This window comes from Seleniivibrio woodruffii (assembly GCF_004339245.1).
GTDB lineage: Bacteria > Chrysiogenota > Deferribacteres > Deferribacterales > Geovibrionaceae > Seleniivibrio > Seleniivibrio woodruffii.
Genome location: NZ_SMGG01000003.1, coordinates 57,672 through 114,484, shown reverse-complemented (window position 1 = coordinate 114,484; position 56,813 = coordinate 57,672). Strand labels below are relative to the sequence as shown.

Annotated in this window: 63 protein-coding genes (2 of these 63 cut by a window edge); 43 read left to right on the top strand and 20 right to left on the bottom strand. The window is 48.9% G+C overall.

Features of this window, described 5'->3' with window-relative positions:
* From C8D98_RS00565 to C8D98_RS00490, 16 genes are all read left to right on the top strand, one after another.
* Positions 1-67 carry the 3' end of a beta-ketoacyl-ACP synthase III gene (locus C8D98_RS00565; protein WP_132871050.1) on the top strand. The gene continues 914 nt to the left of window position 1, outside the view, so only the last 67 of its 981 coding nucleotides appear in the window; its start codon lies off the left edge, out of view; it ends in the stop codon at positions 65-67.
* A 71-nt stretch (positions 68-138) separates the two neighbouring features.
* Positions 139-1,053, top strand: coding sequence for an ACP S-malonyltransferase (gene fabD / locus C8D98_RS00560; protein WP_132871048.1), 915 nt, complete (start codon positions 139-141; stop codon positions 1,051-1,053).
* A gap of 6 nt (positions 1,054-1,059) precedes the next feature.
* Positions 1,060-1,812 (top strand): 3-oxoacyl-[acyl-carrier-protein] reductase, encoded by a 753-nt coding sequence (gene fabG, locus C8D98_RS00555; RefSeq protein ID WP_132871046.1) that lies wholly within the window; start codon positions 1,060-1,062, stop codon positions 1,810-1,812.
* Between the two features lie 136 nt (positions 1,813-1,948).
* Positions 1,949-2,185 carry an acyl carrier protein gene (locus C8D98_RS00550; protein ID WP_132871044.1) on the top strand — a complete coding sequence of 79 codons (237 nt, stop codon included), beginning with the start codon at positions 1,949-1,951 and terminating at the stop codon, positions 2,183-2,185.
* Positions 2,186-2,263: 78 nt separating this feature from the next.
* Complete coding sequence (fabF, locus tag C8D98_RS00545; protein WP_132871042.1) at positions 2,264-3,511, top strand: beta-ketoacyl-ACP synthase II; 1,248 nt, start codon at positions 2,264-2,266, stop codon at positions 3,509-3,511.
* Positions 3,504-4,208: a ribonuclease III gene (rnc, locus tag C8D98_RS00540; protein WP_132871040.1), complete on the top strand. Its 705-nt coding sequence runs from the start codon at positions 3,504-3,506 to the stop codon at positions 4,206-4,208. The genes fabF and rnc overlap by 8 nt, the downstream gene beginning before the upstream one ends.
* Positions 4,198-5,223 (top strand): radical SAM protein, encoded by a 1,026-nt coding sequence (locus C8D98_RS00535; protein WP_165871134.1) that lies wholly within the window; start codon positions 4,198-4,200, stop codon positions 5,221-5,223. Before rnc ends, C8D98_RS00535 begins: the two co-directional genes overlap by 11 nt.
* Positions 5,144-5,683, top strand: coding sequence for a 16S rRNA (guanine(966)-N(2))-methyltransferase RsmD (gene rsmD, locus C8D98_RS00530; protein WP_132871037.1), 540 nt, complete (start codon positions 5,144-5,146; stop codon positions 5,681-5,683). Before C8D98_RS00535 ends, rsmD begins: the two co-directional genes overlap by 80 nt.
* A complete protein-coding gene (gene coaD / locus C8D98_RS00525; protein ID WP_132871035.1) occupies positions 5,680-6,174 on the top strand; it encodes a pantetheine-phosphate adenylyltransferase in 495 nt (164 codons plus the stop codon). Before rsmD ends, coaD begins: the two co-directional genes overlap by 4 nt.
* 98 nt (positions 6,175-6,272) lie before the next feature.
* On the top strand, positions 6,273-7,829 hold the full coding sequence (locus C8D98_RS00520) for a response regulator (protein WP_132871034.1): 1,557 nt from the start codon (positions 6,273-6,275) through the stop codon (positions 7,827-7,829).
* 9 nt (positions 7,830-7,838) lie between these two features.
* Positions 7,839-8,864: a phosphoribosylformylglycinamidine cyclo-ligase gene (gene purM / locus C8D98_RS00515; RefSeq protein WP_132871032.1), complete on the top strand. Its 1,026-nt coding sequence runs from the start codon at positions 7,839-7,841 to the stop codon at positions 8,862-8,864.
* A complete protein-coding gene (gene purN, locus C8D98_RS00510) occupies positions 8,861-9,463 on the top strand; it encodes a phosphoribosylglycinamide formyltransferase (protein WP_132871030.1) in 603 nt (200 codons plus the stop codon). The genes purM and purN overlap by 4 nt, the downstream gene beginning before the upstream one ends.
* Complete coding sequence (locus C8D98_RS00505) at positions 9,460-10,707, top strand: M16 family metallopeptidase (protein WP_132871028.1); 1,248 nt, start codon at positions 9,460-9,462, stop codon at positions 10,705-10,707. Before purN ends, C8D98_RS00505 begins: the two co-directional genes overlap by 4 nt.
* A gap of 87 nt (positions 10,708-10,794) precedes the next feature.
* Complete coding sequence (gene dnaA / locus C8D98_RS00500; protein WP_132871027.1) at positions 10,795-12,132, top strand: chromosomal replication initiator protein DnaA; 1,338 nt, start codon at positions 10,795-10,797, stop codon at positions 12,130-12,132.
* A 78-nt stretch (positions 12,133-12,210) separates the two neighbouring features.
* Entirely contained in the window at positions 12,211-15,120 is a 2,910-nt protein-coding gene (locus tag C8D98_RS00495) for a hypothetical protein (protein ID WP_132871025.1), read from the top strand.
* A 121-nt stretch (positions 15,121-15,241) separates the two neighbouring features.
* Positions 15,242-16,585: a coproporphyrinogen III oxidase family protein gene (locus tag C8D98_RS00490; protein ID WP_207891219.1), complete on the top strand. Its 1,344-nt coding sequence runs from the start codon at positions 15,242-15,244 to the stop codon at positions 16,583-16,585.
* Here C8D98_RS00490 and C8D98_RS00485 read toward each other — a convergent pair.
* The 8 genes from C8D98_RS00485 to rpsF form a co-directional block, all read right to left on the bottom strand.
* Complete coding sequence (locus C8D98_RS00485) at positions 16,562-17,365, bottom strand: helix-turn-helix transcriptional regulator (protein WP_165871133.1); 804 nt, start codon at positions 17,363-17,365, stop codon at positions 16,562-16,564. The two genes, C8D98_RS00490 and C8D98_RS00485, sit on opposite strands and share 24 nt — an antisense overlap.
* 36 nt (positions 17,366-17,401) lie before the next feature.
* Entirely contained in the window at positions 17,402-17,920 is a 519-nt protein-coding gene (locus C8D98_RS00480; RefSeq protein WP_132871021.1) for a YbhB/YbcL family Raf kinase inhibitor-like protein, read from the bottom strand.
* Between the two features lie 156 nt (positions 17,921-18,076).
* Positions 18,077-19,306, bottom strand: coding sequence for an LL-diaminopimelate aminotransferase (locus tag C8D98_RS00475; protein ID WP_132871020.1), 1,230 nt, complete (start codon positions 19,304-19,306; stop codon positions 18,077-18,079).
* Positions 19,307-19,331: 25 nt separating this feature from the next.
* A complete protein-coding gene (locus C8D98_RS00470; protein WP_283805600.1) occupies positions 19,332-20,255 on the bottom strand; it encodes a cation diffusion facilitator family transporter in 924 nt (307 codons plus the stop codon).
* Between the two features lie 5 nt (positions 20,256-20,260).
* Positions 20,261-21,169: a DUF2232 domain-containing protein gene (locus C8D98_RS00465; protein ID WP_132871016.1), complete on the bottom strand. Its 909-nt coding sequence runs from the start codon at positions 21,167-21,169 to the stop codon at positions 20,261-20,263.
* Between the two features lie 38 nt (positions 21,170-21,207).
* Positions 21,208-21,438 carry a 30S ribosomal protein S18 gene (gene rpsR, locus C8D98_RS00460; protein WP_132871014.1) on the bottom strand — a complete coding sequence of 77 codons (231 nt, stop codon included), beginning with the start codon at positions 21,436-21,438 and terminating at the stop codon, positions 21,208-21,210.
* 12 nt (positions 21,439-21,450) lie between these two features.
* Positions 21,451-21,849: a single-stranded DNA-binding protein gene (ssb, locus tag C8D98_RS00455; protein WP_132871013.1), complete on the bottom strand. Its 399-nt coding sequence runs from the start codon at positions 21,847-21,849 to the stop codon at positions 21,451-21,453.
* A gap of 18 nt (positions 21,850-21,867) precedes the next feature.
* Entirely contained in the window at positions 21,868-22,317 is a 450-nt protein-coding gene (rpsF, locus tag C8D98_RS00450; RefSeq protein ID WP_132871011.1) for a 30S ribosomal protein S6, read from the bottom strand.
* Positions 22,318-22,651: 334 nt separating this feature from the next.
* On the opposite strand from rpsF, the gene C8D98_RS00445 reads away from it, so the two are divergent.
* From C8D98_RS00445 to C8D98_RS00355, 19 genes are all read left to right on the top strand, one after another.
* Complete coding sequence (locus tag C8D98_RS00445; RefSeq protein WP_132871009.1) at positions 22,652-23,638, top strand: YjgN family protein; 987 nt, start codon at positions 22,652-22,654, stop codon at positions 23,636-23,638.
* Entirely contained in the window at positions 23,638-24,645 is a 1,008-nt protein-coding gene (locus tag C8D98_RS00440; RefSeq protein WP_132871008.1) for a M48 family metallopeptidase, read from the top strand. The genes C8D98_RS00445 and C8D98_RS00440 overlap by 1 nt, the downstream gene beginning before the upstream one ends.
* Positions 24,642-25,538, top strand: coding sequence for an RluA family pseudouridine synthase (locus tag C8D98_RS00435; protein WP_132871006.1), 897 nt, complete (start codon positions 24,642-24,644; stop codon positions 25,536-25,538). The genes C8D98_RS00440 and C8D98_RS00435 overlap by 4 nt, the downstream gene beginning before the upstream one ends.
* 151 nt (positions 25,539-25,689) lie before the next feature.
* Positions 25,690-26,043 carry an NADH-quinone oxidoreductase subunit A gene (locus C8D98_RS00430; protein ID WP_132871004.1) on the top strand — a complete coding sequence of 118 codons (354 nt, stop codon included), beginning with the start codon at positions 25,690-25,692 and terminating at the stop codon, positions 26,041-26,043.
* Positions 26,034-26,510, top strand: coding sequence for a NuoB/complex I 20 kDa subunit family protein (locus C8D98_RS00425; protein ID WP_132871003.1), 477 nt, complete (start codon positions 26,034-26,036; stop codon positions 26,508-26,510). Before C8D98_RS00430 ends, C8D98_RS00425 begins: the two co-directional genes overlap by 10 nt.
* A gap of 11 nt (positions 26,511-26,521) precedes the next feature.
* Positions 26,522-27,019 (top strand): NADH-quinone oxidoreductase subunit C, encoded by a 498-nt coding sequence (locus tag C8D98_RS00420; protein ID WP_132871002.1) that lies wholly within the window; start codon positions 26,522-26,524, stop codon positions 27,017-27,019.
* Positions 27,020-27,028: 9 nt separating this feature from the next.
* Positions 27,029-28,213: an NADH dehydrogenase (quinone) subunit D gene (gene nuoD, locus C8D98_RS00415; RefSeq protein ID WP_165871131.1), complete on the top strand. Its 1,185-nt coding sequence runs from the start codon at positions 27,029-27,031 to the stop codon at positions 28,211-28,213.
* A gap of 11 nt (positions 28,214-28,224) precedes the next feature.
* Positions 28,225-28,731, top strand: a complete 507-nt coding sequence (nuoE, locus tag C8D98_RS00410) for an NADH-quinone oxidoreductase subunit NuoE (RefSeq protein ID WP_132870999.1) — start codon at positions 28,225-28,227, stop codon at positions 28,729-28,731.
* Between the two features lie 3 nt (positions 28,732-28,734).
* A complete protein-coding gene (nuoF, locus tag C8D98_RS00405; protein WP_132870997.1) occupies positions 28,735-30,522 on the top strand; it encodes an NADH-quinone oxidoreductase subunit NuoF in 1,788 nt (595 codons plus the stop codon).
* A 19-nt stretch (positions 30,523-30,541) separates the two neighbouring features.
* Positions 30,542-32,803: a molybdopterin-dependent oxidoreductase gene (locus C8D98_RS00400; RefSeq protein WP_132870996.1), complete on the top strand. Its 2,262-nt coding sequence runs from the start codon at positions 30,542-30,544 to the stop codon at positions 32,801-32,803.
* A 26-nt stretch (positions 32,804-32,829) separates the two neighbouring features.
* The gene (gene nuoH, locus C8D98_RS00395; RefSeq protein ID WP_132870995.1) at positions 32,830-33,789 is read left to right on the top strand and encodes an NADH-quinone oxidoreductase subunit NuoH; all 960 of its coding nucleotides are present in this window, start codon (positions 32,830-32,832) and stop codon (positions 33,787-33,789) included.
* A 9-nt stretch (positions 33,790-33,798) separates the two neighbouring features.
* The gene (locus C8D98_RS00390; protein WP_132870993.1) at positions 33,799-34,293 is read left to right on the top strand and encodes a NuoI/complex I 23 kDa subunit family protein; all 495 of its coding nucleotides are present in this window, start codon (positions 33,799-33,801) and stop codon (positions 34,291-34,293) included.
* Complete coding sequence (locus C8D98_RS00385; RefSeq protein ID WP_132870991.1) at positions 34,290-34,802, top strand: NADH-quinone oxidoreductase subunit J; 513 nt, start codon at positions 34,290-34,292, stop codon at positions 34,800-34,802. Before C8D98_RS00390 ends, C8D98_RS00385 begins: the two co-directional genes overlap by 4 nt.
* A gap of 11 nt (positions 34,803-34,813) precedes the next feature.
* A complete protein-coding gene (gene nuoK / locus C8D98_RS00380; protein WP_132870989.1) occupies positions 34,814-35,116 on the top strand; it encodes an NADH-quinone oxidoreductase subunit NuoK in 303 nt (100 codons plus the stop codon).
* A gap of 9 nt (positions 35,117-35,125) precedes the next feature.
* Positions 35,126-37,048, top strand: coding sequence for an NADH-quinone oxidoreductase subunit L (gene nuoL, locus C8D98_RS00375; RefSeq protein WP_132870987.1), 1,923 nt, complete (start codon positions 35,126-35,128; stop codon positions 37,046-37,048).
* A gap of 16 nt (positions 37,049-37,064) precedes the next feature.
* Positions 37,065-38,561 (top strand): NADH-quinone oxidoreductase subunit M, encoded by a 1,497-nt coding sequence (locus C8D98_RS00370; protein ID WP_243640886.1) that lies wholly within the window; start codon positions 37,065-37,067, stop codon positions 38,559-38,561.
* A 12-nt stretch (positions 38,562-38,573) separates the two neighbouring features.
* The gene (locus C8D98_RS00365) at positions 38,574-40,010 is read left to right on the top strand and encodes an NADH-quinone oxidoreductase subunit N (protein WP_243640885.1); all 1,437 of its coding nucleotides are present in this window, start codon (positions 38,574-38,576) and stop codon (positions 40,008-40,010) included.
* A 10-nt stretch (positions 40,011-40,020) separates the two neighbouring features.
* Positions 40,021-40,482 (top strand): rubrerythrin, encoded by a 462-nt coding sequence (locus C8D98_RS00360; protein ID WP_132870985.1) that lies wholly within the window; start codon positions 40,021-40,023, stop codon positions 40,480-40,482.
* Positions 40,483-40,564: 82 nt separating this feature from the next.
* Positions 40,565-41,161 carry an acetyltransferase gene (locus C8D98_RS00355; protein WP_132870983.1) on the top strand — a complete coding sequence of 199 codons (597 nt, stop codon included), beginning with the start codon at positions 40,565-40,567 and terminating at the stop codon, positions 41,159-41,161.
* Positions 41,162-41,210: 49 nt separating this feature from the next.
* On the opposite strand, the gene C8D98_RS00350 is transcribed toward C8D98_RS00355, so the two are convergent.
* The 8 genes from C8D98_RS00350 to rplU form a co-directional block, all read right to left on the bottom strand.
* Positions 41,211-41,909 (bottom strand): SIMPL domain-containing protein, encoded by a 699-nt coding sequence (locus C8D98_RS00350; protein ID WP_132870981.1) that lies wholly within the window; start codon positions 41,907-41,909, stop codon positions 41,211-41,213.
* Between the two features lies 1 nt (position 41,910).
* The gene (locus C8D98_RS00345; RefSeq protein WP_132870979.1) at positions 41,911-42,384 is read right to left on the bottom strand and encodes a hypothetical protein; all 474 of its coding nucleotides are present in this window, start codon (positions 42,382-42,384) and stop codon (positions 41,911-41,913) included.
* An 8-nt stretch (positions 42,385-42,392) separates the two neighbouring features.
* Entirely contained in the window at positions 42,393-42,917 is a 525-nt protein-coding gene (locus C8D98_RS00340; RefSeq protein WP_132870977.1) for a hypothetical protein, read from the bottom strand.
* Positions 42,918-42,972: 55 nt separating this feature from the next.
* Positions 42,973-43,506: a peptide deformylase gene (gene def / locus C8D98_RS00335; RefSeq protein WP_132870975.1), complete on the bottom strand. Its 534-nt coding sequence runs from the start codon at positions 43,504-43,506 to the stop codon at positions 42,973-42,975.
* Positions 43,507-43,547: 41 nt separating this feature from the next.
* Positions 43,548-43,988 (bottom strand): DciA family protein, encoded by a 441-nt coding sequence (locus C8D98_RS00330; protein ID WP_132870973.1) that lies wholly within the window; start codon positions 43,986-43,988, stop codon positions 43,548-43,550.
* Positions 43,972-44,994, bottom strand: a complete 1,023-nt coding sequence (gene obgE, locus C8D98_RS00325) for a GTPase ObgE (protein WP_132870971.1) — start codon at positions 44,992-44,994, stop codon at positions 43,972-43,974. Before obgE ends, C8D98_RS00330 begins: the two co-directional genes overlap by 17 nt.
* Positions 44,995-45,082: 88 nt before the next feature.
* Complete coding sequence (rpmA, locus tag C8D98_RS00320) at positions 45,083-45,343, bottom strand: 50S ribosomal protein L27 (RefSeq protein ID WP_132870969.1); 261 nt, start codon at positions 45,341-45,343, stop codon at positions 45,083-45,085.
* Between the two features lie 11 nt (positions 45,344-45,354).
* Complete coding sequence (gene rplU, locus C8D98_RS00315; protein ID WP_132870967.1) at positions 45,355-45,669, bottom strand: 50S ribosomal protein L21; 315 nt, start codon at positions 45,667-45,669, stop codon at positions 45,355-45,357.
* A 276-nt stretch (positions 45,670-45,945) separates the two neighbouring features.
* Here rplU and rpmH point away from each other — a divergent pair, with 276 nt between their 5' ends.
* Genes rpmH through fsa form a run of 7 tightly spaced genes read left to right on the top strand, consistent with a single transcriptional unit; the run spans position 45,946 to position 49,844 of the window.
* Positions 45,946-46,071: a 50S ribosomal protein L34 gene (gene rpmH / locus C8D98_RS00310; RefSeq protein ID WP_132872944.1), complete on the top strand. Its 126-nt coding sequence runs from the start codon at positions 45,946-45,948 to the stop codon at positions 46,069-46,071.
* The gene (rnpA, locus tag C8D98_RS14030) at positions 46,071-46,448 is read left to right on the top strand and encodes a ribonuclease P protein component (RefSeq protein WP_132870965.1); all 378 of its coding nucleotides are present in this window, start codon (positions 46,071-46,073) and stop codon (positions 46,446-46,448) included. Before rpmH ends, rnpA begins: the two co-directional genes overlap by 1 nt.
* Positions 46,405-46,620: a membrane protein insertion efficiency factor YidD gene (gene yidD, locus C8D98_RS00300; RefSeq protein ID WP_243640884.1), complete on the top strand. Its 216-nt coding sequence runs from the start codon at positions 46,405-46,407 to the stop codon at positions 46,618-46,620. The genes rnpA and yidD overlap by 44 nt, the downstream gene beginning before the upstream one ends.
* Before the next feature lie 44 nt (positions 46,621-46,664).
* A complete protein-coding gene (gene yidC / locus C8D98_RS00295) occupies positions 46,665-48,173 on the top strand; it encodes a membrane protein insertase YidC (RefSeq protein WP_132870963.1) in 1,509 nt (502 codons plus the stop codon).
* A gap of 18 nt (positions 48,174-48,191) precedes the next feature.
* Entirely contained in the window at positions 48,192-48,950 is a 759-nt protein-coding gene (locus tag C8D98_RS00290; protein WP_132870961.1) for a Jag family protein, read from the top strand.
* Positions 48,951-48,952: 2 nt separating this feature from the next.
* Positions 48,953-49,216 carry a hypothetical protein gene (locus C8D98_RS00285; protein ID WP_132870960.1) on the top strand — a complete coding sequence of 88 codons (264 nt, stop codon included), beginning with the start codon at positions 48,953-48,955 and terminating at the stop codon, positions 49,214-49,216.
* Complete coding sequence (gene fsa, locus C8D98_RS00280; RefSeq protein ID WP_132870958.1) at positions 49,200-49,844, top strand: fructose-6-phosphate aldolase; 645 nt, start codon at positions 49,200-49,202, stop codon at positions 49,842-49,844. The genes C8D98_RS00285 and fsa overlap by 17 nt, the downstream gene beginning before the upstream one ends.
* A gap of 791 nt (positions 49,845-50,635) precedes the next feature.
* On the opposite strand, the gene C8D98_RS00270 is transcribed toward fsa, so the two are convergent.
* The 4 genes from C8D98_RS00270 to C8D98_RS00255 all read right to left on the bottom strand — a co-directional run bounded on the left by C8D98_RS00270 (position 50,636) and on the right by C8D98_RS00255 (position 54,609).
* Positions 50,636-51,778, bottom strand: coding sequence for a hypothetical protein (locus tag C8D98_RS00270; RefSeq protein ID WP_132870954.1), 1,143 nt, complete (start codon positions 51,776-51,778; stop codon positions 50,636-50,638).
* Positions 51,779-51,849: 71 nt separating this feature from the next.
* A complete protein-coding gene (gene thiS, locus C8D98_RS00265) occupies positions 51,850-52,050 on the bottom strand; it encodes a sulfur carrier protein ThiS (RefSeq protein WP_132870953.1) in 201 nt (66 codons plus the stop codon).
* A 2-nt stretch (positions 52,051-52,052) separates the two neighbouring features.
* Positions 52,053-52,859 (bottom strand): sulfur carrier protein ThiS adenylyltransferase ThiF, encoded by an 807-nt coding sequence (thiF, locus tag C8D98_RS00260; RefSeq protein WP_132870951.1) that lies wholly within the window; start codon positions 52,857-52,859, stop codon positions 52,053-52,055.
* Positions 52,840-54,609 carry a ComEC/Rec2 family competence protein gene (locus tag C8D98_RS00255; RefSeq protein WP_165871130.1) on the bottom strand — a complete coding sequence of 590 codons (1,770 nt, stop codon included), beginning with the start codon at positions 54,607-54,609 and terminating at the stop codon, positions 52,840-52,842. The genes thiF and C8D98_RS00255 overlap by 20 nt, the downstream gene beginning before the upstream one ends.
* Before the next feature lie 85 nt (positions 54,610-54,694).
* On the opposite strand from C8D98_RS00255, the gene dnaE reads away from it, so the two are divergent.
* Positions 54,695-56,813: the 5' portion of a DNA polymerase III subunit alpha gene (gene dnaE / locus C8D98_RS00250; RefSeq protein ID WP_132870947.1), read on the top strand. The gene runs 1,418 nt beyond the window's last position; the window shows 2,119 of its 3,537 coding nt (coding positions 1-2,119); its start codon is at positions 54,695-54,697; its stop codon lies beyond the right edge, outside the window.

Below are 56,813 nucleotides of genomic sequence, written 5' to 3'. Positions count from 1 at the left end.
GGACAACATTGTCTCTGCGGCATTCGGCGGCGGACTGACATGGGGAAGTATGGCGTTTACGTTCTGATTTATCTAATGTAAATCCCCCTTTAGCCCTTTCGGAAAACGGAAGGGAAACTAATATTGGAGACATATACTATGGGCAAAACAGCCGTTGTTTTCCCCGGACAGGGGTCACAGTTTGTCGGAATGGGCAAGGATTTTTACGATGCCTGCCCCGAAGTTAAAGCGATATTTGACAAGGCGGATGCCGCTCTCGGCTACAGCCTTACTAAGATAATGTTCGAAGGCTCCGAAGACGAGCTTAAGACAACATACAACACCCAGCCCGCACTGCTCACAATGAGCATCGGTATATGGGAGGTGCTCAGAAACAGAGTTAAGGCGGATTACTTTGCCGGACACTCTCTGGGCGAATATTCCGCAGTTGTTGCCGCAGGCGGCTTCACGTTTGAAGAGGGTGTTCTGGCGGTTCACAACAGAGGAAAGTTCATGCAGGACGCAGTTCCTGTAGGCGTCGGCGCAATGGCCGCCGTCATGGGTATCGATGATGAGATAGTGGTTGAGACCTGCAAAGAGGTTTCGGGCGCAAAGGTCGTCGAACCTGCAAACTTCAACTGCCCCGGTCAGATAGTTGTTGCCGGACACAAGGAAGCGGTTGAGGAGTTCTCCGAAAAAATAAAGGCCAAAGGTGCAAAGCGTGCGCTTCTGCTTCCCGTTTCCGCACCCTTCCACTGCTCTCTGATGAAACCCGCCAGAGACAGAATGGCTGAATACCTCAAAAATAACATAGTTATTAAAGACCTGAATGTTCCGGTTTTCAATAACGTTGATGCAAAAGAGGAAACCTCCGCCGCAGACGTTTATGACGCACTCTGCAGGCAGGTTGACGGTGCAGTTTTGTGGACATCTCTGATAAAAAATATGGTAGACTCAGGGGTGGACAGATTCATAGAGGTGGGCGCAGGTCAGGTTCTGGCCGGACTCATCAAAAAAATAGACAAAAACGTGACTGTGGAGAACATCTCTAAATTCACGGATTTACCGGAGTAGGAAAAAATGACACTGGAAGGAAAAGTTGCCCTCGTAACGGGCGCTTCAAGCGGCATAGGCCGCATCATCGCACTTAAAATGGCCGAAGCAGGCGCAAAAGTGGCGGTGAACTATATCGACATAGCAAGCATCAAAGCCGATGCTGAAGCTGTTGTTAAAGAGATAACAGACAAAGGGGGCGTTGCGGCGGCTGTTGCGGCGGACGTTTCCAAAGAGGAGAGCGTTGAAGCGATGATCAAGGAGATCGAGGAGAAACTCGGCACTGTTGACATCCTTGTAAACAACGCAGGCATAACACAGGACGGCCTTATCATGCGTATGAAGGTCGAGCAGTGGGAAAAGGTTCTTGACGTAAACCTGAAAGGAGCCTTCATCTGCACAAAAGCTGCCCTTAAAGGCATGATGAAAAAGAGATACGGCAAGATCGTGAACATTGCTTCAGTTGTTGGCTTCTCCGGTAACGCCGGACAGGCAAACTACTCCGCAAGCAAGGCGGGTCTGGTTGGTCTCACAAAAACATCCGCACAGGAACTTGCCAGCAGAGGCATCAGGGTCAACGCAGTTGCACCCGGATTCATCCGCACAGCAATGACCGACGTTCTTCCCAAAGAGGTTGTTGACGCAATGCTCGCCAAGATATCGCTGAACGCACTGGGCGAGGCAGACGACGTTGCAAACGCAGTAATGTTCCTCGCATCAGCAGAATCCGACTACATCACAGGACAGACCATCCACGTTAACGGCGGTATGTATATGTGATAAAGTCTCGTAAGAGGCTGATATATCGGGCAGAAATTAAAATGTGTGGATTTCTGCCGTAATTTTTAGTAAAAAACACATGCAATGTGATAATTCGAAGAAAATTCTTTAAAAGAGAAAATCAGGAGGACAGAAAATGTCAGATATCGCAAAAAAAGTGAAAGAGATCATTGTTGAGCAGCTTAACGTTGATGCAGACGCAGTTACTGAAGACGCATCCTTCATAGACGACCTTGACGCAGACTCTCTTGACACAGTTGAGCTTATCATGGCTTTCGAAGAAGAGTTCGATCTTGAGATTCCGGACGAGGAAGCTGAGAAGATCAAAACTGTAGGCGATGCCATTTCTCACATCGAAAAAGCAAAAGCTTAATTTTTTTGACCATAATTTCATGTGAGGGGGGAATACCTGTAAGGAATTCCCCCCGACCTTTTCTAAATGGAGGATTTTGTGAAGAGAAGAGTAGTTGTGACGGGCTACGGCCTTGTAACACCCATCGGCAGCGGAAACGAGAAAAACTGGGAAAACCTTATGAACGGCAAAAGCGGGATCAAATATATCCCCGCTGAAAGGCTGAACACAGAAGAGCTTCCCGTTAAGTTCGCAGGTGTTGTAGACGACTTCGACCCTGCTCTCTATGTTAAAGACCCCAAAGCGGTCAAAAGACATGAGCAGTTCGTGATTTTCGCAATTGCCGCTTCCGCCATCGCAGTCAAGATGGCAAACTTCGATTTGGAAAAGGCCGACCTCAACAGATGCGGAACACATATCGGCTCCGGCATCGGCGGTTTCGAAGCTATTGAGCATACAACAAGGGATTTTGATGCGAAGGGCGTTAAAAAGATATCTCCCTTCTTCATCCCCACTTCAATCATAAACATGGCAAGCGGTGCGGTTTCCATCGAGTTCGGGTTCAAAGGCCCCAACTTCAGCATCGTTACAGCCTGCACAACCGGAACCCACTCTGTGGGTGAGGCCGCAAGGCTCATTCAGCACGGCTACGCAGACGTTATGCTTGCCGGCGGAACCGAAAGTGCTATCACGTCACTTTCAATAGGCGGTTTCGCCAACATGAAAGCTCTTTCCCGCCGCAACGACGACCCCGAAAAGGCATCCAGACCCTTCGATACAGACCGTGACGGTTTCGTTATGGGTGAAGGCTGCGGAATCATGCTTCTGGAATCCTATGAGCATGCCGTTGCCAGAGGTGCAAAAATATACGCAGAATACGCAGGCTACGGAGCATCCGCAGACGCATATCACATGACCGCACCGGACGAGACGGGTGACGGAGCAATGAGATGCATGCAGGCTGCCCTTGAAGATGCGGGCATCAAGCCCGAAGACATCGGATACATAAATGCGCACGGAACCTCCACACCTTTTAACGACAAGATAGAGACTCTTGCCATTAAAAAGGTTTTCGGAGACTACGCAAAACAGCTTAAGATCAGCTCAACAAAATCCATGACGGGTCACCTTCTGGGAGCCGCAGGTTCCGTTGAAGCTATCTACTGCTGCATGGCACTGGAAAAGGGAATTTTGCCCCCCACAATCAACTACACAACTCCCGATCCCGATTGCGACCTTTACTATGTGCCCAACAAGCCCGAAAAACTTGACTTCAAATACGCTCTCAGTAACTCGTTCGGATTTGGCGGCACCAACGGTACTCTGATATTTAAGAAATATGAATAAAAAGCAGAGTTCGGATATCGAAACTCTCGAAGCTAAACTAGGTTACAGCTTTGGCGACAGGTCTGTGGTGTTGGAGGCTCTGACCCACAGATCTTACGCCCATGAGAAGAAGAACAACAAAAATTATGAACGTCTCGAATTTTTGGGCGATGCGGTGCTTCAGCTCATAGTGACGGAGTATCTTCTGGAAAGATACAAAGACTATGACGAGGGGCTTCTCTCAAAACTTCGTGGATTTTTTGTCAGCGAATGTTTCCTCAGCAAAATTGCGACGGAGATGGAGCTGGGCGAGCATATACTTCTGGGCAAAGGAGAAAAGGCCTCAGGCGGGAAGTATAAGGAGTCTCTGCTCTGCGATATCTTCGAATCGGTCGTGGCGGCGATATATCTGGACGGCGGCTATGATGCGGCACGAAAGATCATCATTGCCCATTTCGGTTCAAAGATAGATGAGGACATTTCAAACAGCACCTTCATCGATTCCAAAAGCGAACTTCAGAAGATAACCCAGCGTCAGTTCGGCTCACTGCCGGAATACATAGTGCTTGACGAATCCGGCCCCGAACACGACAAGATTTTCCTTGTCCGTGTGCATGTTGAGGGTCTGGTTACGGAAGAGGGCACGGGCAAAACAAAAAAGAGCGCAGAGAAGGCGGCCGCCGCAAAAGCTCTTAAGAAACTGGGTAATGAAAAATAGAATACTTCCCGTATTCATCCCCTTTGCAGGATGCAGACAAAGGTGCGTCTACTGCAGTCAAAGCTCCATAACTGGGCACACATCAACGGAAATTCTCACCTCGGCAGAAAGGCAGATCAGCGAATATCTGGGCATATCCGGCAAATGGGACGAACTTGCCTATTACGGCGGAAGCTTCACCTGTCTGAGCGGCGAGCTTCAGCAAAGGCTCTACGGTCTCGCCCATGAGCATGGATTCACAAAACTGCGGTTCTCCACCAGCCCGGACTGTGTCACCGATGAGAACATGGCAATGGCGAAGGCGAACGGAGTGGAGACTGTTGAGATAGGCGTTCAGAGTCTTGACGACGAGGTTCTGCGGCTGAACAGAAGGCCTTGCGGAGCGGCTGAGACCCTTGATGCTCTCAGAACTGCCAGAAAACATATCACAAAAATATCGGCACAGATAATGACCGGAATGTACGGCGAAAATTTTTATAGCTTTGACGGCACGGTGAATGAGTTGGTCGCAGTAAGGCCAGACTATGTACGTATCTATCCCTGCGTGGTATTGAAAGATACCGAGCTATACGGTCTCTGGCGGTCAGGCGACCATGTGCCTCTGCCTCTGGCGGAAACACTGGCAAGGTGTGCCTACGGGCTTATATTGTTCGAGGCGGCGGGGATAGAGGTGATCAGAATAGGCCTTCAGGATTCGGAGAGCATGAAGGAGCAGATAGCCGCAGGTGAATATCATCCTGCCATAGGCGACATGGCGAAAACAATAGCCGTTGCCATCTGGCTCGGCTTAGGTCATAATCTGGTACTGGATAAAAAATACATAAACACTGCATACGGTTATAACGGATACAACAGAGAGGCCTGCGAAAACAGGCTTACTATAAAGGAGGGCTCACAGCCCGACATACGGCGGATTTGCCGGGGGATAACGGAAATTGAGGATCATAAGCGGTACATTCAAAGGCAGGCAGCTTTTCACGCCCAAAGACTTGTCTGTTCGACCCACAACGGATAAGGTGCGCAACGCAGTATTCTCCGTCCTTTTCGACAGGGTGGATGAGGCGAATGTTTTAGACCTTTTCTGCGGAACAGGCTCATATGGAATAGAGGCATTAAGTCGCGGAGCTGAGAGAGCGGTTTTCATAGATACCGACGTGACGTATGTCAAAAAGAACCTGAAAGACCTTGAGGAATGCACTGAGGTCATAAAGGGCGATGTCATGAAGATACTGCCCACCGTCACCAGAAAATTTGACATAATTTTCATTGACCCTCCCTATGGCGAGTATCCTCCAAAAGCTCTTCTGAGCATAATTTCAGATAATGAACTGTTGGCCGAAGGCGGTGTGATCGTGTTCGAAGAGAGCTTCCGTTCACCATTTGATATTGCAAATACAGGCTTTTTTATAGAGAATGAGAAAAAATACGGCGACACTAAGATTTACTATCTTGTGCCGGACGGCGGTGACATATGATTGCAGTCTATCCCGGAACCTTCGACCCTATGACCTTCGGGCATATGGACATTGTTGAGCGGGCGGTGAAACTGTTCGGCAGTGTTATTGTGGCGGTGTCGGAGAGCAAGCGGAAAACCACTGCATTCACCCTTGAAGAGCGTGTGGAGATGGCGGCCGAGGCCACAGCCCACATGCAGAATGTCACAGTTGTTCCCTATACCTGTCTTCTGGTAAATTTCCTTAAAAAACATAAGGCGAACGTTGTTGTAAGAGGTCTGAGAGCGGTGAGCGATTTCGAGTTCGAGTTTCAGCTTGCCCTGATGAACAGAACGATGGATCCCGACTGCGAAAGCGTTTTTCTTATGCCAAATGAAAAGCATATCTTCTTAAGTTCAAGCACCGTAAGGGAAGTTGCGCTCCACTCGGGCGATGTTTCCCTGTTTGTTCCCGCCTGTGTGAACAAGCGGATAGTCGAACGTTTCGGTTTGCCCGTAACCGAGTGCAGATAAGCCTTAATCCGTTGATTAATCAGTATTATAATGCTAATATACGGTGTCAGTTCATTCTGAAGCGGCGCATTGCGAATCAAACTGTCTGAGGTGATGGTATGAAAAAGAAGATAATGCTTATTGACGACAGCGTTACGATACACCGGGTTATAGACCTCTGTATCGACAAAGAGAAATATGATGTCGTCAAGGTTTTCACCAAAGACGAGGCGCTGAACGTGATAGCCGTTGAATCGCCGGATCTTATCCTGCTGGATAACAAACTGGGGGATACGGCCACCAAGGATGTGATAACCTCCATCCGTGCCGTGGCAGACAGGGTTTTCATAATCCTGCTCACAGGCGCATTTGACCAGTTCGACAGCAATCTCTGCTTCCTTGTGGGTGCAGACGACTTTATCTACAAACCTTTCGATGCAAAAACCCTTGATGCAAAAATAGAAAGCGGACTGAGCGGCGTGTCTCAGTTTCAGAGCATAGACGAATCCGAGCTTCCCACCGAAGAGGAGCTGTTGGCGGCTATGTCCGCTGAGGTTCCTGCGGAGGATGACAGCATTTTCGAAGCGGCCGTGACTGAACCCGCTCCAATGCAAGAGGCGGAGACGGGCGAAATTCCCGCTGTTGACGAGGACGATGTCGTTGAAACTGTGGTCTTTGAAGCGCCCGCAGAGGATGATATAGACAATCTGCTGGCCGAGGTCAGCAGTGAGGTGGATATTGAGCCTGAGGTTCTGCTTGCGGCCGAGCCTGAACTTATTGATGAACCTGAAATATCCACGGCAGTCCACGAGATTGAACTGCCCTACGTTGCCGACGGATTTGAGGATATGATCGTCAAAAAACCTGCGGCTCCGTCCGGAGGCGTTTTTGACGGACTGATAGAGGTGGACGAAGATCTTCTGATGGCAGAGGAGGAGCGCAGAAAGGAGGAGGCCAGACTGGCCGCCGAGCTTGCGCTGACAGAGGCTGCCGAACCTGTTGATGAGGACGAGCCTGCGGCTGCTGAAGAGGCGGCTGTTCAGGATATTCCGTTCGGAGAGTTTGAAGGGCTTGTAGAGGTCGACGAGGATCAGCCGGAAGTCAAACCCGAAAATACATCTCCGGAGGAACTGCTTGACGACGCTGTGGCTGTTGACGAGACGGAACTGACTGAATCCGAGCAGGAAGAGATATTTAAAGATATCGAGGAAGACGGCGGCGATGAGCTGGACAACATCCTCGACGGAATAAACGAGGAACAGGAACCCCACGACGAGCAGGTTGACGAAACCCTCAACAGTGCTGAAGAGGCTCTGGATGAAACAGTGGAGACCGTTCTCACGGACATTCAGGCAGAGCTTTCGCTGAAAGATGTTATGGACGAACAGCACGGAGTGGAGGAGGAGGCGGAAATACCCGCAAGACCCTCTGCGGCGCAGAGCTTCACAGCCTCTGCGGTTCAGGATGTTAAAGATATAGATCCCGAACCCCTTGTGCGGATCAGCGAGGAGAAGCTTGTGGAGGCCGTTTATGAGGCCATCGACGAGGATACTCTGAAATTCGCAGTTAAAGAGGTTCTTACTGATAAGATAACCAGAATTCTGGAGGAGGAGCTTCCCGTTCTTGTGGAGCGAGCCATCAGAAAAGAGATAGAAAAACTTGTGAAAGGGAAATAGGGGGAGAAAGTGTCTCTGGATTACAAATCAAGCGGAGTGGATATAGACGAAGGCAACCGCTTCGTATCGGTCATTAAAAAAACGGTCGAATCGACTTACAATAAAAACGTTATGGGCAGCATAGGCGGCTTTGCGGGGTTCTTTGACGTGTCCTCAATGAAGGGCATGGAGCATCCCGTGCTTGTTTCCGGCACAGACGGTGTGGGCACCAAGCTTAAAGTGGCGATAGACACCGATATTCTCGACACAGTGGGCATCGACCTTGTTGCAATGTGCGTCAACGATATCATAGTCACCGGAGCAAAGCCTCTGTTCTTTCTGGACTATATGGCAACGGGAAAACTGTCCGCCGAGAAGATGTCCAGAGTTATTCAGGGCATAGCCGAAGGATGCAGGGTTTCCGACTGCCCCCTTGTGGGCGGCGAGACTGCCGAGATGCCCGGAATGTATTCCGGCGAGGATTTTGACCTCGCAGGTTTCGCAGTGGGTATTCTGGACAAGCCCAAGGCCATCACGGGAGAGCGCATTAAGGCGGGCGACGTTCTGGTGGGTATCTCCTCCAGCGGTCTGCACAGCAACGGATTCTCTCTGGCCAGAAAGCTGTTCTTCGACAAGCTTGGAATGAAGCCCGACGATATAGTGTACGGCGACACTCAGCTTAAATATGCACTCCTGACCCCCACCAAACTTTATGTCCCCCACATAATGAAGCTTCTTGCCGAAGGCATCGACATAAAGGGAATGGTTCATATCACAGGCGGCGGATTCTATGACAACATACCCAGAGTCCTGCCCGAAGGAACAGGCGTCAGAATAGACCCCCAAACCTTCAAACTGCCTGAAATATATAAGTTTATCCTCGATAAATCCGGAATCGAGCCCAAAGAGCTCTACAGAGTTTTCAACATGGGCGTGGGTTTCATAATCGCCGTTGAGCAGGCGGAAGCGGATAAAATTATAAAACTTCTGGACGATGCGGCTGTCATAGGCTGTGTAACCTCCACAGGCGAAGTGGAAATAGAGGGTGTGAATTGAAAAAGATAGCCGTGCTGCTTTCCGGACGGGGCAGCAACTTTGTTTCAATCAAAAAGAAGATAGACGAAGGCGCAATAAAGGGCGAAATAGTCGCAGTTATCAGCAACAAAGCTGACTCCAAAGGCCTTGAATTTGCAAGAGAGCAGGGGCTTGAGGCGATTTTCGTCAACCCGAAGGAGTTTGACGGCAGAGAGGCCTACGACAGGGAACTGGTGCGCATCCTTAAAGAAAAGGGTGTTGAACTGGTTTGTCTGGCAGGTTTCATGCGCATCATCTCCCCTTATTTCGTAAGCGAGTTCCGCAACAGGATACTCAACATACATCCGTCCCTCCTCCCCTCTTTCAAAGGACTGGATGCCCAGAAACAGGCGTTCGAATACGGCGTAAAGTTCGCCGGATGCACAGTCCATTTCGTCGACGAGGAGATGGACCACGGAAACATCATCCTTCAGGCTGTTGTGCCCGTGCTTCAGGATGACGATGACCATACACTTGCCGAGCGCATCCTGAAAGAGGAACACAGAATATACCCCGAAGCCGTCGCTCTCTTCTGCGAGGACAGGCTTAAGGTTGAAGGGCGCAAGGTCTTTGTGATATGAAATTTTTGCTGATCAGTCTGCTGGCGGTGCTGTTTGCGCTGCCCGTTTTTGCCGGAGGAAAGCCTGTTATGGATAACGGTGTGAGGGTGATAGAGATAAAACGTCCCTATACGAACACAATGTCGATCGTGTTCTTTGTTAAGGGCGGAACCATAAGAGAGACGGAGAAGAACAACGGAATAGGCGATCTTTTCACGTCTTCATGGGTCAAAAGCAGTGAGCTTCTGAAACAGGTTGAGTTCTACGGCGGCGGTGTTTCCGCTTCTGTCAGCTCCGACTTCATGGAGGTCTCCTTTGCTATCCCCACTGAAAAATTCGACAAGCTGATAGGCTATTACTCTGCGATGATCAGCAAGCCCGAGATAGACCCCGAAGTGTTCAAGCGTGAGAAAGCGCTCCTTAAAGAATCAATAATCGCTGCGGAGGACAACCCCGACAGCAGAGCATATAAAAACTTCCAGAAGGCGACATACGGAGCACATCCCTACGGACTGCCCGGAGAGGGCACTCTGGAAAGTGTGGAATCCCTCACGGAAAAGGCTCTGAAAGCATACGGAAAAGAGATGCTCACCGGATCGAACATCACCCTTGCGGTGGCGGGCAATTACACCGAAGACCAGATGAACCGCATCCGTGCCATATTCTCCGCTCTGCCCAGAGGAAAAGCGTATAAACCGGACTGCACCGGAAGCGTTATCCTGAAAGATGAGCAGGTTAGGGAGAAGGACAAAAACTCCAAACAGGCGAAACTCTATATCGGCTACACAGCACCCGATGCGGCGGCCAGTGATTATCCTGCGCTTAAGGTGGTCACAGACCTGCTGGGCGGCGGAATGAGCAGCAGATACTTCAACGAACTGCGCAAGGACAAAGGCTATGCCTATTCCGTTTATGCGGCATATGCATCAAGACTCTGTTCCTCCAGATTCATGTCATACATAGGGCTTAACTCCGAGAACGTTCCGGACGCACTTAAGTCGCTGGACAGAATAAACAAAACCTTTTATGAAACCCTGACCGACGAAGAGCTTGAGGCTGCAAAGAACTACATGCTCGGCAGACTGCTCACAGACTCACAGACCAACTCGAAACAGGCGTGGTACGCATGTTTCTTTGAGAACGTGGGGCTGGGCAGTGCGTACTTTGACAACTATGTGGAGACTCTCAGAAAGATAACCAAAGAGGATGTCAGGCGTGCCGCAAAGATTTTTGAAGGCCCCAAGACGGTCTTCATACTGAATTAAACGTCAGTATCTGGTTGGAGTATACAAGCTGGCAGTGTTCTGCTATAATATCCTTTCATTCGTATTTTTCGGGGAAACAAAGACAGTATGGACGAGAGCGGAATCTGGGAAGAGGTGTTGAAATATCTGCGTAAGGAGCTTTCCGAGCAGGAGGTCAAGGTTTGGCTTGAACCCCTGAGCGTGGTGGAGCTTCGCGGGGATATGATCACCCTTGCCGCACCTAACAAATTCTACAAAAAATGGGCCGAAGACAAATATCTGGGGCAGATAAAAAAGGTTTTCAAAGAGAATCTGGCTATCGAGGCCGATGTCTCCGTTATAGTCGGTGCTGAGAAAAAGCAGGCGCAGGCCGAGGTCAGCAGTGTGCCTTCGGGTGCGGTTGTCAGTGTTCCCAAAAACGGCGGAACAAACCTTAACAAAGAATATATTTTCGAGAATTTCGTTGCGGGAAGCTCAAACGAGTTTGCCTACAGCGCATGTCAGGCCGTTTCCGAAGGTCAGTTCATGCAGTATAACCCGCTTTTTATATACGGCGGGGTAGGTCTGGGAAAAACCCACATGATGCAGGCAGTGGGAAACCGTATCCTTGAAAAATTCCCCAAAATGAAGGTGCTCTACTGCACCAGCGAAACCTTTACCAACGAAATGATAAACGCCATCCGCATGAAAAAGATGGACGAGTTTCAGAATAAATACCGCAACATCGACCTTATCCTTTTCGACGACGTTCAGTTCCTTTCGGGCAAACAGCGAAGCACGGAGGAGTTCTTCAACACCTTCAACGCCCTGTATGACAACCAGAAACAGATAATAATAACCAGCGACAAGACCCCCGCAGAGCTTCCGGAGATGGAGGACAGGCTCAAGAGCCGTTTCTCATGGGGACTCATTGCCGATATCCAGCCCCCCAGTGTCGAGGAGAAGACCGCCATCCTCATCAAGCGTGCGGAGTTCATGGGTCTGCCCATGCCCCACGAAGTTGCCTTTTTCATGGCAGAGAACCTTGTAACGGAGAACATCAGAGAGCTTATCGGTTCGCTGGTTCGCCTGAGCGCATTCTCCAGTTTCCACAAGCGCAAGGTTACGATCGACCTTGCCAGACAGGCGCTGGAAAAATTCCTCGTGAAAAAAGACAGGGTTGTCACGTCAGAAAATATCATCGATGCCGTTTCTGCGTATTTTAACGTTAAAATGGCGGATATGAAGTCCAAAAAACGTACCAAAAGCATATCCATGCCCCGTCAGGTGGCTATGTATCTTCTGCGGGAGAAGCTGAATCTCTCACTGCAGGAGGTCGGACAGATGTTCGGCGGAAGAGACCACTCAACTGTTCTCCACGCCGTAAAATCCATTTCCGACAAATACAAGGAGAGCAGAGAGGTACAGCTTATCATCACCACCATAGAGCGTGAGCTTTATTCCTGATGTTCTTTCCGTTCACTGCATAACAGGGTAGGTTGCATAATCGGCTGTAAGCCTGCTATACTGCTTTATGGAGTCTTTATGAAATTATCAACACTTATTAAACTTATATTGGTATCGTTGCTGACAGTTGCCTGCGGCGGAGGAACCACCACCAGCAAGTCGAAAAACTCGGTGGAACTCAGCATGCAGTTTGAAAATTCAACATCCGGCAAGACCGGATTCCATGTGGGCAATTTTTATATAGGAAAAGTGACCATTTCCTATTCGACAGCTGGCGAACAGACCCATGAGGTTGACGCAACAGCCGCAGCAGCAGATAAGGAACCCATCGTTATTGAAGGGCTTTCAGCCGGAAAAACCTACACATTCGCAATATCTGCCGAGGACGAAAACGAGTCCGTTATCTGTGCGGGAACTGCGGATGTCGAGATAATGCCGAACACCACCACGGATGCGGAACTGGTTTGCGGGTTTGCAGACAAGAACTCCATGGAGCTTGCCGCTCTGAACATGCTTAAAACAGCTTTCAGCGGTGATGCGGACTATAACACTCTGAGCAGCTATGTCGCTCAGGATTTCGGCGTTATGGACGGCATGGACAGGGACACATTCATAAACGAACTCATGACGAAGAACTCCGATTTTAAATATGATGAAGGCATCGAAGTGGCCTCAGTCAGCGTCAGCGGGCTTGACGAGCGCATGAAGCGTGACGGAAGCTCCATGGCGGGGATGTACGACATAAGGGTGACCTTTTCCGACGGTTCATATGAAATAGTCACCGCAGGGTTTGTTAAAGAGGAAGGCTCCTGGAAGATAAAGGGCAACGGTATAGAACATGATCTGGAACTTAGACACAGCTCTGTAAGAGGATACAGATACGTTGACCAGACCGAGCCTTTCGTGATTTCAGGCATAAGCGCCGAATATTATCCCAGCGAGGATCAATACCCTTTAGAAGGCTTTAATCTCTCCGGTACAGGCATAGACACGGCCGTATTTGAGAAAATGAATCCTGATTCGCACTGGTTCGGACTTTCCGAAGAGAACCACAGATATACTTTCGATAACGGCGAGGGACTGGATGTATTAGATTACTACTTCAGCCCGATGGAATATAACATAGTGCCCTACAACGGCACAGATATGGGTGCATACACACCTTTGACAGCCGAGTACAGCGACAGCAGTACGGAAACCTATGCCGTCAGAGGCCCCAAGCCCGCTCTCGAACTTCCTCCGTCCATGTTCCCTCAGCTTCGGATGGAAATGGTCGAGGACGGACAGGAATACAGGTTCGATTTCCATGTTACCCTGCCCGATGACTATACCCCCTCGGGGCTAAGGATATCCATTGATGCAGGAAACGAAGACTTCGGCATCCATGAAGAATCCCGAATTGCGCTGACCAATCTCTCCTTCTCCATAAACGACATATCGGAGCTGATGCAGTTTTACGGCTACTATTTTGTGATTGGAATAACAGCCACCGACAGCTTCATGAGGGACTATACTGTCTATTACTCATTCAACTACCTTATGGCTCAGAAGGAATACGGCCTTTCCAACTCTGCTGCAAAAGAGAGCGTGTTCAAAACCCCCGGCACAGGCGGTTTTTACGGATTTCTGGAGAATGAGACAGGCTACGACACCAACAGATATCATTTATCAGGTCTCATCTGGGGCGGAGCAGCCTATGATGATTCGGTCTATACCTACGGATACCTCAGCCGTGTTGAAAGAGACGGCGGCGGTAACGGCGGCATGGATTTTATCGTTTCAAAACTTACGGGCGGTGAAAATCCGGTCAGCAAAGCCATCAGTTTCGTCAATTATCCGGACATTCAGTCGCAGGCTGTTTACAGTAAACTGACCGACAGCAGCGGCAATTTTTATATAGTGAGCAATCTCCAGACCGAGACCGGAAGCGTATCCGTTATGAAGATAAACAGTGACCTTTCGGATATATCATGGATAAAGGAATACAGATCGCCCTCCGGCTTATGGACAAAAACGGCGGGGGCTGTTGTAGCCTCTGAGGGCGGAACTGAGTATATGTACGTTGCAACGTCGGATTCAGACGGTGTGATCGACCTGATAAAGCTGAATATAGCCACCGGAGCCGCAGAATCGTCACTGCGCTTCAGCTTTAAAGATAACTCCGGAGGTGATGCCGAATTCAGACTTACTGCGGTTCTTCTCATCAAACCCCTTAACAGAATCGGACTAATGGGACGTATTTTTGATGGTCCGTCCAGACGGCTGGGGGTTGTTATCTGTGATACTGCCATGAACTATGACTCATCATATTTTATAGACGGGGTAAACTATGACGAGAGCCCTGTCATTGTGGATGATCCCATCAGCGACAGCAGCGGAAACATATACTACCTGCACCAGTACACAAACTCCGAAACCGGAACGATGATGGTCAGAATAGCTAAACTGCACGGCAGTGTGACCGGAGCCGGTTACGGCATTACCGGATTCACCCATATGGACTATATGGGCTCGTCTGCCTTGGGGCAGTACGGAATCGGAGGATTCAGCAGATTTGCGGAAGGCCCTTACGGAACACTTTTCCTGCTTTTCGGCTACAGCGGTCAGGACTGGGAGGGATCATTCAGCACAAGCAACTCAATGCTTAAGGTTGACATGAGCTCCCTTTATGTTCAGGACTCAATAATTCTTCCCCCTGTGGGAGCAGAAACCGATGTCATTCCTGCGACGAACTATTCCGCACTGGTTCTTGGCTCCGCAATGGTGAACGTCACTTCCGGGCTTAACATAGGCGGTATGACGGCGAAACCTGACAGCAACAGCATTGATGCGCAGAACGGGACTTCCGGAAACGTCATTGAATATGTAAATATCACCGTATCAAAAGATACGGCCATGCCCGTTGTTTCAGATAAAAAATCCTCATCGGGATATTCGCTGAGAAACCTGCCTGTCAGGTTCTTCAATTATATTCTCGACCAGCGCTAAGATAGCGGCTCCGTCAAACGGCGGAGCCTTTTTTTCTTTTCCTCTCATTTTCCCTTTATTTATCGTTCCGTGACCACTAAAATAAAACATATGATTGATAATGTAGTCAGAGGGTATTGATTTGAGCGGATTTCCAAGAGAAGTGTCTTTTGTGCACCAGCCTCATAAACTCGACCCGTCTTCCGGTTCCATAGAGTGGGATTTCTCAGCAAAACTTGTCAGACAGGTTATGAAAAGAGCCGTTAAGCATTATCTGCGTTTTGCGGATGACCACAACATAAGCACACTGCCCCGCCCTGCGGAAAACAGGCAGTATATGCTCTATCTCCATATACCCTTCTGCGTGACCCTCTGCCCCTACTGCTCGTTCCACCGCTTCCGCTTTCATGAGGAGACGGCGGCCAACTATTTCAGACTGCTCAGGCAGGAGATGCGGATGACGGCAGAGCTGGGCTATAAATTCAGCTCGGTATGCTTCGGCGGCGGCACAACGACCATAATACCTGCCGAACTGGCGAAGACTATAGACCTTGCGAAGGAGCTTTTCGGAGTGCGTGAGGTTTCGGTTGAGACCGATCCAAACCATATCGATCCGGAAAATCTGGAGCACACTGTCGGCAGGGTAGACAGGCTTTCGGTGGGCATACAGACCTTTAACGATAAATATCTGGAGCGGATAGGCCGCAGACACAAATTCGGCACAGGCGAGGAGCAGTACGGCAAGGTTGAAGAGATCCTGAAACTGTTCCCTGTGGTTAATGTGGATATGATGTATAACTTCCCCGAACAGACTCCTGAGGAGCTGGGAGAGGATATTTTTACCGTTCTGAAGCTGAATCCCCAGCAGGTGACCTTCTATCCGCTGATGTACGCACCCTTTGCCGGGCACAAATTCGGCAGCAGAATAGGCAAGGCCGGATACGACAGCGAGGCCGGACATTATAAGCTCATAAGCGATATGATGACCGAACCCTATATCCAGAGAACTTCATGGGCTTTTGCGCACAGCAGGGGAACGAACATTGACGAATATGTTGTGGACAATGAGGAGTATGTGGGACTTGGCTCGGGGGCTTTCAGCTTCCTGAACGGGACTCTGTATGCCAACTCATTCTCGCTTAAAGAATATGCTGACAGGATAGCCGCCGGAATGACAGGCGCAACTAAAAGCGTAGCATTCGGCGGATATTCAATAAGCCAGTACAGAATGATGGTGGAGATGTTCGGATTGCAGGGCAATCCCAGTCATAAGCCTTTTCTGGAATACAACGCTCTGCGTCTGCTGGGAGCTGTTGAAGGCTTCGGCAGTGATGCCGTAATAACCCCTAAGGGGCGGTTTTTGCTTTCGGTTATGCTGAAATGCTTTTACAACGGAATGGACTACATCCGTGAGAGCATGCGCAGGGGACTAACTGCCGATGACGAGAGGATAACCGATGTTTCATCTCTGCCCCCTGAAAGCTGATGGGGTGAATCCGAATCTCTGACGGAATCTGGCTGTGAATCGGGAAACGCAGTCATAGCCCGTTTCGGATGCTATTCGGGTGACAGTCATATCCGTTGACTGCAGAAGTGCCAGCGCTCTGGACATTCTCACATCCGTAAGCAGTTCGCCTATATTTATATTCTCTTCAGTCAGTCTTCTGCGCAGCGTGGATTCGCTCATTCCGAACTCACGGGTCATATCAGCGATGCGCCACTTTCTTGACGGTTCCGTGTCCAGCATTTTCCGGAGTTTCCACGAGAGCGGTACATCCCCATCGGGGGAGCAAAAGCAGTTCATGCTGTCCAGCAGAAGCAGAAGCTCCGTCATCCTGTGAGAAGCTATCTCCTGTGGCAGAGTCTCATCTGCGATACCCTCAACGGCACGCCTGAAAGTGTCTTTCAGAACCAAGTCCGCTTTTGGGATATGCACAACATCCCTTTTTGAGTCAGTTTTTCTGGCAGTTCTCCCCAAAGTATATTTTGCCAGCAGCTCTCGGTCCCATGCTATCCATGATGCCTGATAGAACCCTGCGTCAGCCTTTATGTTGGTCACATCGATATACACAGTGTTCCATATGGCCAGAGCCTGAGACGACCTTATCTCATAGCCTGAATCTCCGGAGGTCATCTTTTTAGTGCCAAGCTCCACCATTATAAGGCACGGATCGGCCACCGCCAGATTGTAAAGTGTCTCTTCGCAGGTCTGAACGATTGTTCCGACAGCACCGACACCCTTTCTGAATTTAATCTCTCTTGCCATATTCCACCATAAACGGGGCATTTTCCGCCCCAAAAGTCATCTGCCGTATCTTATTATAGCCGATGCCTTTGCTATTGCATTCATATTTATCATGAAACCTGCCATTGCTCCGCCGGCGAAAGGGCTGAGACCCAGTTTTCCGGTCTTAAGCGCAGTGACGGTCACAATGTATCTGTGGTTTGTGCCTTCGGGAGGGCAGGGGCCGCCGTAGCCGGGTTTGCCGAAGTCAGTGGCAGATTCCAGCGCTCCTTTCGGCACGGAACCCGATTCTATCCTGAGCACGTCTGCGGGAATGTCGGTAATCACCCAGTGCCACCAGCCGGAGCCGGTGGGGGCGTCGGGGTCGTAGATTGTGAGGGCGAAACTTTTTGTGCCTTCGGGGGGATTCTGCCAGATAATTTCCGGTGAGACGTTGCCGCCTGAACATCCGAACCCGTTGAGTACCTGAGCGTTGGTGAACATGCCGCTCTTAGCTGACGGAACGGATACGGTGAAGTCTCCGGCATAAGCCGAAGCTGAGATCAGAAGTGTGAGGAACATAAACAGCTTTTTCATGTCTGCCTCCTTTAGGGGCTATCATAACCTCCAGAGGCTGACAGATAAAGTGCACCTGCAATCAGATTCTGTGCCGAAACCGTCATCGTGCAAATAAAAAAGGCTCCGCTTTAAGCGGAGCCTCATGTTCATAAATCTGTTATTCTGCGGCAGACATCAGAAAATATATTTTTCTGTGCTGAGTCTTTCATCAATGATCTTCGCAATTCTTTCTTCGGCCTCAACAGTGGGGGCATCGAAAGTTACTGAGAAGCGGAGGAAGTTGCCCGCATCATCCCACGGAACAGAGGAGATGAGCTTCTCTCTGATGAGGAAGTCACAGAACTGTTCTGCGTTTTCGAACTTGCGGCCGGAAACTGTGGCCTTGGGGATTCCGAAGTAGAGGTAGAAAGTGCCTTTGGGCTCGTTAACGGTGAAACCGTGAGTGCGGAGCACTTTTGCCAGCATGTTCAGTCTGCGTGCATATTTCGCTTTGGTGTGTTCGATAAGTTTGGGGTTGTCGAGGCAGTAGCAGCCAGCTTTCTGAATCGGGATGAACTGGCCTGAGTCGTTGTTGTCCTTAACTGTTGCGAAGGCTTTTACAAGGTGCTCGTTTCCGCACACAAAGCCCAGGCGCCAGCCTGTCATGTTGTATGACTTGGACAGAGAGTGGATCTCTATGCCCACTTCCATTGCGCCTTCAACGCTGAGGAATGAGAGGGGCTCGTCGCCGTATGAAAGTTCGATGTAGGCCGCATCGGAGATAACGGCTATGTCGTTCTCTTTGGCAAATTTAACTACCTTCTCGTAGAACTCCTTAGTGGCCACTGCGCCTGTGGGGTTGTTGGGGTAGTTGATGTAGAGGAACTTCGCTCTTTTCAGGATGTCAGCGGGTATGCTGTCCAGAACGGGGAGGAAGTTGTTCTCATGAAGCAGGGGAAGGTTATAAACCTCTCCGCCGAGATATTTCGTTGTAGTGCCTGAAACAGGGTAGCCGGGAACTGTCATCAGAGCCACGTCGCCGGGGTTGATGAGAGCTATGGGAAGCAGAGCCAGAGCAGGTTTTGAACCGATGCAGTGGTTGACCTGTGTTGCAGGGTCAAGGGTTACGCCGAAACGTTTCTGCATATAGCTTGCCGCCGACTGCTTGAACTCGTCTATGCCGTTGTCGGAATAGAATCTGTTCTCCTTCTTAGTGGCTTCGAGCTGAAGAACTTTCACAACCTCATCGTGAGCCATAGCATCGGGTTCGCCGACACCCATGTCGATAAGCTCAACGCCGGGGTTTTCCTGAATAGCGGCTCTTTTGGCGCGTTTGATCTTTTCAAACTTGTAGATTGTGGTGTCTTTTCCGAACATCTTTCCGCCGAGTCTGTTCGAAATTAAATTCTCCATGAATAAGCTCATTCTTGTTACTCCCTGAGTTAATAATTTATTTGTTTTTAATATCAGCGTGTTCAGGTTCCGAACCGTCCTGTTCGCCGCAAACACGGCAGGTTTCGCAGTGTTCCGGATCGCACGGTTCAATGTATATATTCACGTCGGCATCTTTGATGCCCGCTTTTATCCTTTTTTCGATATCCTTGCGGATGTCATTTCCGTCCTGAAGGCTCAGGCTGTGGAACAGCACAAGGTGCATGTCTATGAACTTGCGGCTGCCTGCGCTTCTGGTGCGCAGCTTGTGGACATCGACAATTTCGACCTTGTGCCTGTCCAGCACACTGTTGATTATCTGCATGTCCTCTTCCGGAAGTGTCTCATCCAAGAGCTCTCTTGTGACCTGAAAGTTCAGTTTCAGAGCAGAAACGATAATATACACTGCAATTACGGCACTGACAATAGAGTCTATTACGTACAAACCTGTAAATTTTATTATCACCAGAGCCACAAGAATGCCCGCTCCGCTGAGCAGGTCTGTCTTGTAGTGGAGGCTGTCGGCATAAAGCACTGATGATTTAAGTTTTGTTGCTGCATACTTCAGGAAGTACACCAGAGAGGCTGTAATGCAGATACTCACCGCCATGACCGCTATGTTGACCCCCATTGCCTTGATTTCGACATTGGAGTGGAAGTTCATGTATGCCTTATAGAGAATGTAAACCCCTGAGAAAAGTATGATGAATGATTGGATCTGAGCTGCCAGAGGCTCGAACTTGTTATGTCCGTACGGGTGGTTTTCGTCCGGAGGGAGCATTGACAGGCGGATAGCATAGAAGTTGACTGTTGAAGAGATTATGTCCAGCAGAGAATCGAAAGCGGAGGACAGAACAGCCAGCGAACCCGACCATATTCCCACGCCTGCTTTGAAAACCGCCAGAAAAACCGCAGTGCTAATTGATACCTTGGTTGCATTCAGCTTTGTCAGTCTGATGGCGTCTGCTCCTTGTTATTCTCCTGTCTGCCGTAGAGATTGAACCAGACACTGAAAAGCCCAAGCAGGGCTATGAAAATTATAAACGGAGGCTCGGCAAATATAAAGACAAATATGAGAGCTTTGAGGAAGGAGGGGAACTTGAATCTTGTAAACCAGTGGTTCACAACATCAAACCCCTGAAAAGCATAAAGGGTCAGCATCATTATGATAAGGTTCAGCCCGCCGTGCTTTATGTATTTCTGATTAACAAACACAAGGGCAAAACCGAGGATAAGCAGCCACACGAGATTGTCGGGGAGACGGAACTTGGGCAGCTCTATCTTTTTCAGCTTTGAGTAGAGGCTCATGGCTATGTGGGTGCACAGGGCGGCGAACGCATAGTTTATCGCCGGAAACGCCAGCACCATTGACTCGGCGGCCATTCTGCTCTGGTTTGCCACCGCAAGGAAATAGGGATCATCAGCCATGGGGTTCTTGGATTCTTTTACTGCATTTATGAAATTAAGCATGCCTTTTTCGGCAAAGTCGGTAAGTTCTTTTCTGTATTCGGGCAGGCCGTAGATCATTATGGCCATCCCTGTGAAGATGAGAAGCGGAGCCGCCGAGACCGGCAGCCAGATTTCAAGGTGCCCTTTCTTCATGTACATAAAAATGAACAGGGCACAGAAGGCCACCGTGGCTATGTAGATGAGGGGGAGCATATAGCTTATCCCTGCCATCAGCCCCACTGCTGAAACCAGCATCAGGTCGGAGTATTTGCTCCTTTTCTCATGGTTGAGATATAAAAGCAGAAGAAGAGGGCTGAAAACTGCGCCGACAATGCCGAACTGCGGCATGTAGGCCATCAGACCGTAGAGTAAAACTGAAGTGATTGGAAATAGAATAACCTGTGTCATAAAAAATAAGGGGAGGTGTTTGCCTCCCCTTCCTTTAATTATCTATTGAGGCTGAAAGGCAGCAGAGCGATCACTCTGGCAGTCTTAACAGCTATGGAAAGAGCTCTCTGGTGTTTTGCACATGTGCCTGTAAGTCTGCGGGGCATAATTTTGCCGCGCTCAGTTACATACTGGCGGAGCAGCTTTACATCTTTGTAATCGATATCTATAGCTTCTGTGCAGAATTTGCAAACTTTTCTGCGCTGGAACTTGCGTCTAACAACAGCCATTTGTTTTCCTCCTTAAAATGGGATATCATCTTCATCGAGAGAACCTGATACGGGTTCATCGAAAGCGTTTCCTGAGCCGTAATCCGATTTGTCCTTTCTGGATACAAACTGGATGTTTTCGGCGACCACCTCATGCTTGGAACGCTTCTGGCCGTCAGTTTCCCACGTGCTGTACTGAAGCCTGCCCTCGACGAGCAGCGGCATGCCTTTAGTGACATATTCGCCGCACATTTCGGCTGTTTTGCCGAAAACCGTGATGTCGATGAAACAGGTTTCTTCCTTGTCTTTTGTTTTCCTTGTTGTGACTGCCAGGCCGAATTTGGCCACGGGCAGGTCACGTCCCGGGATGAACCGAACTTCGGGGTTGCGTGTAACATTGCCGAGAAGCATGACTTTATTAAGGAAACCCATAGTGTATCTCCTGCGAAATTATTCCGCTGAGTCTTCGGTTGTTTCTTCGCCTGCTGCGAACTCTTCGCCGGCTTCGGGAGCGAACTCTTCGCCCTCTTCACCCTCACGGGGCTTTCTTGCGCCGGGTTTCTTGACGTAGCGTTTTGCGCCTGTGTCTTTTCTGGGGTTCAGTTTGAATTTCTTGTCGTCGATGGCAACAACAACGAATCTGAGCACGTTTTCGTTGTAACGGAAACGCTTGGTAAGCTCTTCGGGATATTCGAAAGATGCCTCGAACTGGATAAGGAAGTAGTAGCCTTCAGCGTAGTTTTCGATGGCGTATGCCATAGTAACTCTGCCCCAGGGCTCAACTTTGATGATTTTGCCGCCGTTCTGCTCGATGTTGTTCTTAAAGAACTCAAGCTCTTTCTCGATCTCTTCCTGCTGGAGATCAGGGCGGACGATGAATACGGTTTCGTAAGTGTTCATGTATCCTCCTTTATGGATTATGTAGTCACGCACTTATAGTATGCGCAACAAAGGTGGTTGAGTCTTTTAACAGGACGGGATTGAAATGTCAATGATGTTTGTTGCCTGAGCCGAAGATTGTGAGCCAGACGTCTCTGCGAGGAACATAGTGACGAAGCAGTCTGCCACGTCAGCATACGGGATGTTCAGGTTAATCTGAGCGTGGAAGATCGCCGCACCCCTTTGGGGTTCGCGAAGACGTTTTTATATTATTGATAAACACGTCAGGGGCTGCCAATCATAATAAACTTGAAAAGGTGTCCCCTTCTGCTATTCTGTTTTCAAAGGTGATAAAATGGAAAATACATACAACCAGTACCGATTCAGATTTTCAGGAAAAGGGGCGGAATATTTCAGGATATGGAGCATAAACATCCTGCTGACGATAGTTACCTTCGGAATCTATTCCGCATGGGCAAAGGTTCGCCGCAAAAGGTATTTTTACGGGTGCACCACTCTGGACGGCTCCAGTTTCGAATATCTGGCCGACCCTAAGCGGATCCTTCTGAGCAGGGTGATAGTATACGGCCTTTATGCGGCGGGTGCGGCTCTTGCGAACGTTTCCCCTGTGCTTGGCGGGGTTCTTATCGTGGCTGTTTTCTTCGTTATGCCTTACATTATAAATAAGTCGCTGAAATTTAATGCGGTGAACTCCTGCTATCGGAACGTGCGGTTCGATTTCAACTCTACCTACTGGAAAACCTTTAATGTATTTATCCTGCTCGGTGTCCTTTCGGCACTGACGCTGGGACTTCTTTTTCCTTATTACATGTACCGCATCAAAAAGCATATCGTTGAGAACAGCAGATACGGTCTCCAGCATTTCAGCTTCAACGGAGGCGCAGGTATGTTCTACACCTTTTATATAATGGCGGCGGTTCTTGGCGGAGTGCTGGTTCTCGTGGGCGTGGGGCTCAGCATGATGGTTCCCTTCGTTGCCATATTCATATGGATTGCGGCGTTCTCAATAGTAATGGCTTATATCTACGTTTCCCAGACCAACTACGTTCTGGACTGCATGCGTCTGCGTGACATCAGTTTCCGAAGCACCATGCGCACAACTGACTATATGATCATCAACGTGACAAACTACCTTGCAATAGTCTTTACCCTCGGTCTGCTTGCTCCATGGGCAATGGTGCGCACGGCAAGATACAGGCTTGAGAATATCTCCATTCAGACGACCGGAAATCTTGATTCCTTTGTGGGTATTCAGGTGAATCAGGTCGGTGCTCTGGGCGAGGAGTTCAGCGATATATTCGATGTGGAAATGGGGCTCTGATGTTTAAGGTATATTATTACGGTTCAAACAGCTCCGGCCGCACCGAGGCTTATGCCGAGGCAGCAGGCAGCAGACTGGTTATAAAGAATGATGAATTTCAACGGGAATATCCTCTGACTGAAATAAAATTCCGCAGAGGTATCGGCAGTGCGCCCAGTCACATGTTCTTTCCTGACGGCTCCTCCTGCGAAACCTTTGAAACTGAAGAGGTTGCCGCTATACTGAAAGTCCTGGAGTACGACACAAGGGAGACTTTCGTGCTGATGCTTGAAAGGAAATGGCGGTATGTGCTTGCGGCTCTGGCTTTCACCGTGATGCTGGGTGCTGCTCTCTTCTTTTATGGTGTTCCGCTGCTTGCCAAGGCGGCGGCATACGCTCTTCCGGCGGAGACCAACAGGATGATAAGCAAGGGCACGATAGATATGCTGGATAAACAGCTCTTCAAACCCACGGCTCTGACCTCCGAAAGGCGGCGTGAGCTTGACATACTGCTGATGAAGATATCCGAAGGTCTGCCGAGAGACCTTGAATATAAACTGGTGTTCCGTACGGGAGGAAAACTCGGCTCAAATGCCATCGCACTGCCGGACGGAAACATAATCGTAACGGACGAACTGGTGCATCTGGCAAAGAATGACAATGAACTTGCTTCGGTCTTTGCCCATGAACTGGGGCATATAATCCATCGCCACGGGTTGAGGACTCTGCTTCAGAACTCCGTCATTTCGGCGGCGGCAGTTTTTGTGACTGGCGACATTTCATCCCTGACGGTGGGCATCCCCTCGTTTCTGATGCAGGCGAAATATTCCCGTGATTTCGAAAGGGATGCGGACAGTTTTGCAATAGAGCGGATGAAACAGCTGAATATGCCGGTTAAAAGTTTTGCGGATATGCTGAACAGGCTGAGCGGCGAAAGGCAGGGCGGAAAGATCCCCGCCTATATCTCGACCCATCCGGACACTGCGGAACGTGCCAAAAGCATAATGAAAGAGGCAAAGAAGCAGTGAAAACCATAAACCTGAAAGCGGAAATCTCCGGCGAAAGACTGGATGCGTTCATAGCGTCAAATTCGGATATCTCACGCTCCCATGCGGAGAAGCTGATAGCTGATGGGCAGGTCACAGTGAACGGTTCCCCCCGTGAGAAGAAGTATAAGGTGAAGGCGGGTGATGATATATCGGTAGTCATTCCGCCTGAGAAAATGCCGGATATGACCCCCGTGGAGATGAATCTTAAGGTTGTCTACGAGTGCGAGCACTATGCGGTCATAGACAAGCCCGCCGGAGTGACAGTGCATCCCGCACACGGAACCGGAGCCGACACCATTGTGAACGGACTGCTCCATCAGTTTGATATCAAAGACGATAACGACGTCAGGCCGGGCATTGTGCACAGGCTGGACAAGGATACGTCGGGTCTTCTGCTGGTGGCGAAGAACAGAGAGGCGAGGGAGAAACTGTCAAGGATGTTCGCTGATAGAACAGTGGATAAAAAATACCTTGCCGTCTGCGCAGGTGTTCCTAAAAAAATGAATTTTATAGCGGAATTTCCCATCGGAAGGAGCAGAAAAGACCGAAAAAAGATGGCTGTAGAGGATGGGGGCAAGTACGCTAAAAGTGAAATCACTGTTCTAAAATTGTTGAAAGGGGCGTTTCTGGCAGAGGTGAAAATATACACCGGACGCACTCATCAGATACGGGTTCACATGTCCCATCTGGGGTATCCTCTGGCAGGGGACTGCGTATATGGAAACAGAATTTCCACTGCGATGCCCATCAGCAGGCAGGCTCTGCATTCGTGGCATCTGTCCTTTATAGATCCTTTCGATAACACTCAGAAGTCTTTTCTATCGCACATTCCGGAGGATATGGCCGCTTTGATAACCATACTGGAACGGTAGTATTATTCTGAACTCCCGCTCCTATGGCGGGATACCGCAAAAGTGCCTCAAAACCCTGTCTGCATTTAGTCCTAAAACGATGTTTCTTGTTGACACCTTTACAGCTTCATGATAGAACCTGCATACTGTATACAAAATACAGAGGTGAGGTATGAGTGGATATTTGCCTATAGTGCTTTTCCTTCTTGTGGCCGGTGCGCTCGGCGTGATTGTTATGTTCGTTGGAGCGATTGTCCGCCCTAAGAAATACGAAAAGGTCAAATTCAGCGTATATGAGTGCGGAATGCCCTCGCTGGATGAGAACAGGAAGCGTCTGAACGTAAGGTTCTACATAATCGCTATGCTGTTCGTTATTTTTGATGTGGAGACAGTGTTTCTCTATCCCTGGGCCGTAGCCTTTGACATGATCGGGCTGTTCGGTCTCATCGAAATGATTCTGTTCATCGTAATCCTTGTCTTCGGCTATTTTTACGCATGGCAGAAAGGAGCGTTAGAATGGGCTTAATTGACAGAAAATTACCCGACAACGTGCTTACTACGACAGTTGACAGCGTTATCAACTATTGTAGAAAAGGCTCCATCTGGCCGATGACTTTTGGTCTTGCCTGCTGCGCTATCGAGATGATGGCCTGCGGTGCGGCCAAGTTCGACTTTGACAGGATGGGTATCATTTTCCGTGCTACTCCCCGTCAGTCCGACCTGATGCTTGTAGCTGGAACCGTTACCAGAAAAATGGCGCCTGTCGTCAGAAAGGTGTATCTCCAGATGCCGGAACCCAAATGGGTCATCGCCATCGGAAGCTGCGCAACCAGCGGCGGCATCTACAACACCTATTCAACAGTTCAGGGTGTTGACGAGGTTGTGCCGGTGGATTTCTATGTTCCCGGTTGTCCCCCCAGACCCGAGGCTTTCTTCGATGCCATTGTTGCTCTCCAGCAAAAAATCATGACTGAAAAAGTCGTAAGAAAGTAAGGAGGCAGAAAATGACATTTGAACAGCTTTCAGCCAAACTGGATGCACTGTTCCCCGAAAAGCTGAACTGCTATACGGAGTTCAAGTGCAACTTCATAAAAGTGAAGGACGCAGCCGCTTACAAAGCGGTTTTAACTGCTTTAAGGGACGAAGCCTCCTTCAAGTACATCGTTGATGTAGTCGCAGTTCACTGGCCCAAAAAACGCGAAAAATTCGAAGTTACAATCAACCTGTTCTCAATTCAGAACAAGCTGCGTGTCTTCGTTAAAGTGGCCGGCGAAGAAAACAGGTTCCCCTCCATTGTGGATATCTGGCCCGGTGCCAACCTGATGGAAAGGGAGCAGTATGACCTTGTGGGCGTTGTTTTCGAGGGTCACCCCAACCTGAAAAGGGTGCTTCTGCCCGAATTCTTCGAGGGACACCCCCTTAGAAAAGACTTCCCGCTTAAAGAGAGAGCCTGGTTCAACAACGCTGACGAGCAGGGTCTCGGCATTAAGTTTTCAAGGTAGGAACTGAACATGATTAATAATAACATTTCAGAAGTAATTACCGTCAACATGGGTCCGCAGCACCCCTCAACACACGGGGTTCTCAGGCTCATCGTAGACATCGACGGCGAAACCATCGTCAATGTGGAACCCGATGTGGGCTTCCTCCACAGAGGCACGGAAAAGCTGGCCGAAAACAGGACTTACCACCAGATTATTCCGCTTACGGACAGACTGGACTACCTTTCACCTCTTTCAAATAACCTTGCCTACTGCCTGGCAGTAGAGAAGTTTTTCGATGTTAAGATCCCCGAAAGAGCGGAATATCTTCGTGTTATCCTTGCCGAGATGTCGCGTGTCGCTTCCCACCTTGTGTGGATCGCAACCCACGCACTCGACATAGGCGCTATGACCGTGTTCCTCTATGCTTTCCGTGAGCGTGAGGAGATTCTGGATATGTTCGAAGTGGCTACCGGCCAGCGTATGACCAGTTCATGGATACGCATCGGCGGTCTGCGTGCGGACATGCCCGAGGACTTCTTCGTCAGACTGAAGTCTTTCATCGAAAGATTTGACGCAAATGTTGATACATATGAAAACCTGCTGACAAACAACAGGATATGGAAGATGCGTACCATCGGTATCGGCTTCCTTGACGCAGAGGAGACTCAGGCATACGGAACATCAGGTCCCCTGATGAGAGCCGCAGGCGTTGATTTCGACCTCCGCCGTGACGAACCCTACGGAATCTATGACAGGTTCAAGTGGGAAATTCCTGTTCAGCCGGAAGGCGATACATACGCCAGATATAAAGTCAGAATGAAAGAGATGCGCGAGTCAAACAAGATCCTCCAGCAGGCTCTGGATCAGATGCCCGCCACAGGCGAGGTTATGACAGACGACCCCAGAGTGTCTCTGCCCAAGCACGAGGACGTTTACGAGCGCATGGAAGCTCTTATCAGAAGATTCTACATCGTGTCCAAAGGTTTCAAAGCACCCAAAGGCGAAACATATCAGGGTATCGAAGCTCCCAAAGGCGAGCTTGGATTCTATCTGGTGTCCGAAGGTGAGGAGAGACCCTACAGGATGAAGATCAGAGCCCCCTCCTATGTGAACCTCGGCGCACTGAACAAGATGGCCAAGGGACACATGCTGGCCGACCTTGTTGCGATAATCGGAACCAACGACGTGGTTCTGGGCGAGATCGACAGGTAAGGGGTGACATAATGGCGACAGAAGTTAAAGAAACAGAATCGGCAGGCAAAGAGATAGATTTTACCGCATGCGACGAGATCTGCGAAAAGTATAGAGACTGGAAAGGCGCAACCATTCCGGTTCTTCAGCAGGTTCAGGAAGCATACGGATATCTCTTCAGCGAGCTGGTTGAGAGGATTGCCGACAATTTAAACATGTCAGCACATCAGATTTACGGCGTGATTACCTTCTATGCACAGTTTTATACTAAACCCAGAGGCAAATATGTCATCAGGGTATGCAGAGGAACAGCCTGCCACGTGCAGGGTTCGGGACGTATCTCTGAAGTTGTATGCGAAGAGTTCGGCATCAAAAACGGCGAGACCAGTGCAGACCTCAAGTTCACCCTTGAGGAAGTTTCCTGCATCGGTGCATGCGGAATGGCTCCCGTTATCATGATCAACAACAAAACATACGGCAACCTGAAACCTGAAGAGGCCAGAAAGATCTTCAGGGATTATGCAGAACTTCAGGGGTAAGATATGAGCTATACAACAGATCACGTTGAAGTACACGTCTGTATGGGTACTGCGGGTGTTGCTTCGGGCGGACACGAGGTTATGGAGGCTCTGGAAGCAGAGTTTACCAAAAGAGGCCTCAAAAACGCCGAATCGAAGGAACGCAACTGTGCCGCCAAGCAGACCGGATGCAGAGGACTCTGCGCCCGTGACGTGCTTATAGACGTTTATATCCCCGGCAAGGATCCGGTCACTTATGAACACGTTAACGCCGAGATGGTTCCCACTATAGTTGAGGAGCACATCGTTGGCGGAAACATAGTTGAAAAGTGGGCGGCGAAGGCCGACTATTTCCAGTTCTACGACAAACAGAAGCGTTACGTTCTCGCCGACTGCGGACGTGTGGATCCCGAAAGCCTCGAGGACTACATCAAGCTCGGCGGATACGAAGCTATTAAAAAAGCGCTCACCATGACCCCCGAGCAGGTTATTGACGAAGTCAAAAAGTCAGGCCTCAGAGGCAGGGGGGGCGGCGGTTTCCCCACAGGTCTTAAGTGGACCTTCTGCCGCAACAGCCCCGGCGACCACAAATACCTCATCTGCAACGCAGACGAGGGTGACCCCGGTGCGTTCATGGACCGCTCCATCATCGAAGGTAACCCCCACGCGGTTATCGAGGGAATGCTCATTGCAGGATACGCCATCGGCTGTGACGAAGGCTACATCTACTGCCGTGCTGAATACCCCCTCGCGATAGTCAGGGTCATCAAGGCTATAAAGGACGCAGAAGCAGCAGGTATTCTGGGCGAAAAAGTGTTCGGTACCGACTTCCACTTCAAACTGAAGCTGAAAGAGGGTGCCGGCGCATTTGTGTGCGGCGAGGAAACAGCTCTTATCGCTTCAATTGAAGGCGAAAGAGGAATGCCCCGTCCCAGACCCCCGTTCCCCGCTGTTAAAGGTCTCTGGCAGAAGCCTTCCAACGTTAACAACGTTGAGACCTTCGCAAACCTGCCCGCAATACTTCTTAACGGATCAGAGTGGTATGCGAACATCGGAACGGAAAAGTCAAAAGGAACAAAGATCTTCGCCCTTTCAGGCAAGGTTAAATCCACAGGACTTGTTGAGGTTCCGATGGGTATTACCGTTCGTGAGCTTATTTATGACGTAGGCGGCGGTATTCCGAAAAAGAGAAAGTTCAAGGCTGTTCAGCTTGGCGGTCCCTCAGGCGGCTGTCTCACACCCGATCACCTTGAAACACCCATAGACTACGACTCGCTCATCGCAGCGGGAGCCATGATGGGTTCCGGCGGCGTGGTTGTTATGGACGAAACGAACTGCATGGTTAACGTGGCTCATTTCTTCCTTACATTCACACAGAGAGAGTCATGCGGCAAATGTATCCCCTGCCGTATCGGAACAAAGACCATGCTTGATATCCTCACAAGGATCATCACAGGTCAGGGAAGGGAAGAGGATATCGATCTTCTTCTGGAAGTAGGTAACGACATTAAGACTGCGTCACTCTGCGGTCTGGGTCAGACAGCTCCCAACCCCGTACTTACGACTGTTAAATATTTCAGACACGAGTACGAGGCGCACATCAGAAATAAGAAATGCCCCGCTAGGGAATGTGCGGAACTCATTGAGTTCGTTGTCATCGACGACAGATGCAAAAAATGCGGTATCTGCAAAAAAGCATGCCCCGTGGACGCTATCACGTGGGAAAAAGGAACAGTGGCATACATCGACCATGCGAAATGCGTGAAATGTCGTGAGTGCATCGTAAACTGTCCCTTCAATGCAATAGATTAAGGCAGAGGAGAGACTCAGTATGGTTACTGTAAAAATTGACGGAAAAGAGGTGCAGGTAGCTCCCAATACGCTCATCCTCGACGCCGCTAAGGAGGCGGGTGTCTCCATACCGACACTTTGCCATGACTCCCGTCTTAATCCTTTCGGTGCATGCAGGGTGTGTCTTGTGGAGCAGGTGGGCAACCCCAAACTCCAGGCCGCCTGTACAACACCCGTGACTGACAAAATGGAGATCATCACCCGTTCGGACAAGCTCTCCAGAGTGCGCAAGACAGCCATTGAGCTGCTTCTTATAAACCACCCTCTGGACTGCCCCGTGTGCGATAAGGGCGGTGAGTGTACCCTGCAGGACCTTACCTATGAAGTGGGAGTGACCAAGGTTCGCTTTGATGCGAAACCCAACGACACCCCCGTTGACCACACAAACCCCTTCATTGAAAGGGATATCGACAGATGCGTTCTCTGCGGACGCTGCGTGCGCATTTGTGACGAAGTGGTTAACATTCAGGCGATAAGCTTCCTGAACAGAGGTACTGACACTATAATAGGCACATCATTTGAACAGCCCTGGAACTGCGAATACTGCGGACAGTGCATCAGCGTATGCCCCGTGGGTTCACTGAACAACAGGATATACCTGTTCAAAAACAGACCCTGGAACCTTGACAGAGTCAAGTCCGTCTGCGGCCTCTGCTCCTGCGGATGCACAGTGGACATCGACTTTGAAGGCAACGAGGTCTTCCGTATGAAAGAGAGCCCCGAAGAGGGCATTAACCACGGATATATGTGTGCGAAAGGACGTTTCGGCTTCGAGTTCATCAACAGCAAAAAGAGAGAAACAGAAGCTGTTGTGAAAGCGGGCGGCGAAAGCAGACAGGTTTCTTTCTCCGAAGCTGTCGACGTTGCAGTCGAAAAGCTGAAAAAAGTGAAAGATACTGCCGGCGCTGACGCCATTGCGGTTGTTGTCTCCCCCAGACTGACAAACGAGGAAGCGTTCCTTGCAGGCAAACTTGCAAAAGACGTTCTGGGCACTTCGAACCTGTTCTCGGCTGAGACAAACGAAGTGTATCCCGAAGCGACACTGGAAGAGGTTGAGAACAGCGACTGTGTTGCGGTTCTCAATGTTGATGTGACCGAGTCCAACCCCATTCTGGGTCTGGCGGTGAGACATGCGGCAAGGATGGGCACTGCTCCTCTGGCCGTGTTCTACCCCGGTTTCACAGCTCTCAGAAGAGTGTCCAAAACTTTTGTTACAGGCACACCCGATGAGGTCAGAGCTGCAATGGAAGGCTATGCCGCCGCTGTTGCCGGAGCATCAAACGAATACTCCGCACTGGCTGCAAAGCTGACAAACGCTGAAAGACCCGTGGTTGTATTTGATCCCTATAACAAAGCGGACGTTAAAATTGCTCAGGACATCAAAAAAGCCTGTGCAAAGGTTAAGGTTGTTCCCGCGAAAGCTAAAAACAACTCAGTGGGTATCGTGGACATGGGATTCGGAGCAAAATGCCCCTCCGAGTTTGCCGCAGGACTTGAGTCCGGCAAATTCAAGGCGGTTGTTGTTCTGGGTGAAAACCTTTCTGCGAGATCCGTTTGGACAAAATCTGCCGGTAAAGCCGCAGGTCTTGAGCTTCTCCTTGTGACCGACCCCTTCATGAGCGAATCTGCCGCAGCGGCGAATGTTTACATTCCCGTGGCAACCTTCGCCGAGAAGGACGGTTCTTTCACAAACCTTGAGGGACGTGTCCAGTCCATCGCAAAAGCAGTCGACAAGGGTGTCTTCACCGATGCCTGTGTGGTCAGCGCAATTGCGAAAGGCCTAGGTAAAGAACTTCCTTCCGGTGTCTGTGCAGTGAGAAGCGCAATAGAAAAGGAAGTACCGCTGTATGCAGGAATCAACTGGGACGGCGGCGTGGTTTCCTACCCCTATGTCTTTGCGGGTGAAGTCGCTGCAACGGACGGCAAAGCGAAAGGTAAAGGAAAGTTCTTCCTCTACCCCGCAAGCCTCAGACTCCACTCAGGCTCTTTCACAAGATGGTCGCCCGACCTTGCGAAGGTCTACGGCGAGCCTGTCCTTGAGATAGGTGTCGAAGACGCTAAAGAACTTGGCATCAAGTCTGCGGACCGTGTCAAAGTTAAGGGCGAGGGCTTCGAAGGCGAGTTTCTTGTCGAAATAGAAAAGAAAGTATCCAAAGGCTGCATTGCACTGCCCGAGGACTTTGTTGCAACAGCCGGCATTTTCTGTAACGGAAAAAGCCTTAAGGCTGACATTGTAAAGTAATGAAAGTTATAGATAAGAGGTAGGGAATGGTACTCGCGATTGTCTTTACACTAATCAAGATACTGATTATTGTTGTATGCGTGCTTACCGGCGTTGCCTACATGACCTATGCCGAACGTAAGGTAATCGGTCACATGCAGGTGAGGCTTGGTCCCGTGCACGTAGGTCCTTTCGGACTTCTGCAACCCCTGGCTGACGGTCTGAAACTCATGACCAAAGAGGATATGACTCCGGATATGGTTGACAAACCCGTATTCTACATAGCTCCTTTCCTTGGCATGGTTCCCGGACTGGCCGCTTTTGCGGTTATACCCTTTGCACCCAATATTGTCGTAGCCGACATCAACGTGGGAGTGCTTTATGTGCTCGCTCTTTCTTCAGTCGGCGTGTACGGTATCATCATGTCCGGCTGGGCGTCTAACTCAAAGTATGCAACTCTGGGTTCACTCCGTTCATCCGCACAGATAATAAGCTATGAAACGGCAATGGGGCTTTCCATCATCGGGCCGGTACTTCTGGCAGGTTCGCTGAACCTCAGCGAAATCACGGAAGCACAGAGAGGTCTCTGGTTCTTCATTCCGCAGTTCGTGGCTTTTGTGGTCTTCGTAATCTCTGCGGTGGCTGAAACCAACAGAGCTCCTTTCGACCTTCCCGAAGCGGAGACAGAGATCGTTGCGGGTTTCCACGTGGAATACTCGTCAATGAGATTTGCGATGTTCTTCCTGGGCGAATATGCAAACATGTATGTTGTATCCTGCATGTGCGCAATCCTTTTCCTGGGCGGCTACACAGGTCCTCTGCTTCCCCCGCTGGTCTGGTTCCTCATCAAGATGCTGGCGTTCATGTTCTTCTTCCTGTGGCTGAGAGCTACTCTCCCCAGATTAAGATTTGACCAGCTCATGAGCCTCGGCTGGAAAATACTCATCCCTGTCGCACTTGCCAACCTGCTGATCACCAGCATAGTTGTCTATGCGATCAGGAATTAGGGGTGAACCATGAAGAACATATTTGAAACAATCTTTTTCACGGAGATTCTTCAGGGTCTCGGCATAACGCTGAGCCACATGTTCAAGAAACCCGTGACATACAGATATCCCTTCGAGGCGACTCCCATTCAGGATCGTTTCAGAGGAATTCAGTATATCAAGACCCACGCCGACGGACGCACAAAATGCGTCGGCTGCTACCTGTGTCAGAAAGTATGCCCCTCTGAGTGCATATACATCGAGACAGACTGCGGACCCAACGGCGAGAGGCTGATAAGAAAATACGAGCTTGATCTTTCCAGATGTATCTACTGCGGATACTGCGAAGAGGTCTGCCCGGTCGATGCAATCCACATGGGTTGGGAATGGAACACAGTGGCTCCTACAAGAGATCACTATGTTATCAACATGAAGACCCTGTCCCAGAACTATAAGGACAACGTGGAAGGCAACTGGAAAAACAAGCATCTTAAAAAGAAACTTGTGGAAGGAGTACAGCAATGAACGAAATCTTTATGAATATAGGATTTTGGGTGCTGGGAATAACATCTGTGGTCGCCTCTCTTTTCATGGTGACCAGAGAGAACCCCGTCCACTCCGCACTTTGGATGCTTCTGACCTTCTTTGCCGTGGCGGGAATCTTTATTCAGCTCGACGCTGAATACATCGCCGCCATACAGGTTATGGTCTACGCAGGAGCGATTCTGGTTCTTTATATGTTTGTTGTGATGCTGCTCAACCCGAAATCTACAGGGTTCATAAAACTCCCTGTAAAAGTGATTCTGGGTGCGGTCGTAGCTCTGGTACTTTTCTTCCAGATAGTCATGACTCTCATGGGAACGGGCGTAATAAAAACGGCTCAGATGACCGGCATAAACTACCCCGAAGGGCTGCACAACGTTAAAGCCTTCGGAGCGGTTATGTTCACACAGTACATCGTACCTTTCGAAATAGCTTCCGTGCTTCTGCTGGTTGCTATGATCGGTGCGATAGTAATAGCGAAAAAGGATTAAGGGGGTTAAGGATGCTGACTTTGGCACATTATCTTGTCCTTAGCGCAATAATCTTCAGCATAGGACTGGCTGGGGTTCTGATACGCAGAAACCTTATAGTTATGTTCATGTCGCTGGAGCTTATGCTCAACGCGGTTAACATCAACCTCGCAGCCTTTTCCAGCTATCTCCAGCAGATGACCGGACAGATTTTTATCGTGTTCGTCATGGCTGTTGCCGCTGCGGAAGCCGCCGTCGGTCTTGCATTGTTCATCTCGCTTTTCCGGAACAAGCAGACCATCAACGCCGATGAAATTAATACTATGAGAGGATAGAGGTAGGTTATGATCTTTGCAGTATTAACACTACTTGGACCATTGGTTGCCTTCCTGATTAACGGTCTTTTCGGAAGACGTTATATCAAGAATGCGGCTCCTGTGGTTGCCATCGCAGGTGTTAGTGTCTCCTTCGTCTGCGCTCTTATACTGTTCTACCTTGTATCCACACAAGGTTTTACCGTAGACGGCACACTCTACACCTGGGTCATAGCGGGCAAGCTTGAGGTTCCCTTCGGAATACTCGTCGATCCGCTGTCGTCCATAATGCTTATCGTTGTTACCACCATATCCCTGATGGTTCACATCTACTCAATGGGATACATGCACGGCGACAAGGGCTACTGGAGATTCTTCACATATCTTTCAGTGTTCACCCTGTCAATGCTTGTGCTGGTTCTTGGAAACAACTTCCTGATGCTCTTTGTCGGCTGGGAACTTGTGGGTCTGTCTTCATACCTGCTGATCGGTTTCTGGTTCTTCAAAAAGAGCGCTGCTGACGCTTGTAAGAAAGCCTTCGTAATGAACAGGATCGGTGACTTCGGTTTCTATGTGGGTCTCCTTCTGGTTATCTTCACATTCAGAAGCCTTAACTACTCCGATGCTTTCAACAGCGAAGCTATTGAACAGATAAAAGGGGTCACTTACACCGTATTCGGTATGCAGTTCTCCCTTATCGACCTTATGACATTCGGTCTCTTCTGCGGAGCGATGGGTAAATCCGCCCAGTTCCCTCTGCACACATGGCTCCCCGATGCGATGGAAGGCCCCACGCCCGTTTCCGCACTTATACATGCGGCAACAATGGTTACGGCAGGGGTTTACATGGTTGCACGCTGCAACGCTCTGTTCGCTGAAGCGCACATGACAAGCAGTTTTGTAATCTTCGCAGGTGCCACAACGGCATTCCTCGGAGCTACCATCGGTCTTACTCAGTATGACCTTAAAAGGATCCTCGCTTACTCGACTGTGTCTCAGCTCGGTTACATGATCATGGCAACCGGTGTCGGCGCATACGTTTCGGCGATCTTCCACCTTTTCACACACGCAATGTTCAAAGGCCTTCTGTTCCTCTGCTCCGGTTCAGTTATGCACGCAATGCACGACAACCTGGACGTAAGGGTGATGGGCGGCTTGAAGAAAAAGATGCCTGTAACACGCTGGACATACCTGATAGGCTGTATTGCCATCGCAGGTATTCCTCCGCTGGCGGGCTTCTGGTCAAAGGATGAGATCCTTGCTTTCACCTTCGCAGGCGGACACCACTTCGCATGGGGCGTGGCAACTGTGGTTGCAGGTATGACTGCATTCTACATGTTCAGAAGCTACTTCCTTGTTTTTGAAGGCGAACCCAGAGACCACCACCTGCACGACCACGCACACGAGTCACCCTGGACAATGGCCGGTCCCCTTGTGTTCCTTGCCATCCTTTCAGTTCTCGTGGGTATGATTTTCGGATATCCCCTTGAAAACGGATACATCCATAAGTTCCTCGGGCCGGTTCTCGCACCTGCAGGCGAGCACGCTCACCACATGAGCCATGCAACCGCTCAGGCGCTGATGATACTCTCAATAGTAGTTGCTGTTGTCGGCATAGCCGTTGCATACCTCTACTATGTGAAGTTCTACCCTGTGCTTCCCGAGAAGACAGTGAAGACATTCAAACCCGTTCACAAGCTGCTTTTCAACAAGTGGTACTTTGACGAGATATATGACTTCCTGTTCGTTCATCCGATGGTAATGCTTTCAGACGTTGTGTTCTGGAGAGCGATAGACGTTAACATCATAGACTTCACCGTAAACGCATTCGGACGTGTTCCGATGTGGTTCGGCGGAGTGATAAGATATGTGCAGACCGGACGCATTCAGACATACATCTTTACGATGGTTGTCGGCGTGATTGTACTGGTCACACTGTTCTATACTGTGTAAGGGGGACGGAAATATCATGGAACACATACTCAGTTATCTGATTTTCTTCCCGCTTGCGGCGGCTCTTTTCATCCTGATCTTTTTCAGGGGCGGAAAGTCTTCCATGTGGGCAGCATTCATAGCGAGTGTAATTGAGTTCATCATTACAATTCCGCTCATGGCTAACTTCGACAAGAACGAAGCAGGAATGCAGTTCGTTGAGAAGGCATGGTGGATAAAATCACTTGGCATTCAGTATCATCTGGGAGTTGACGGAATCTCCATTCTTATGGTCTTCCTGACAACACTGCTTACGATGATAGCTATTCTGGGTTCGTTCACATACATCCAGAAGAGACAGAAGGAGTTCTACATAGCAATGCTTGTTCTTGAAACAGGCATGGTGGGTACTTTCCTGGCTATGGACTTCTTCCTGTTCTACATCTTCTGGGAAGCGATGCTGATACCTATGTATCTCATCATCGGTGTGTGGGGCGGAAAACGCAGAATATATGCCGCTGTTAAGTTCTTCCTGTATACCCTTGCGGGTTCAGTGCTGATGCTGCTTGCCATCATCGCCCTGTACTACACACACGGTCAGATCACAGGAAACTACACTTTCGACATACTTAAGATCACCGAGCAGTACATGATGTACGGCAAGGGATTCCAGCTTATAGTGTTTGCGGTGTTCTTCATCGGATTTGCGATCAAAGTTCCGATGTTCCCCGTGCACACATGGCTTCCGGATGCACACGTTGAGGCACCTACTGCCGGTTCGGTTATTCTGGCGGGCGTTCTGCTGAAGATGGGTACATACGGTATGCTCCGCTTCTGTCTGCCCATGACACCTTATGCATCGATCAAGCTGATGCCTGTTGTTGCGGCTCTGTCCGTAATAGCGATCATCTACGGTGCGCTGGTGGCCATGGTTCAGAAGGACATCAAAAAGCTCGTGGCTTACTCTTCAGTATCCCACATGGGCTTTGTTACTCTGGGTATCTATGCTCTTAATCAGGCCGGTATCGAAGGCGGTATCCTTCAGATGTTCAACCACGGTATAATCACCGGAGCGTTGTTCCTTCTGATAGGCCTTATCTACGAGCGTACCCACACGAGAGAGATTGCGGACTACGGCGGTATCGCTGCAAGCGTGCCCGTATACGCAACGATCTTCCTCATTTTTACAATGGCCTCTATAGGTCTTCCCTCAATGGGAGCTTTTGTTGGTGAGTTCCTTGTTTTGGTGGGCGCATTCGAAGCGTTCTCAGACTGGGCTATCCTTGCTGCCATCGGTGTGATTTTCTCCGCCGTGTACATGCTGTGGATGTTCCAGAGAGTTCTCTATCAGAGCCTTAACAAGAGATGGGAAAATCTCGCTGACATGAACCTTAGAGAAGTAATTTACATATTCCCCCTGCTGATAATAGTGTTCTGGATCGGTCTGTATCCTGAGACCTTCCAGTCCTATATGCACGCAAGCGTTGCCAAGCTTGTTGAGCATATGAACACTGTCGCAGTGGCGATGAAGTAAGGGAGGCTGGAAATGGATTTTATGCTTAACCTCCAATCGATCTTCCCCGAAGTGCTGATGACTGTCTTCGGACTGATACTGGTTGTGCTTGATGTCATGACCTCTAAAGAGAAGAAGTCAATGGTCGGCTATTTCGGTATAGCCTTCCTGCTGATAACAGCGCTGGTGGCTGCACCCCCCGTGGGCGGCAAGTACCTCGGTTTCAACAACATGCTGATGTGGGACACATTCTCTTATGTGTTCTTCGTGATATTCGCTCTGGCTTACACGCTGACAACCCTCGGCTCTGTGGAATACCTCAGAGACAAAGGGATACTGAAAGGCGAATTCTACACCATCATGTTCTTCAGCATACTGGGTATGATGTTCATGGTTTCCGCTTTCGACCTCACTATCTTCTATGTGGGTCTTGAGACCATGGCTATCGCAATGTACGTTCTGGCAGGTTTCAACAAGAACGAGATCCGTTCCGCCGAAGCCGGAGTTAAATACTTCATCATCGGTGCGTTCTCCTCGGCTCTGTTCCTGTTTGGTATGACATATGTCTACGGCGCAACAGGCAGCCTTAACTACATCCAGATATCCGAAGTGCTTCAGAGCGGAATGCTCGCCGACAACATGACTGTTAAGATAGGTCTTATCCTCATGCTTGTGGGCTTTGCGTTCAAAATCTCTGCAGTTCCCTTCCACATGTGGGCACCCGATGTTTATCAGGGCGCACCCACACCCGCTGCGGGCTTCATGACCGTGGCACCCAAGGCTGCGGCTTTTGCTGCCCTTGTAAGATTTGCTTATATCGCTCTTGAGCCTGCCGCAGGACTCTGGGTACCTCTGTTCTCAATCCTTGCAGTGCTCACTATGACATACGGTAACCTGGTTGCCCTTGCTCAGACCAACGTTAAGAGAATGCTGGCTTACTCCGCAATCTCCCACGCAGGCTATATGCTCATCGGTCTGGTTTCAATGAACCCCGAAGGCTACAGAGCCATCGCACTCTACTCGCTTATCTACGTCTTCATGAACATCGGAGCGTTCACGCTTCTGGGAATCCTGAAGAACAAAGGTATGGTTGAGGACGAGCGTCTTGAGAGTTTTTCAGGCCTTGCCAAGAAGAACCCTCTGTATGCCCTTGCAATGCTGATATTCATGTTCTCTCTTGCGGGCATTCCGCCCCTTGCGGGATTCATAGGCAAGTTCCAGATATTCATGGCGGCTATGAAGGCCGACCTGCTCTGGCTCGCCATTGTCGGCGCACTTAACTCTGCTCTTGCTTGCTACTACTACATGAGAGTCACCATCTACATGTACTTCAACGAGCCTGAGTATGAGGTTGACGCTACTGTAGGCCGCTCGGCTTTCATAACAAGCTTTATAGGCGTTCTGGTTGTGCTGATAGTGGGATTCTTCCCCTCAGCATTCATCAACTTCGTCAAACACCTGATAGTGTAAGAGGCTTAAGATGGAAGCTACAGTTATTGAGGCACTCAACGAGGCGGCAAGAAAAGAACAGCTTACGCTGGACTTCTATGTGAAACTTCTGGATCTTGTTGCGGAACTCAGCTCCAAAGAGATAATCAAGGAGCTTATAGAGACCAAGAAGAGATTCAAGACGACCATAGAAAAAGCAATAGCTTGCGACTGCCTTGAGGATCTCGGACGTGACTCAAGCTGCAAGCTCAGAGATCTGGGGATAGGCAAAACAGGACGTTCGGAGGTTATTACCAACAGCCTGAACGTGCAGGAGCTTCTGCTCATTGCCATCCGCCACGAAGACGCATCAATGAAATACTATGAGTCTATGGCAGATAAATTCAAAGGAACGGAAGCGGGTGAGGCATTCACCCGCCTTGCGTACGATGTTGCCTGCCACAAAAAGGACATTCAGTATATCTACGATGACATCGTCAATATAGAAAATTAAGATAATTTTCTCCTATATAAAAAGCCCGCTTTCAAAGCGGGCTTTTTTGTTATAGTATCCCCGAAAAGATACTGAGGTTTTTATGGCTACTTATATTCTCGGCGCAGGCGGTCATGCAAAAGTTGTTTACGATGCGGCGGCGGCATGCGGAGTACATATCGACGGGCTTGCCGTTGCGGACACACGCTGTGCGGGATTCAACAATATAAGGGTGATAAGCGAAGATGATATCGTCACCGGAGACAGGATAATTCTGGGAATAGGGGACAACCGTATCCGCACTTTGCTTTTCAACGAACTGAAGATGATAAAGGCTGAGGTGCTCACCATTATCCATCCGGAAGCATGGGTTTCCCCGAACGCTTCGCTTGGAGAGGGGAGTGTTGTGCTGGCAGGGGCAATCGTCAACCATTCAGCGGCCATCGGCAAGGCATGCATAATCAACACCAGAGCGGTTGTGGAACACGACTGCATAGTTGAGCACGGAGCACATATTTCACCGGGAGCAGTGCTTTGCGGCGGCGTACATGTAGGTACGGAGAGCTGGATAGGTGCGTCTTCCGTAGTGCGTGAGAATATCAGCATCGGCAGAAACTGCATCATAGGGGCAGGCTCCGCAGTGGTAAAAAATGTTCCGGACGGAACAAAAGGTGCCGGAGTACCTTTCAGAAACTTATAAAAAAAGCCCTCCGTTGCGGGAGGGCTGTTCTTTTATCCTTTTAAGAATACTATCTGCAAACGTAATTATACTTCACCGTCAGAGAGACGCTCTGATCCTGCCTGTCCGGTTCGCTGACAGCGATGGCCTGAGCCTTTGACGACCGCACAGCGGCATATTCCCGCATGACGGGTACTGTGTCAGCATATTCCAGCTTAATGTCCTTAGCGGAGCAGTAGAGCCCTGAGGCACGGGAATATTCTTTAGCGGTCCTGAGAACTGAGCGGATGGCATCCAGCTTCATCTGAGAACGCAGAGTATCAAGCACCTTTCTCGATACTGTCCACTGAACGGATTTTGATGTCAGCAGGTAGGCTTCATCCTTTGATGCGATATCGAAGACTCCGTTGACCACCTTTTCATAAGCGGGTACGGCTGTGAAAGAGCATGAGAAATCAAGATATCCCATGTATCCGTCGTTCAGCTGCTGACCGTCCTTATAGGTGTATTCAGGGGAAATTCTGTAACCCGAATAGGTGCATATATCCTTATTCAGTTTAACCACGCCGGAGATCTTCTCCATTGCAGAGGAGACAGCGGCATAGTCCGGCGACTTGTACTGAACTGTCATCCCTGATTCCATCATGTCAGGTTTTGCGGAAGATGTGAAAGTGGCGGCATCGGTTATCACCATGGGATCCTTCACTTTGACACGGGCGAAAGCAGTGGCTGTTGTGCATAAGATGAGCAGAATCAGAAAATATCTCATATCAAAGCCCCGAAACGTAGTTCTTGCCGTCAAAGATGAGGACTTTGCCGTCTATTGAAAGGTTCTGCATTCCGTTTGACTTTTCAGGAAGGACTTTAACATCAAAATTAGCAGTGCGCTGATCCAGCATAAAGCGGAAGTATCCGCCGTAGGTATCCTGCATCATCAGAAATACCGGATAGCTGTTGTTCTGGAAATATTTAAAATGGATGATAGATGCTATGAAGTCGGGTCTTCCGTCCTCGTTCAGGTCGGTTTCAAGCACAGCGATGTCGGAGGGTGCGGGCTTGAAAGACTCGGTGGAAAACAGGATGACAGACTGTTCCTGTTTGGTGGGATAGAGCGACCGCCAGAAAATATCCTGCAGTAGCATATCGTGGGAAGAGACCCTTTCAACGGCCGTGGGCGACTGAACCTCTTTCCCGCCGCATGAAACGAGGGTAAAAAGGCTGAGTGCAAGAATAAAATATCTCATGTCTTCTCCTACTGAACGGAAATATCACCCTTGTCAAGCTCGTCGAAAGCATCGCCTGCACGCTTGTGGGTGAGTTCGTATTTTATCTTATCGATACGTCTGGTCTGATACTCAAGGATCACCTCCTTGTCTATACAGCCCTGAGCGAATGCGGTACGGTATTTTTTGCTGTATTCCAGATTGGGGAACTGGATGTTCTGGTTGATGAAGATGGAAGCTTCGGGGTCGTTCTTGAACATGTAGACGAACTGCTTCTCTTTGGGGTCTTTCAGGTTGGAGTATTCGGAGTAGATCACCGTTTCCAGAATTTTTTCTATCTCCGATTTCATTTTGCCGGCTGTTGAAAGTTTGACTGCGTCAACAGTCTCAAGCCCGCCCTGTTTATAGTCATAAACGCATACGGAGGAGCTGACATTTTTCATATACCAGTAAGGCGCACCGTCAATGCTGACGTTGCCCGCCATAAGGACGTAGGTTTTGAAAAGAAAGGTTGCAAGGGTTTTGACAAGAGCTAAAGCGATGGATTCCAGCATGTCATTCCTCCTCGGTTTGATAAGGGATTATAACACTATGGGCGCAGAAAAAAAGTTAACTTTTCACATCCGCAGTATAACCATAATCGCCGTCGGCCATACGCCTCTTTATATGCTTTTTAACTATGTCACGCTTATATGGGGGAATCCGGTCTATGAAGAGTGTCCCTTCGAGGTGGTCAATCTCGTGCTGAACAGCTCTGGCCAGAAAGCCTTCTGCGTCAAACTCGATAACCTCTCCGGCTGGGTTGAGTGCTCTGACGGATACTTTGCTGTATCTGCGCACAGCCTCGTATTCGCCGGGTATGCTCAGGCAGCCTTCCTCGCCTGTCTGTTCGCCCTCTGCGGCGGTTATTTCAGGATTTATAAGCTGGATAAGTTCTTCCGGATTCTCGCCGACTGAGGTGTCGATAACAATCACACGAAGACCCACACCAACCTGAGGGGCGGCAAGTCCCACACCCTTCTGGTTGTACATGGTCTCTGTCATGTCGTTCAGCAGTTCGGAGATCTCAGCATCTATGTGTTCAACAGGCAGAGCCTTTTTTCTTAATACGTCATCGGGAAAAGTATGTATTCTGCGGATCATTTCGCCTCCTGATTAAGAGAATAAGTTAAATGCGGATAAATTCAATCCTTATGTTGATCATCCAGCGAATAAACTGTGAAATAGGAATACATTGCCCTGCGGAACGCTTCCCGCAGCTCCGGTTTTTCTATCCTGTCCGCCAGCGAATCAGCATACTGCTTCTCTCTGGCGGTCATGTCTTTTTTAGGTATTGTTTTATAGGCCTCGGGAGCATGGCGCATCTTATAATAGAACTTCAGGCTGTCGGCCCTGATCCCCATCTCGTTGAGACGCATAAGAAATTCGCCTTTAAGAAAGTTCAACTCCGAGACCCAGTTGGAATCGTGCACTGCGACCTCAAGCACCCCTGCCTTAAGCCGCTGAACAGTGGTCATGCGGTTGATGACTTCGCCGCATGCAAGCTCCCAGCATCTGGCTATGCGGGCGTATTCCCGCATCTCAGTGCTGACTGCCGAGTTGAGTATCTCAGAGAGTCTCTTCACTCTCTTGTTCCAGTCTGCGGATTATCCCTTCCAGATGATCCGTCAGTTCCTTCGTGCCTTCCTGCGCCATGGATGAGAACTTGAAGTATGCGGTGTCGGGCATCTCCTTTTTCAGGAAAGCTTCAAACTCAGCAATGTTCTCCTCATTGGGGGAGTCCATCTTGGAGAAACCAATGACCTCAAGTTTGTCAGAGACTTCGCCTTCATACTTTTCAAGCTCGTTGCGCAGAATTTTATAACGCTCCACCATGGATTCGTCTGCGGAAGCGTCTATAAGGTGCAGAAGCACCTTTGTGCGTTCAATGTGTTTAAGGAACTGGATGCCCAGTCCTATTCCGTCTGCCGCTCCCTCGATGAGTCCCGGCATGTCCGCCAGAACGAATGCGTTTCCGTAGCTGCCCTTAACAACTCCCAGATGGGGTGTCAGAGTGGTGAACGGATAGTCCGCAACCTTGGGTTTTGCCGCAGAAACGGTTGAAATGAAGGTAGATTTTCCGGCGTTGGGGAACCCGATGATGCCTACGTCTGCGATGAGTTTAAGCTCAAGCCAGAGCTTTACTTTTTCGCCTTCAAAACCTGCTTCGTGTCTTGTGGGTGCTCTGTGGGTGGGTGACATGAAGTTGGCATTGCCCCTTCCGCCTTTTCCGCCCTTTGCAACCACGACAACCTGACCGTTTTCTGTGAGGTCGGCGAGGATCTCTTCCGTTTCAGCATTTATCACGATAGTGCCGGCAGGGACTTTGATTATCTGGTCGACGCCTCTGCGCCCGTGCATCCCTTTTCCCTTGCCGTGGACACCTCTTTCAGCTTTATAATGATACTGCTGGCGGATATCCATGAGTGTGTGTTTTGAGTTGTCGGCAACAAGCACAACGTTTCCGCCGTCGCCGCCGTTTCCGCCGTCGGGTCCGCCTCTGGGGACGTATGCTTCTCTGCGGAAGCTCATACAGCCGTTTCCGCCGTTACCCGCAATGGCCATTATTTCGCATGTGTCGATAAACTTCATTGTAAAAGGTCCTCTGTGATGTGTTGAAACTATAGGATTTATGCTGAAAATTCAAGAAAAAAGCCCGCTTATTAGGCGGGCTTTGATGTTATGCTCTTTCGGAAAGAATGTTAACAAACTTACCCTTGCTGCCTCTGTCCTGAAACTTAACGAAGCCGTCAGTCAGAGCGAAGAGGGTGTCGTCTTTACCGATACCCACGCCTATGCCGGGTTTGATTCTTGTTCCACGCTGTCTGACGATGATGTTGCCTGCGATAACTACTTCACCGTCATATTTTTTAACGCCGAGGCGTTTGGAGTTGGAGTCCCTTCCGTTTCTGGTCGATCCGCCAGCTTTCTTGTGAGCCATCTTACGCCTCCTTAGCCGACTTTGATGTCGGAGATTTTAAGTACGGTCTGATGAGATCTGTGACCGAATCTTGATTTGTAGTCTTTACGTCTTCTTCTTTTGAAAACGAGGATTTTGTCATCCTTTACCTGGTCAAGAACTTTCGCAGTAACAACAGCTTTGGCAACAAAAGGTTTACCGATGTTGAGCTGTCCGTTTTCGCTGACTGCGAGGACATCGCTTATCTGGATGTCAGAGTCTACTTCAGCGTTAATGCTGTCAACCTTCAGCACATCGCCGGGTTTGACAGTATATTGTTTGCCGCCGCTCTTTATGATTGCGAACATTTTTCACATACCTCCACGAATCCTGTCTAAACAGGGAAATCAGTTATACATGCGGTACCGTTTTGTGTCAAGAAAAAATATAGAAAAAATCTGCGCAAATTCTTTGTGCTCCGGCTGTCCGGCAATAATATATAATAATGATAAATAGAGGGCGGGTTTTTATAAGGTTGACAAAACAGCTTCACATAGATATAATCACAGGCTTACGTTTAAAAGTATGCTAATACCGTAGTCTTTAAACATAGAAAGGAGAGTTTCGATATGGCACAGCTCACAATGAGAAAGCCCAGCAACCTTAAGCGCAAACGTGCACAGGGTTTCAGGGCTAGAATGAAAACCAAAGGCGGAAGAGCAGTTATCGCCAGAAGAAGGGCGAAAGGCCGCAAACGTCTCGCAGTTTAATGTCTGAAAGCTTTCCTAAACAGGATCGCATAAGGACTAAGCGGGATTTTGAAAGGGTCTTCAGACAAGGGAAAAAGAAACAGGGCAGACTCGTCTGCCTTCACTATCTATATAATAAGGAAGACCGCACAAGGGTCGGTATCACCGTCAGCAAGAAAGTTGACAAGCGGGCGGTGGTCCGAAACCTGGTGAAAAGACGCATAAGAGAGATCTTTCGCAGAAACAGACAGAGCTTTCCCGACTGTCTGGACATAGTTTTTCGGGCATTGCCGGCTTGCGCCGCCGCAGAATATGGTGAACTGAGAGATGAAATTATCAGCCTTGCGGCAGATATTGGATATAAAACTACCGATACTTTTCCTGATAAGATTGTATAAGATCTTCATCTCACCCCTGCTCGGAAACAGATGCAGGTTCTATCCCTCCTGCTCGGACTATGCAGCGGAGGCTCTGCGCAAAAAAGGACTTATTAAGGGCTCGCTCATGGCAGTGTGGCGTATCTTAAGATGTTCGCCGCTTTCTAAAGGCGGATACGACCCGGTTAAATAACAGCGCAATCAAACTGACTATAACCCCTCGGAGGTTTATCCATAATGAATAGGAACTTAATTCTGGCATTCGGTCTCAGCGCACTGGTTCTCATTGCGTTTCAGACCTTTTTCGCCCCTAAAACCCAGCCAGCCCCCCAAAAATCAGAAAACACAGCCGAAACTGCAAAATCTCAGGAGCCCTCTGTTAAGCTCACTGTGGACAACACTCCGAAAGTTAAGGAAAAAGTTGAAACTTTTGCCGTTCAGACACCCATGGCAAAGTTCGTTTTCAACCAGAACACAGGAAACGTAAGAAGTGCGGAAGTCCTTTCATATGAAGGCAAGCCCCTCAAAGACATCGTATTCGACAGCAAAACAGACGACTCACTCTTCATCACAGTTCCCGTGGTGAACAGCTATAAACCCCAGAAAACCGAGGACGGCGAGAACATCACCGTAAAATTCACCGGATCGCAGGGTGATCTGGTTGTTGAAAAAACTTATGTCATCAGCAAGAAAAGCTACCTCGTAACAGGTAAGATCACCGTAAGCAACATAGGAAACAAAACACTTGAGGTACCCGTGCGCATGGGTCTCACAGGCGGCATAATCTCCGCCCTGCGTGAGGACAAGTATACGTTCGGCGGCCCCCTTATGTATGACGGTAAAAAGACGAGAACAGAGAAAGCCGAAAAACTTGACGAAACAGTGACCTATGACAAACCCATGTGGGTCGGCTACACTTCTAAATATTATCTGGCGGCCATCGCAACCCCCTTTGCAAAGGGCGAGTTTATTCCCAGAGACAAAACAGCGGACATATACGGCGACACCTCAGTTCAGGTGAACCCCGCATCCAGACAGGTCATCGACTTCAACATGTTCGTCGGACCCAAGGAATATGACCTGCTGAAAGACTACGGCCTTAAACTGGAAAAGAGCATCGACTTCGGTATCTTCGCTTTCATAGCGATCCCCATGCTGCTTTTCCTTAAAATAATCTACGGATTTGTACAGAACTACGGTATAGCCATCATCCTGCTTACCGTGGTTGTTAAGGTGCTCACTCTGCCCCTTACCCACAAGAGCATGGTCAGCATGAAAAAAATGGGTTCTCTTGCTCCCAAGATGACCGAGCTGAAAGAGAAATACGGCGCAGATAAAGAGAAGCTGAATCAGGCTATGATGGAGCTTTACAAAAAAGAGGGTGTAAACCCCCTCGGCGGCTGTCTGCCTATGGTTCTCCAGATCCCTATATTCTTTGCACTGTACAAAACCCTGCTTCTGGCCATCGAACTTCAGGGTGCGCCCTTCTTCGGCTGGATAGTTGACCTTTCAGTAAAAGACCCTTACTACATCACGCCCATCATCATGGGCGCAACAATGTTCATCCAGCAGAAGATGACACCCAGCTCAGTGCAGGATCCCATTCAGCAGAAGGTATTTATGCTCATGCCGTTCATTTTTACCTTTATGTTCCTTACATTCCCTGCAGGTCTGGTGGTATACTGGCTTACGAACAACGTACTTTCCATCGCACAGCAGTATTACATCAACAAGAAAACTGCTTAACACGGAGACAGGAACTTTATGAAATATTTTGAAATAGAAGGAAAAAATCCCGATGAGGCGGTTGCCAACTTCCTCTCGGAAAATAACATACCCAAGGATTTTATAACCTTTGAAACACTTGAGACAGGAAGCAAAGGCTTTCTGGGATTCGGCAGCAAAAACGCAATTGTTAAGATAAAATTCAATGACACTGAGTTTTTCAAGCGCAAAGGCAGACTGGTTCTGTCGGAGCTTCTGGAAAAAGCAGGTTTCACCGAATTTACTATTGAAACTAAGTTCAGACATCCCGATGTTATCTATAATATAATCTCGCCCGACTCAAAACTGCTCATAGGCAAAAATGCGCAGATGCTTGACGCTATGCAGTTTCTGCTTAACCGTATGGTGGACTGGGAAGGCGGCGAGGGCACTTTTATAGTAGATGTTGAGGACTATAGAGACAGAGTTGTCGAGCAGCTGAAAGACAAGGCCATCAAACTGGCAAAAACTGTCCGCAGAACAGGCAAACCCATTAAAATGGCTCCTATGGTCACAATGGTGCGTAAGGAAATCCATATCGCACTTAAGCAGATAAAGGGCATAAGCACCGTCAGCAAAGGCGAGGGACACCTTAAGGAAATCCTTATCGTTCCCGAGCGCAGACCCGGCGGGCAGAGAGAAGGCGGAGCTCCCAGAGACGGAGGCAAACGCCCTTTCAGACCCCGAAATGACAACCGTGACAATAACTCAAATACCGACGCTCCGAAGCAGGAGAAAGAATCGGTGCAGGAAGACTAGCAATGGTTAAATTTCTTATTTTCGCACTTATCGCGTTCGTAGCTTTTAAACTCTTCCGCAGACCGGAAGATCTTAAAAAGGTGAGGGAGGAGGCGGCTCCGAAACCGCTTGAGACGGCAGTAGACCCTATTTCAGGGACCTATGTCAGCAAGGACACCGATTTCAAAGTGAAACTGTATGACAAGATATACTACTTCGACTCAAAAGAGAGCATGGACAAGTTCATAGCCCAGAAAACCGGAGAAGAGAATGAAACTGTTTCTTGATACGGCAAACATCAGCGAGATCAAAGAGGTTAAAGACCTCGGAATCCTTGACGGCGTGACCACCAACCCTTCGCTCATTGCAAAGGAAAAAAGAGATTTTAAAAAGACCGTGGCAGAGATCTGCGAAATCGTGTGCGGACCTGTCAGTGCGGAAGTTATCGCACTGGACTGGGAAAACATGGTGAAAGAGGGCAGAGAACTGGCGGAGATCAGCGAGCATATCGTTGTTAAGGTTCCTTTCACAAAAGACGGCCTGAAAGCCACCAGCATTCTGGCAGGCGAGGGAATCCCCGTTAACGTAACACTTATCTTTTCGGCAAATCAGGCTCTTCTGGCCTGCAAAGCCGGAGCGGCATACATCAGCCCCTTTGCGGGCAGACTGGACGACATAGGCCACGACGGTATCGATGTTGTCAGCCAGTGCCAGCAGCTTGTGGAGACCTACGGATTTGAAACCGAGGTTATCGCCGCAAGCATCAGAAGCACAGCGCACATGTTCCAGCTTCAGGAAGTCGGCGTGGATATCGCCACTATTCCTTATTCCGTTGTTACGCAGATGATGAAACATCCGCTGACGGATATAGGTATAGAGAAGTTCCTGAAAGACTGGGAATCCGCAGTCAAATAAGTTGATGCTGATAACGCTTCGCATTTCTGCGTTGTCGGAATAAAAATATTGCTCATGTACCTACGACGTACACTGCGCATATTTTTCATCCTCCGCCTTGAACTGCTCGGTTCTGAGCATCAACATTAAGAATCGTATTCCAAGCCCTGCAATTTTGCGGGGCTTTTTTCTTGCTCCCTCCTTTATCAAAGGAGGGTCGGGGTGGATTTTGCCTTTGAATTTCTACGTCAGGAAGCGAAATGTAAATCCCCCTTAATCCCCCTTTGCCAAAGGGGGAGATAGAAGCGCATTACTGCGGATTACCGCAGGTGCTGTGGCAATCTTCTGTTGTCTTTGCGAGCGTAGCGAAGCAAACTTCCACGCCTAGTTTGCAATAATGGAAATCCCTCTAAATCTCCCTTTATTAAAGGGAGACTTAAAACCTCTCCTTTGATAAAGGAGGGTTGGTGTGGATTTACATTTGCATTTCCGATAAGATAAAAGAATGGAAAAATATGAAACTGTCACACCAAAAAAAGAAGTTGGAGCAAGGGGAGAACTGAGGCGAAGTCCGTCTGTCGAAAAACTTATTAGTGCTCTTGAAATTGGAGAAAAAAGCGGAATCTCTGAAAAGACCATTGAGCAAATACACGAGGAAGTGATGCGGTCGTTTCACTGTAATTCTTTGCGAGCGTAGCGAAGCAAACTTCCATATCAGAAAAGCAGGAATGTAAATCCCTCTAAATCTCCCTTTATTAAAGGGAGACTTAAAACCCCCTCCTTTGATAAAGGAGGGTTGGGGTGGATTTACATTATCTCCTTGTCTTCCGCTTTAAAGCGACTGTCGTTTGGTAAAACAAGACACCAAATAGTATAGAACACAATAGCTTAGACATTTGATGCGTATCGCCTATTATACCTTGATAAGGAATGATAAAAGACGCAATGCCATTTAAAAAAGAATAATCAAATGGGTCATAATCTCTAAAAATGTAAAACAAAGAAGCAAAGACAATCATCCATACGATTGGTAGCCACCAGTTTTGACCAAAGTTAGAGGAATACTTATTGATTGAAAGCAAGAACTTTTCTGAAAGATTCTTTTTCCAGCTTAATTCGGAATAGAGTTTATCCATCTCAAGAGCAAAATACTTATTAGCTTCAACTATATTTCCTACACTATCAAGATTAAATTTGATGATACGGTATGTTTCTCGTGATGTAACTTTTTTTGCTGATGACGATGAAATGTCTATGCCACGGAAATTAGGTGGCTCATGCGTAATGTTAGAATCAAAGTGTAGTCCATAAGGAAATTTAGATAATTCAAAGCTCAGGATTCCAGTAAAAATTGAATTGATTATGCGAGGAATACATTCATTTACACCTAAAGAGCTTTGAGAAATTTTTGCTGAAAGATTAAAATTAGAATCTAAAAGAGTGAAATGTTCAATCGAACAATCAAAAATGATAAATTCGTTTTTAAAGCGGCATTTTTGGAAATACAAAGATAATGATTTAATATGTTCAAGTTTAAAATCCCCATTAAAAGTGCAGTTAATGAAAGATAAGTTCATATTGTTAAGCTCATCATCATGAGAAAAACTATTGTTGAATGAGCAGTTTGTAAAATTAGTTTTAATTCTAGGTAAAAAATTATAATTAAATGAGCAATCTTTCCATTCGATTATTATGTTCTTGTCAAAATCACGAAATAAAGAATCATAATCATCAGACCAATCATGTGGAAAAACAACTGAGTTAAGAGTACAGACTCCTTGAGAAGAACTAGATATTCTGCACTTTAAATATTCATTAAATTGGTTTGCGAAGTAGTTTGGTGAAAGTCCTGATGGACTGCCTTTAGCACAATGAACGACACATTTATTATGAAGAATAGAACGTTTCAACTCACACCCTTCAACCACACATTGATTTTCATGTTTTTCTTCCATATCCCCTCGCATAGGGATATTTTAAACGTTGGTTGGCGATGTGACAAGTGATTTAAGCTGAGAAAAGTCTATCAGCCCCCGCCGACAAATCTGATAAGTTCGATTTTGTCGCCCTCTTTGGTGAAGGTGTCGTCATAGGTGGCTTTGTCCGGCAGGTCGCCGTTCAGCTCAACAACAACAGTCTCTTTTTTCATATCGTATTTTGTTATCAGTTCGCTGATGGTATATGCTCTTTCAAGCTCTACAGCGTCACCGTTAAGAATTATTTTCATGATTATGCCTCCGTTTCGCCAAGAATAAGCCGCACGGCGAGGTTTGCCTGAATACCTGCGGCAATCACAACCCTTGTTGCCATAAGCCCTCTGCCAACGGCCGCCTCGGATGTGAAATCACCTACAATATGCACGTTTTTTCCCGCTTTTACCACCCTAAATTCCTTGAAACTGCCAAGCCCCGCCAGACCCGATGCCCCAATGATAAATGAGTCCGGATAAGCATTTGCGGCGGTGGAGATTAGCATTGCCTTGTTTACGGCACTGTCGAACGCCTCGATGATAACATCGCATCCGTCAAACAGTCCCTTAACGTTATCTTTGGTGATATAAAGATCGTGGATGTCGTATTCGATATACGGGTTAACACGCTTAAGGTTTTGCAGAGTGGCATCTGTCTTTTTCATGCCCAGCTGATCTACAAAATACTGCTGGCGGTTCAGGTTCGAAGGTTCAACCACGTCAAAATCTATCAGCCGCAGATATCCCACGCCCATTCTGGCGAGGTTCAGGGCTATGTTTGACCCCAGTCCGCCCAGACCGCAAACTGCGATTCTTGCTTTTGCCATCCTGTCTGCAATCTTCGGGGTGTGGCGTGAATATATAAGGTTCTGCATCTCCTCATGTGTGGGTATTTCGCCCCGTTTTATGAGATACAGTGTGTCGCCGTCTTTCAGCGGACTCTGTCTTCCTGCTATGAACCCGTTGTGTATGATAACATCTGCATCAGGCTTGACCAAATCAGCTCCAGCTCCTGAGAGTGCATCGTCAGCCAAAAAATATTCATTGTCATTTATAAGTACTTTCATCTAAAACAATATCCCCCGTATGCTTGAGCAGAATCATATCTCTGCAATTTCTGTCGTTATTATATAGAATATGCACACGTTTGTCATCATCGCAAGTGTAAGTATTGCTGCGGGTATGATAAACCGCTTTGCAGTCTTCCCGTGTCTCGTTCACGCAAACGCCGCCGTAGTCCTCATTCTCCTCTGCTATCTTCAGCAGGTGGTTTTCGCCATTATAGATTATAACTGTGCCTGTGTCAGCCTTTGAAATACCCTTTTCGGTGAGAAACGGCACGAACTTATACTTGAAATCTCCATATGTCCCCTTGAAAAATACCCGCACTTTGCCGTCCAAAATCAGAAACGCTTTCGACCGCTGATAGCCCATAAAATATGCACCCTTCAGAGAGTTCTGAGGCTGCGATGCCGAGGTCTGAGTTTTAGATACGGTCGTTTCAATAGGTTTTGCCGCTCTGTCCGCCGGAAGATAGGGGAGCATAAGCAGGACGCATGCCGCAAGCACCTGCCGCCTGTAGAGCGTGTAGAGCAGGAAAACAATCATTGCGGCTATGATGTATTTGTCAGGTTTGTATACCTGATAGAAAAAGCCTGAATAGTCGGAGAAGAATTTCACCACTGCCATGTGCACTTCATCCAGAAACAGTATGGGCGCAACGGACTGCTGCGGGAATATGCAGAACAGACCGAAGCAGGCCATCTGCAAAGCCACCACGGGGGTAAGGAGCACGGTTGAGATAACTGAGGACGGATTGAACATGCCGAACACTGCCGCCGCCGCAGGCATGATGAACGCCGAAGCTGCAAGCCCTACAGCTATGCCTCCCCAGAGCGAGTTCTTTATCTGCGGCAGATAGACCAGTCCCAAAACGGCGGAGAACGAAAATATGAACGAGATATCTCCGAGCATTGAAGGGGTTATGAGAACGAACATGCCGGCTGTGAACAGAAGCAGTTTCCCCGTATCGGTGCGGTAGTCGAGGAGTTTCGCACCCATAATAGCTAGTCCGAACAGAGCCGCACGGCAAACCGTGACGGTGAATCCCGTGAACGGCATCAGCAGGAGCATGGACATTATCATGGGAATCAGCCGCAGTTTTCTGGGCAGAAAACCGAAAACAAAATATAGCATACCCGCCAGAACGGCAACGTGCATTCCGGATACGGAGAGAAGATGCCCCAGACCGGTAACGATGAACAGGTCGTTCATGGATGGCGAAATATACCGCCTGTCGCCAAGGGCCAGCGCCTGCGTCAGAACAGCCTTTCCGCCCGATGCGAAATACAGGCTGTCGGAAAGATCCTCCCGTTTCAGCAGGATGGATTGTATGAACGGTACTGAGGTTTTTTTATCGATGCGGTCGGCTATGTAGTATCCGGCGGAGAATCTGCTCTCTTTCAGAAACGAATAGGTCTTTTTGCTGAATTTTCCAGAAAGAATGTCCCCCGGCTGAAAACCTGCGGGTGCGAGGAGCGAACCCCATGTGGTCTTATAGAGCCATTTGTCACCTTCGGGTTTCTTTATCTCGGTGATAAGGATGTGCCCCGACAGAATATATGCCAGTGCGGCTGTGAACAGGCCGACGGCTATTCCCGTCCGTTTCCCTATGAAAATGGCGGGCAGGAGGAATGCGGCAATGAGCATCGGCACCTCGGCGGGATAAAACGCCAGTGCCGAGAGGACAGAAAGCGCAAAGAAAATCTCGGTTTTTTTGTTAAGTCTCTGCCACATAGGGATTATCTTTTTCAGCATGCTATATTCTAACGTATTTATTATTTCATTAATAGTGCGGTTTTGATACAATGCCCCCATCCGGAAAATTGACTCAGAGGTATTCATGTCCCAGAAGAAAGATTTCGTCCATTTGCACCTGCACACCCAGTATTCACTGCTGGACGGTGCCATAATCGTGGGCGATCTGATGAAGAAGATAAAGACCGAAGGCTCAACGCCCATTGTAGGCATATCCGACCACGGAACCATGCACGGCATAGTGGATTTCTATAAACAGGCTCTGGCAAACGACATTAAGCCCATTCTCGGCTGCGAGGTGTACGTTGCGCCGGACACCCGCAAAAACACATCATACGAGAAGGGGCAGGACAGGAACTATCACCTTGTGCTGCAGGCCAAGAACAACAAGGGACTTTCGAATCTGCAAAAGCTGGTTTCCAAGGCGCAGTTCGAGGGCTTCCACTATAAACCCCGTATCGACAAAGAGATTCTTGCGGAATATTCCGAGGGGCTTATAGGCATGTCCGCATGTCTGGCGGGGGAGATTCCCAGAAAGATAATGCGTGACAGATATGACGAGGCGCTGGCAGCGGCCATGGAATACCGTGACATCCTCGGCAAGGACGACTTCTTCCTTGAGATTCAGGAGAACGGCATCGAAGAGCAGATGATGGTGAACCGTCAGATAATCAGGATGTCCAAAGAAACGGGAATTCCTCTGGTGGCAACGAATGACTGCCACTATCTGAACAGGGGCGACCACCTGAGCCATCAGGTTCTTATATGCATTCAGACCCAGTCCACAGTAAACAGCCCCAACAAGTTCGAGATACACTCCGATCAGCTCTGGGTGAAAAGCCCCGAGGAGATGTGGGCGGCGTTCGCAGAAGTACCTTCTGCTCTGACTAATACTGTTGCCATTGCCGAAAGATGCAACACCTCAATAGAGTTCGGAAACCTTCACCTGCCTGAGTTTGAGGTTCCGGAAGGCTACACCATCGCAAGCTACCTGACCCATCTGTCAAGGAACGGACTTGTCAAAAAACTGGCTAAGATACCCGCCGACAGACACGAGGAATATCATAAACGTCTCCAGCTTGAGCTGGACGTTATCATCGACAAACATTTCGCAGGCTACTTCCTGATAGTCTGGGACTTCATAAACCATGCACACACCATCGGCGTTCCCGTCGGCCCCGGAAGGGGTTCGGGTGCTGGCTCTCTGGTGGCATATGCGCTCGGAATCACCGACATTGACCCCATCAGGTTCAAACTGCTGTTCGAGCGATTTCTGAACCCCGAAAGAGCGTCCATGCCCGACTTTGATATCGATTTCTGCGTAAGAGGGCGTGAAGAGGTGATCAAATACGTCCGCCGGAAATACGGCGACGACAGGGTATCGCAGATCATCACCTTCGGTAAGCTTCTGGGAAGAAGCACCATACGGGATGTGGGGCGTGTTCTGGAAGTGCCGCTGAAAGACGTTGATAAACTGGCAAAGGCTCTGCCCGGTGACCCCGGAATGACCCTGCGCAAGGCACTGGAAAAGGATCCCAGCCTTAACGATAATTTCAAAGAGGTGGAGCAGGGGCTTGACATCCTGAACCACGCTGTGAAGCTGGAAGGACTGGTGCGAAACACCGGCATGCATGCGGCGGGCGTGGTTATCTCCGATAAACCTCTGAACGAATACGTTCCGCTCTGCAAAGGTCAGAACGACGAGGTTATCACCCAGTTTGAAAAGGATACTCTGGAGGCCGTAGGTCTGGTCAAGTTCGACTTTCTCGGTCTGAACAACCTGACCATCATAGATGAAGCTATCAAGCGGATAAGGGAGAACAGAGGGATTGACCTTGATATCTCAAAAATTCCGCTGGACGATAAAAAAGTATACGACCTTCTGACCCGGGGCGACACCACCGGCGTTTTCCAGCTGGAAAGCTCTGGCATGAAAAACCTTCTGAAAAAGCTGAAACCGGAGGAGTTCGAGGACATCATAGCACTTGTGGCTCTCTATCGTCCCGGCCCCATGGAATCGGGCATGCTTGATTCGTTCGTTAAAAGGAAATGGGGCGAGGAGGAGATAGACTATATCTTCCCTCAGCTTGAGGAGATATTGAAAGAGACCCGAGGGGTTGTTATCTATCAGGAACAGGTAATGCAGATCGCACAGATAGTTGCGGGCTATTCGCTGGGTTCGGCGGACAACCTGCGCCGTGCGA

What these genes read in the sequence shown, in the direction of transcription:
- fabD (WP_132871048.1), top strand. Translation starts at nt 139, where the DNA reads ATGGGCAAAACAGCCGTTGTTTTCCCCGGACAGGGGTCACAGTTTGTC.
- fabG (WP_132871046.1), top strand. Translation starts at nt 1,060, where the DNA reads ATGACACTGGAAGGAAAAGTTGCCCTCGTAACGGGCGCTTCAAGCGGC.
- C8D98_RS00550 (WP_132871044.1), top strand. Translation starts at nt 1,949, where the DNA reads ATGTCAGATATCGCAAAAAAAGTGAAAGAGATCATTGTTGAGCAGCTT.
- rnc (WP_132871040.1), top strand. Translation starts at nt 3,504, where the DNA reads ATGAATAAAAAGCAGAGTTCGGATATCGAAACTCTCGAAGCTAAACTA.
- C8D98_RS00535 (WP_165871134.1), top strand. Translation starts at nt 4,198, where the DNA reads ATGAAAAATAGAATACTTCCCGTATTCATCCCCTTTGCAGGATGCAGA.
- coaD (WP_132871035.1), top strand. Translation starts at nt 5,680, where the DNA reads ATGATTGCAGTCTATCCCGGAACCTTCGACCCTATGACCTTCGGGCAT.
- C8D98_RS00520 (WP_132871034.1), top strand. Translation starts at nt 6,273, where the DNA reads ATGAAAAAGAAGATAATGCTTATTGACGACAGCGTTACGATACACCGG.
- C8D98_RS00505 (WP_132871028.1), top strand. Translation starts at nt 9,460, where the DNA reads ATGAAATTTTTGCTGATCAGTCTGCTGGCGGTGCTGTTTGCGCTGCCC.
- dnaA (WP_132871027.1), top strand. Translation starts at nt 10,795, where the DNA reads ATGGACGAGAGCGGAATCTGGGAAGAGGTGTTGAAATATCTGCGTAAG.
- C8D98_RS00495 (WP_132871025.1), top strand. Translation starts at nt 12,211, where the DNA reads ATGAAATTATCAACACTTATTAAACTTATATTGGTATCGTTGCTGACA.
- C8D98_RS00485 (WP_165871133.1), bottom strand. Translation starts at nt 17,365, where the DNA reads ATGGCAAGAGAGATTAAATTCAGAAAGGGTGTCGGTGCTGTCGGAACA.
- C8D98_RS00480 (WP_132871021.1), bottom strand. Translation starts at nt 17,920, where the DNA reads ATGAAAAAGCTGTTTATGTTCCTCACACTTCTGATCTCAGCTTCGGCT.
- C8D98_RS00475 (WP_132871020.1), bottom strand. Translation starts at nt 19,306, where the DNA reads ATGAGCTTATTCATGGAGAATTTAATTTCGAACAGACTCGGCGGAAAG.
- C8D98_RS00465 (WP_132871016.1), bottom strand. Translation starts at nt 21,169, where the DNA reads ATGACACAGGTTATTCTATTTCCAATCACTTCAGTTTTACTCTACGGT.
- rpsR (WP_132871014.1), bottom strand. Translation starts at nt 21,438, where the DNA reads ATGGCTGTTGTTAGACGCAAGTTCCAGCGCAGAAAAGTTTGCAAATTC.
- ssb (WP_132871013.1), bottom strand. Translation starts at nt 21,849, where the DNA reads ATGGGTTTCCTTAATAAAGTCATGCTTCTCGGCAATGTTACACGCAAC.
- rpsF (WP_132871011.1), bottom strand. Translation starts at nt 22,317, where the DNA reads ATGAACACTTACGAAACCGTATTCATCGTCCGCCCTGATCTCCAGCAG.
- C8D98_RS00445 (WP_132871009.1), top strand. Translation starts at nt 22,652, where the DNA reads ATGGAAAATACATACAACCAGTACCGATTCAGATTTTCAGGAAAAGGG.
- C8D98_RS00440 (WP_132871008.1), top strand. Translation starts at nt 23,638, where the DNA reads ATGTTTAAGGTATATTATTACGGTTCAAACAGCTCCGGCCGCACCGAG.
- C8D98_RS00430 (WP_132871004.1), top strand. Translation starts at nt 25,690, where the DNA reads ATGAGTGGATATTTGCCTATAGTGCTTTTCCTTCTTGTGGCCGGTGCG.
- C8D98_RS00425 (WP_132871003.1), top strand. Translation starts at nt 26,034, where the DNA reads ATGGGCTTAATTGACAGAAAATTACCCGACAACGTGCTTACTACGACA.
- C8D98_RS00420 (WP_132871002.1), top strand. Translation starts at nt 26,522, where the DNA reads ATGACATTTGAACAGCTTTCAGCCAAACTGGATGCACTGTTCCCCGAA.
- nuoD (WP_165871131.1), top strand. Translation starts at nt 27,029, where the DNA reads ATGATTAATAATAACATTTCAGAAGTAATTACCGTCAACATGGGTCCG.
- nuoE (WP_132870999.1), top strand. Translation starts at nt 28,225, where the DNA reads ATGGCGACAGAAGTTAAAGAAACAGAATCGGCAGGCAAAGAGATAGAT.
- nuoF (WP_132870997.1), top strand. Translation starts at nt 28,735, where the DNA reads ATGAGCTATACAACAGATCACGTTGAAGTACACGTCTGTATGGGTACT.
- C8D98_RS00400 (WP_132870996.1), top strand. Translation starts at nt 30,542, where the DNA reads ATGGTTACTGTAAAAATTGACGGAAAAGAGGTGCAGGTAGCTCCCAAT.
- nuoH (WP_132870995.1), top strand. Translation starts at nt 32,830, where the DNA reads ATGGTACTCGCGATTGTCTTTACACTAATCAAGATACTGATTATTGTT.
- C8D98_RS00390 (WP_132870993.1), top strand. Translation starts at nt 33,799, where the DNA reads ATGAAGAACATATTTGAAACAATCTTTTTCACGGAGATTCTTCAGGGT.
- C8D98_RS00385 (WP_132870991.1), top strand. Translation starts at nt 34,290, where the DNA reads ATGAACGAAATCTTTATGAATATAGGATTTTGGGTGCTGGGAATAACA.
- nuoK (WP_132870989.1), top strand. Translation starts at nt 34,814, where the DNA reads ATGCTGACTTTGGCACATTATCTTGTCCTTAGCGCAATAATCTTCAGC.
- nuoL (WP_132870987.1), top strand. Translation starts at nt 35,126, where the DNA reads ATGATCTTTGCAGTATTAACACTACTTGGACCATTGGTTGCCTTCCTG.
- C8D98_RS00370 (WP_243640886.1), top strand. Translation starts at nt 37,065, where the DNA reads ATGGAACACATACTCAGTTATCTGATTTTCTTCCCGCTTGCGGCGGCT.
- C8D98_RS00365 (WP_243640885.1), top strand. Translation starts at nt 38,574, where the DNA reads ATGGATTTTATGCTTAACCTCCAATCGATCTTCCCCGAAGTGCTGATG.
- C8D98_RS00360 (WP_132870985.1), top strand. Translation starts at nt 40,021, where the DNA reads ATGGAAGCTACAGTTATTGAGGCACTCAACGAGGCGGCAAGAAAAGAA.
- C8D98_RS00355 (WP_132870983.1), top strand. Translation starts at nt 40,565, where the DNA reads ATGGCTACTTATATTCTCGGCGCAGGCGGTCATGCAAAAGTTGTTTAC.
- C8D98_RS00350 (WP_132870981.1), bottom strand. Translation starts at nt 41,909, where the DNA reads ATGAGATATTTTCTGATTCTGCTCATCTTATGCACAACAGCCACTGCT.
- C8D98_RS00345 (WP_132870979.1), bottom strand. Translation starts at nt 42,384, where the DNA reads ATGAGATATTTTATTCTTGCACTCAGCCTTTTTACCCTCGTTTCATGC.
- C8D98_RS00340 (WP_132870977.1), bottom strand. Translation starts at nt 42,917, where the DNA reads ATGCTGGAATCCATCGCTTTAGCTCTTGTCAAAACCCTTGCAACCTTT.
- def (WP_132870975.1), bottom strand. Translation starts at nt 43,506, where the DNA reads ATGATCCGCAGAATACATACTTTTCCCGATGACGTATTAAGAAAAAAG.
- obgE (WP_132870971.1), bottom strand. Translation starts at nt 44,994, where the DNA reads ATGAAGTTTATCGACACATGCGAAATAATGGCCATTGCGGGTAACGGC.
- rpmA (WP_132870969.1), bottom strand. Translation starts at nt 45,343, where the DNA reads ATGGCTCACAAGAAAGCTGGCGGATCGACCAGAAACGGAAGGGACTCC.
- rplU (WP_132870967.1), bottom strand. Translation starts at nt 45,669, where the DNA reads ATGTTCGCAATCATAAAGAGCGGCGGCAAACAATATACTGTCAAACCC.
- rpmH (WP_132872944.1), top strand. Translation starts at nt 45,946, where the DNA reads ATGAGAAAGCCCAGCAACCTTAAGCGCAAACGTGCACAGGGTTTCAGG.
- rnpA (WP_132870965.1), top strand. Translation starts at nt 46,071, where the DNA reads ATGTCTGAAAGCTTTCCTAAACAGGATCGCATAAGGACTAAGCGGGAT.
- yidC (WP_132870963.1), top strand. Translation starts at nt 46,665, where the DNA reads ATGAATAGGAACTTAATTCTGGCATTCGGTCTCAGCGCACTGGTTCTC.
- C8D98_RS00290 (WP_132870961.1), top strand. Translation starts at nt 48,192, where the DNA reads ATGAAATATTTTGAAATAGAAGGAAAAAATCCCGATGAGGCGGTTGCC.
- C8D98_RS00285 (WP_132870960.1), top strand. Translation starts at nt 48,953, where the DNA reads ATGGTTAAATTTCTTATTTTCGCACTTATCGCGTTCGTAGCTTTTAAA.
- fsa (WP_132870958.1), top strand. Translation starts at nt 49,200, where the DNA reads ATGAAACTGTTTCTTGATACGGCAAACATCAGCGAGATCAAAGAGGTT.
- C8D98_RS00270 (WP_132870954.1), bottom strand. Translation starts at nt 51,778, where the DNA reads ATGGAAGAAAAACATGAAAATCAATGTGTGGTTGAAGGGTGTGAGTTG.
- thiS (WP_132870953.1), bottom strand. Translation starts at nt 52,050, where the DNA reads ATGAAAATAATTCTTAACGGTGACGCTGTAGAGCTTGAAAGAGCATAT.
- thiF (WP_132870951.1), bottom strand. Translation starts at nt 52,859, where the DNA reads ATGAAAGTACTTATAAATGACAATGAATATTTTTTGGCTGACGATGCA.
- C8D98_RS00255 (WP_165871130.1), bottom strand. Translation starts at nt 54,609, where the DNA reads ATGCTGAAAAAGATAATCCCTATGTGGCAGAGACTTAACAAAAAAACC.